Genomic DNA, 57,671 nt, shown 5'->3' with positions numbered 1-57,671 from the left:
GGGATGCGGATCGAGGCCGACCGGTTGCCCGCCGAGTACACGAGGTTGACGGGTGCCTCGAAGCCCGGGATCAGACGGTGGTACGAGTTGATCGTCGGGTTGGTGAAGGCCAGCATCGCCGGGGCGTGCTTGAGCAGGCCACCGATGTACCAGCGGGCCAGGTCGGACAGGCCGCCGTAGCCGTTCTCGTCGTAGAAGAGCGGGGTGCCGTCGGACCACAGCGACTGGTGCGTGTGCATGCCCGAGCCGTTGTCGCCGAAGAGCGGCTTCGGCATGAAGGTCGCGACCTTGCCCCACTGCTCGGCCGTGTTCTTCACGATGTACTTGAACTTCAGGATGTCGTCCGCGGCGTGGACCAGCGTGTCGAACTTGTAGTTGATCTCCTGCTGGCCGCCGGTGCCCACCTCGTGGTGCGCACGCTCGAGCTCGAGGCCCGCGTCGATCAGCTTGAGGGAGATGTCGTCGCGGAGGTCAGCGGTCTTGTCGACCGGCGACACCGGGAAGTAGCCGCCCTTGTACGGCGTCTTGTTGGCGAGGTTGCCGCCCTCTTCCTCGCGGCCGGAGTTCCAGGCGCCCTCTTCCGAGTCGACCGAGAAGAACGACTCGTTCTGCGTGACCGAGTAGCGCACGTCGTCGAAGATGTAGAACTCGGCTTCGGGGGCGAAGAACGCGGTGTCCGCGATGCCGGTCGAGGCGAGGTACTTCTCGGCCTTCTTCGCGACCTGGCGCGGGTCACGGCCGTAGATCTCGCCGTTGCGCGGGTTGTAGATGTCGAACACCATGATCAGCGTGCGCTCCGCACGGAACGGGTCCACGTACGCCGTCGTCACGTCGGGGATGAGCTGCATGTCCGACTCGTGGATCGACGCGAAGCCGCGGATCGAGGAGCCGTCGAAGAGCTGACCGACGGCGAAGAAGTCCTCGTCGACCGTTGATGCGGGGATGTTGAAGTGCTGCTGGACCCCGGGGAGGTCCGTGAACCGGATGTCGAGGAACTTGACGTCCGTGTCCTTGATGAAGGCAAGCACCTCGGAGGAATCGCTGAACATACGAGTCGGTCTCCTGTGGGGTTGGGTGGTGTCGAGGGAACCAGGAGGCACCCTCCGACGAGGCTATTGACATGGAGTTTCCCGGACGTGACTGGGTTGTTTCCAGCGTGTTACGTGCCGGGGAGCGCCTACGCTGGGGACATGGCCCGCTCCACTCTGCCCTCCTCGCCCGCTGCCGGTTCCGGGCGCACCGAGTGGCCGGGCAAGATCCTCGGTCTGCCGGAGTCCGGACCGCGCAGCATGGGCTCCTTCGGGCGCCGGTTCCTGGGCCTCGTCATCGACTGGGCACTCGCGTCACTGCTGTCCCTGGCGTTCGGGACGTACGGCGCGGCGGGCAACTTCGTGACGCTCGGCATCTTCGCGGCGTTGCAGATCGTGTTCATCGCACTGCTGTCCGGGTCCTTCGGCCACGTCTGCGTCGGGCTGCGCGTCGTCCCGGTCCGTGGTGGGTACGTCGGGGTGTGGCGACCGCTCGTCCGCACGCTCCTGCTCTGCATCGTCGTCCCGGTGCTCATCCACGCGAAGGACGGGCGCCCGCTGCACGACGCGGTCGCCGGCACCGTCCTCGTCCGTCGCTGAGGCACGGCGCGCCACAGCACGGACGCAGCACAGCACGGCGCGCCACAGCGCGACGCCGCACAGCACGACGCCCCCGTTCCGCGAGGGACGAGGGCGTCGAGGCGTTCGGCGGAGCGCCAGGGTCAGCGCGGGCGACCGGCACGGACCCGCGTCGGGTCGATGCCCTTCGGGATCGCTGAGGCCGGACCGTGCGTCAGGGAGTCGAGACGGTTCGAGACCGCGAGCACCTCGTTGCGGTTCAACGCCTTCTTGTACTTGTTCATCGCACGCGGGAGCTTGTGGAGGGTGACCTGGTCGGCCGCGTCACCCACGTGCACGACGTGGATCGGGACGTTCGGCACGATGCGCGCGACCTTGCGACGCTCTTCTTCGACCTGGCGGGTGAGGTTCGTGACCTGGCCCTCGGTGATGAGCACGACGCCCGGGGTACCGACGGCACGGTAGACGGCCGCCTGGGACCGGCCGTGGACGGCGACGGGCATCTCGCTCGATCGCCACTGCCGGCGGAGCGAGTTCGTCAGGACCGCGCCGACCGCGCCGGGCTGGCCCTCGATCTGCGAGTACGCGGCGCGCTCGGCCAGACGACCCAGCACGATGAGGAAGAGCAGCACACCGAGGAGCACACCGGCGATGATCCAGAGCGTGATCGCGAGCCAGTTCTGCCCCGGGATGAGCAGCGCCGCGAGGACGCCGACCACGACCGGTCCGAGGAACGCGAGGGCGAACCACCAGACGGAGCTGGGGTCGGCCCGACGGGTCATGGTGAAGACCTGGTACATCTGCTTGAGACGACCGGGCTCCTTCGCCGGGGAGCTTGAGGAACTGCTGCGTGCCATGCCGTCAAGGATACGGCCTGGCACGTCGATCGCGGACCGACCGTCGACAGGCTGTGGGCGAACGGGGTTTCTCCACAGGTCCACCCACCCGGCCGGGAGGCGCGCCCCCGGCCGCCACGATGGTCGCCATGGAACCGTGGGAACAGCTCGACCTCTGCTGGCGCGCGCCGGAGCCGTCGGACGACTTCGCCGAGTGGCTGGCTGACCGGAGCGCCATGTCGCACGACCACCTGGTCGGCATCGCCGAGGTCGGACGCGACGAGACCGGAGCCCTCGTCGCGCGTGCGTCAGCCTCCGCGGGTCTCGGGCTGCCCGCGGCACTCGACCGCATCGGGTCACCGACGCCCGGGGTCGCCGTGACCCTGACGCTCCCGCTGCTCGACCTCGCACTCCTCGCCGATGCCGGGGCCGTCCTGCTCGGCCGGGCCGGTGTGGACGACGTCCTGGTCGACGACGCGGGGGCGGTCGTCCTGGTCGACCGGCCGCCGGGTGTGCCCGGTCGTCCGGATCCCGGTGTGCTCTCCGGTGCCGAGGCACTGGTCCTGGCGGTCCGGGCCGTCTGGGACCGGGTCGACCCGCGCGAGCCGTGCCGCGACGAGGTCGACCGGGCGTGCGCGGCCGCGCGGCACGAGGGCGGAGCGGCACTCCACGCCCTCGCACACGTCGTCCGGGCGGCTGCACCCCCTCGGCCCGTGCGCTGGGACCCGCCGCCCATGACGTTCGCGTTCGCGGTCGGACCGGAACCACGAGGGGACGACGGCTCGGCACGCGGAACGGGGAGGCTGCTCGGTGCCCTCCGTGACCTCGTCCGGTCAGGAGTCCCGATCGGGTCGCACCGCATCAGCGTCCGGCACCTCGTGACCGGGCTCGTCGTCGCGGTCGGCGTCGTCGTGGCCGGCGCGTCCTGGGGTACGGGGTGACCGCCGCCCGCGGGGACGACGACGGCCCCGCCTCCCACAGGGGGAGACGGGGCCGTCGCCGAACTGGTCAGACCAGGGTGTTCAGTAGCCCAGGTTGGGTGCGAAGTTGCCTGCTTCGAGGCGGTTCTTCACGGCCACCAGGTACCGGGACGCGTCGGCGCCGTCGATGATCCGGTGGTCGTAGGAGAGCGCCAGGTAGACGAACGACCGGATCGCGATCGCTTCCTGGCCGTCGACCTTCACGACCGCCGGACGCTTCGTGACGATGCCGGTGCCGAGGATCGCCGACTGCGGCAGGAAGACCACCGGGGTGTCGAACAGCGCGCCGCGCGAACCGGTGTTGGTCAGCGTGAACGTGCCACCGGCGAGTTCGTCGGGCTTGAGCTGGTTGTTGCGCGTGCGCTCCGCCAGGTCCGCGATCGACTTCGAGAACTGGGCGAGGTCGAGCGACGCCGCGTCCTTGATCACCGGGGTGAGCAGGCCACGCTCGGTGTCCACCGCGATGGAGACGTTCTCGGTCTCCGGGTAGACGATCTCGTCGCCGTCCACGGTCGAGTTGATCTTCGGGTGTGCCTTGAGCGCCTCGGACGCCGCCAGGGCGAAGAACGGCATGAAGGAGAGCTTCGAACCGGTCTTCTCGAGGAACTCCGCCTTGTGGGCATCGCGGAACTGGGCGACCTTGGTGACGTCGACCTCGACCACGCTGGTGAGCTGCGCCGTCGAGGTCATCGACTGCACGGCACGCTCGGCGACGACCTTGCGCAGTCGGGTCATCTTCTCGCGGGTCCCGCGGAGCGGCGAGACCTCGGCGACGAACGGGCCCGACTCTGCCGGCGACGACGAGGTCGAGGACGCGGCCGGGGCAGCCGCAGCTGCGGAGGCCGCGGCGAGCACGTCCTCCTTGCGGATGCGTCCGCCGACACCGGTGCCGGTGACGGTGGACAGGTCGACGCCCTGCTCGTTCGCGAGCTTGCGCACGAGGGGGGTGACGTAGCCGGACGCGGCACCGTTCGCGGTGGGGTTCGGGACCTCGGCGGACGGGGTGGAGGACGGTGCTGCCGGAGCGGGAGCGGCGGCCGGAGCCGGTGCTGCCTTGGCGGGCGCCGGGACGGCGGCCGGCGGGGCCGCGGCGGGCGGCGGCACCGGAGCCGCCTGCGGCACCGGCGAGGCTGCCGGCGGCGCGGACGGTGCCTGCGGTGCCGCGGGCTGGGTCTGGCCGGCCGGGGTCGGCTCGGGCTGGGCGGGCTCCGGGGCCTTCGCCTCGGAGTCCTGCTCGGTGCTCGGTGCGGCCTCGGGCTCGGTGTCCTCGGCGACGGCCTCGGTCTGGCTGTCGGTCGACTCGGACCCACCCTGGTCGGACGAGTCACCGCCCCCGGAGCCGTCGCCGATCTTCACGAGAGGGGTACCGACCTCGACGGTCTCGTCCTCCTGGACCAAGATCTCCTCGATGACGCCGGCGACCGGCGACGGGATCTCGGTGTCGACCTTGTCGGTGGAGACCTCGAGCAGCGGCTCGTCGACCTCGATCCGGTCACCGACGTTCTTCAGCCATCGGGTGACCGTACCCTCGGTGACGCTCTCCCCGAGCGCCGGGAGGTTGACGGATTCGCTCATCGGGTGGACTCCTTCTCGCAGGCGTGGTTCTGGGTTGTGGTGTTCGTGGTGCGCACGACGATGCCGCTCACAGCGCGTGGAGCGGCTTGCCCGCGAGGTGCAGGAGCGCTTCGCCGAGCGCTTCGCTCTGCGTGGGGTGCGCGTGGATGAGCGGGGCGACGTCCTCGGGGTGGGCTTCCCAGTTCACGGCGAGCTGCGCTTCGGCGATGAGTTCGCCGACGCGGGCGCCGATCATGCTGATGCCGACGACCGGACCGTCGATCACGCGCACGACCTTGACCGCACCGGACGTGCCGATGATGTGGCTGCGGCCGTTGCCGGCGAGGTTGTACTCGTACGTGTCGACCTTGTCGGCGCCGTACTGCTCTTCGGCCTTCGACTGCGACAGACCGACCGAGGCGACCTCGGGGTCGGAGTAGGTGACCTTCGGGATGTTGGTGTCCGAGATGACGACCGGGTTGAGACCGGCGATCTCCTCGGCGACGAACATGCCCTGCTGGAAGCCGCGGTGGGCGAGCTGCAGGCCGGGGACGATGTCACCGACGGCGTACACGTTCGGCAGGTTGGTGGCGAGGCGCTCGTTCGTCGTGACGAACCCGCGCTCCATCGCGACACCGACCTCTTCGTAGCCGACGTTCTGCGTGAGCGGGCCACGACCGACGGCGACCAGGAGGATGTCGCCGTCGTAGGTCTTGCCGTTCTCGAGCGTCACGACGACGCCGTTCTCGTGCTGCTCGACGCCCTGGAACCGGACACCCAGCGAGAACTCGATGCCACGCTTGCGGAAGGCGCGCTCCAGCTGCTTGGACATGGACTCGTCCTCGGCGGGGATGAGGTGCGGCAGGCCCTCGACGATCGTGACCTCGGCCCCGAACGACTTCCAGACGCTGGCGAACTCGACGCCGATGACGCCGCCACCGAGGATGACGACCTTGTTCGGGACGTAGTCCATGCGCAGGGCGGTCTCGGAGGTGATGACACGGCCACCGATCTCGAGACCGGGCAGCGACTTCGAGTAGGAGCCGGTGGCCAGGACGACGTTGCGACCCGTGACGGTCTGGTCGCCGACCTGCACGGTGTTCTGCGAGGTCAGGCGACCCCAGCCCTCGACGACGGTGATGCCGCGCGCCTTGATGAGGCCCTGGAGGCCCTTGTACTTCGAGTTGATGACGCCCTGCTGGTACTCGATGACCTTAGGCACGTCGACGCCGGCGAACTCGGCGATGACGCCGTACTTCTCCGCGTCGCGGGCACCGTCGGCGATCTCGGCCGAGTGCAGCAGCGCCTTCGTCGGGATGCAGCCGCGGTGCAGGCAGGTCCCTCCGAGCTTGTCGCCCTCGATGAGCGCGACGCTCATCCCGAGCTCGGCGGCCCGGAGCGCTGCGGCGTAGCCGCCGCTGCCGCCACCGAGGACCACGACGTCGTAAGTCTGTTCCGTCACCTGGTGCAACTCCCTCGTGCGTGTCGGGGGCGGCTTCGTGTCTCATGGACGCCGTCCCGGTGGACACCGCGCGGCGGCGTCCGGCGGTCGGACCGTCTGTACCGGTCCCGTCCCGTCAGTTCCGGCGGGGGAGCGCGCGCGGACGCGGCGGCCCCGCCGGAACCAAACCTACTACTTGGACTGCAGGTCTTCTGCGAGTGCGACCAGGGTGCGGACCATCACGCCGGTCGCGCCCTTGCCGAGCCATCCGTATCCCGCGCCGCGGTTCTCGGACGGGCCGGCGATGTCGAGGTGCGCCCACGGGATCGTGGTGCCCTCGGCGGTCTGTCCGACGAAGCGCTCGAGGAACTTCGCGGCGAGCAGCATGCCCCCGGCGGTCTGGCCGACGGTGGCGTTGACCATGTCGGCGACGTCGCTGCCGAGGCGGGCGTCGAGCTCCTCCGGCATCGGCATCGGCCAGATCGGCTCCGCGATCGAGTCGGCCAGCGCACGGACCTGTGCGACGAGGTCGTCACTGCCCATCAGGCCGGTCGTCCGGTCCCCGAGGGCGACCATCTGGGCACCGGTGAGGGTGGCGACGTCGACGATCGCGTCGGGCTGCTCGAGCGACGCGGCGGCCATGCCGTCTCCGAGGACGAGTCGGCCCTCGGCGTCGGTGTTCGTGACCTCGACGGTCTTGCCGTTCTTCAGCGTGAGGACGTCGCCGGGGCGGATGGCGGAGCCGGACGGCATGTTCTCGGCCAGGCACAGCCAGGCGGTGACCTTCGTGTCGAGGCCCAGGCGAGCGGCTGCGACCGTCGCCGCGAGCACCGTGGCCGCACCCGTCATGTCGGTCTTCATGCCGAGCATCGACGCCGCCGGCTTGAGCGAGAGCCCGCCGGAGTCGAACGTGATGCCCTTGCCGACGAGTGCGAGGTGCTTCGACGCACCGGCGGGCTCGTACCGGACGACGACGAGCCGCGGCGGGCGGACCGAGCCCTGGCCGACGCCGGCGATCCCGCCGAAGCCCTGCTCCGCGAGTTCGTTCTCATCGAGGACCTCGACGGTGAGGGGCAGTCCCTCGGCGAGCGACGTGGCGACGTCGGCGACGTCGGCGGGGCCGAGGTCGCCGGCCGCGGTGTTGACGAGGTCGCGGACGAGCGCAGCGGCGTCGGCGACGATCGCCGGGCGGACGGTGGCGTCGGCGCTGACCGAGGCCGGCGCGACGACGGTGACGCGCTGGTCGCCGCGGGTGGGGCCGGTCGTGCCGGCACCCTTGTGGCGGGTGAACGCGTAGGCGCCGAGCGCGGCGCCCTCGAGGGCGGCCGCGACGGCCGCGTCGTCCTCCGTCGGCAGCGCCAGCGCGATGGCGGCGACGTGCGGAAGCTGGCGGACGGCGCTGCCGGCCGCGGCGCGCAGGGCCGCCGGGCCGGTGGCGGTGCCGAGCCCGACGAGGGCGACACCGGCAGCGGCGACGCCGACGGCAGCGCCGCCGGGAATCCGCACGAGCTGGTCCTTGGCGCCGGTCGCGCCGACGGCGGCGAGGTCCAGGTCGGCGAGGCCGTCGACGGGGCCGGCGGCGGACGGTGCGAGCGTGGCCGGAGCGCCGTCGGCGCCGGGGCGGACGCCCACGACGAGGACGTCGGCTTCGACGGCGGAGGGGGAGGACGAGGTGGTGGAGAGCGTCGGTCGGACCATGTGTCCAGCCTACTGACGGCGGACTGACGGGCCGTGGACGGGCCTCCCGTCGGGCCGTCGGACGGGAGGCCCGTCACCTGTTCGCTGTCGGCGTCGCGACCCGACGCCGGTCGCGTCGGCGGCCCCGCCTAGCATTGGCTCGATGAACCACCCCGAGGACCTCTACACGCTCGACGACGCCGCCCCGACGGTGCCTGCCGGGCTGCACCTCGTCGCTGCCCTGACGGGTTTCGCGGACGCGGGCTCGGCGGTGGCGCAGATCACGGCGTCGATCACCGGCTCGCTCGAGACGCAGCTCGTGGCCGAGTTCGACCCCGACGTGCTGCTGGACTGGCGTGCCCGTCGTCCGGTCATCACGTTCGAGCACGACCACATCACGGCCGTCGAACCGCCCCGGCTGACGCTGCACCTGGTGCGCGACGAGCTCGGGCAGCCGTTCCTCTTCCTCTCCGGCTACGAGCCCGACTTCCAGTGGAACCGGTTCGTGCAGGCGGTGACCGACCTGGCCGAGGACCTGCAGGTCGTCGACACGACGTGGGTCCAGGCGATCCCGATGCCGGTCCCGCACACCCGGGCGATCGGCGTCACCGTCTCCGGCACCAGAGCGGACCTCGTCGAGTCGATGAGCGTGTGGAAGCCCGAGACCCAGGCACCGGCGAACGTCCTGCACCTGGTCGAGCACCGCCTCGCCGGGCTCGGACAGCAGGTCACCGGTCTGGTGCTGCTCGTCCCGCACTACCTGTCGGACACCGAGTTCCCGGACGCCGCGGTCGCCGCGCTCTCCGGCATCTCGGCTGCCACCGGCCTGATCTTCCCGACCGACGCCATGCGCGAGGAAGGTCGCGAGTTCCTGGCACGCGTCGACGAGCAGGTCGCCGGCAACGCCGAACTGCAGCGTCTGGTCGGCACGCTCGAACAGCGGCACGACACGTACATGGAGGGCAACCCGGTCGCCTCGCCGCTGACCGGGGCGGACGGGCAGGTCCCGACCGCGGACTCGATCGCCGCGGAGCTCGAGCGGTTCCTGGCGGACCGTCGGAGCGCGGCAGAGGACGACTGAGCCGAGGTCCCGCCGCCCGCACGGGCACCCGTCCGCTGCTCGCTAGCCTGGTCGGGTGAACTCCCGCCGTGCCTTCGTCGTCTGGGGCGTCGCCGTCCTGGCCTACGTGCTGGCGGTCATGCAGCGGTCGTCCCTGGGGGTCTCCGGGGTCGACGCGCAGGACCGCTTCGCCGTCTCCGCCGCCGTCCTCTCCACGCTCGCGGTCGTGCAGATCGCGGTCTACGCGGGGTTGCAGATCCCGGTGGGCATCGCCCTGGACCGCGTCGGACCGCGACGTCTGGTGCTGCTCGGGGCCCTGCTGCTGACGCTCGGCCAGGCCGTCGTCGCGCTGTCACCGACCATCGGGCCGGCGATCGTGGGCCGGGTGCTGGTCGGGGCCGGGGACGCGATGACGTTCATCTCGGTGATGCGCCTGCTGCCGATGTGGTTCAGCGGCTCGCTGCTGCCGCAGATCTCGCAGTGGACGGGCAACCTCGGGCAGGTCGGGCAGATCGTCTCGGCGTTCCCGTTCGCCCTGCTCCTGCACACCGTCGGGTGGGACGCGGCGTTCGGGGTCGCGGCGATCGCCAGCGCGGTGGGACTGGTCCTGGCGGTGGTGTTCGTCCGAGCCGGCCCGGTCGCCGTCCGCACCGACACGATCCCCCTCCCGCACTCGTGGGGTGCCGCGTTCCACACGTTCGGGCACGCGCTCCGGCGACCCGGCACACAGCTCGGGTTCTGGTCGCACTACGTGACGCAGTCCTCCGGCACGGTGTTCAGCCTGCTCTGGGGCGTCCCGATGCTCCGCGGGCTGGGGTACTCGGCGACCGAGGCCGCGACCTTCCTCAGCGTGATCGTCCTCGTCGGGTTCGTGGCCGGCCCGGTCCTCGGCCTGCTCTGCGCCCGGTTCCCGATGCGTCGGTCGAACCTGGTCCTCGGGATCGTCACCGCGCTCGGCGTCGTGTGGACGGCCGTGCTGCTCTGGCCGGACCAGCCGCCGACCTGGCTGCTCGTCCTGCTGGTCGTCGCGATGGGCGTCGGCGGACCGGGGTCGCTCATCGGGTTCGACTTCGCGCGCTCCTTCAACCCGGTCGGTTCGCTCGGATCAGCGAACGGCGTGGTCAACGTCGGCGGGTTCCTCGCGGCCTTCGTGATGATGTTCGCGATCGGGTCGCTGCTCGACGTCCTGGCGGCGGCATCCGGCACCGACACGTTCGCCTGGCAGAACTTCCGCGTCGCGATGACCGTGCAGTACGTGGTGATCGGGTTCGGCGTCGTGATGCTGCTCCTGGCCCGCCGACGGACACGCGCACGGCTGCACGCGGAGGACGGAATACGGGTGGGTCCGCTGTGGGTTGCACTGGTTGCACGCTTGCGGAAACGACGCGTGCAATAATGACCACGGACCCTTTCGGGTTCCCGCCGTTCAGCGTCGGGGACTTGACATGGGTCCTAGTGCTGCCCGGAACGGTAGGACCAGTCGACGTGGGGGACCGCGGCGGTGGCCTGGGCGGCGAGGGAAGGCCACGACCCCAGGAACGTGGCACGACGAGGAAGGTGATCGCATGGCTGCCCGGAGCACGACGGTCGATCCCACGAAGGACACCACGCCCGACGGCGTCGTGGCGGAAGACGCCACGGACGCGACGGAGGGCACGGCTGCGCCGAAGAAGCGCGCCACCAGGACCACCACCGCCGCCAAGAAGGCCGCCCCCAAGAAGGCGGCACCGAAGAAGGCGAGTGGCAAGAAGGCCGCCGCGTCGGAGGACGACGAGGACAGCGCCGAGGACGAGACGCCGGTCGAGGTGGCCGAGGACGCCACCGACACGACCGACGACGCGACCGAGGACTCGGACGACGACTCGGCGGCGAAGCCGGCGACGGAAGCCGCCGCGGTCGCCGCCGGTGCGCTCGTCATCTCGCAGACCGACGACGACGAAGCGCCGGTCTACTCGACGACCATCACGGGCGCCACGGCGGACCCGGTGAAGGACTACCTCAAGCAGATCGGCAAGGTCGCGCTGCTCAACGCCGAGCAGGAGGTCGAGCTCGCGATGCGCATCGAGGCCGGCCTGTTCGCCGAGGACAAGCTGCAGCACTCGACCGGGCTGTCGAAGCCGGCCGAGCGTGAGCTGCGCTGGGTGGCCCGTGACGGTCAGCGTGCGAAGTCGCACCTGCTCGGTGCGAACCTCCGCCTGGTCGTCTCACTCGCCAAGCGCTACACGGGTCGCGGGATGCAGTTCCTCGACCTCATCCAGGAGGGCAACCTGGGCCTGATCCGTGCGGTCGAGAAGTTCGACTACACGAAGGGCTTCAAGTTCTCCACCTACGCGACGTGGTGGATCCGTCAGGCCATCACCCGTGCGATGGCCGACCAGGCGCGCACCATCCGCATCCCGGTGCACATGGTCGAGGTCATCAACAAGCTGGCCCGTGTCCAGCGGCAGATGCTGCAGGACCTCGGTCGCGAACCCACGCCGGAAGAGCTCGCCCGCGAGCTCGACATGACGCCCGAGAAGGTCGTCGAGGTGCAGAAGTACGGTCGCGAGCCGATCTCCCTGCACACCCCGCTGGGTGAAGACGGCGACTCCGAGTTCGGTGACCTCATCGAGGACACCGAGGCGGTCGTCCCGGCTGACGCCGTGGGCTTCACGATGCTGCAGAAGCAGCTCGAGAGCCTGCTCGACTCCCTGTCCGAGCGAGAGGCCGGCGTGATCCGGATGCGCTTCGGCCTGGGCGACGGCCAGCCGAAGACCCTCGACCAGATCGGCGACACGTTCGGCGTCACGCGCGAGCGCATCCGCCAGATCGAGTCGAAGACGATGGCGAAGCTCCGCCACCCGTCCCGGTCGCAGTCGCTCCGCGACTACCTCGAGTAGGCCGACCGGTGCGCTTCGTGGTCCCGATCCTGGTCGGGCGGATCCTCCGTGCCCTCGCGCGTGCGCGGGGCGGCGGGTCCGCCTACCCGGGCTACATCGTCCTCAAGCTCGTGCCGGACTTCCTGCAGCACGTGACACGCCAGTTCCCGAACGGCGTCGTCTTCGTGCTGGGGTCAAACGGCAAGTCGACGACGACCCACATGATCTCGGAGATCGTGCGGGCGCACGGCCTGCGGGTCTTCACGAACCCGTCCGGGGCGAACCTGCCGCAGGGCATCGCCTCGGCGCTCCTGTCCGAGGTCTCGCTGGGCGGCAAGCTCAAGGCGGACATCGGGATCCTCGAGGTCGACGAGGCCTTCGCGGTGGAGCTCGCCGGCATCCTGTCGCCGTCCACGGTGACGATGCTCAACGTGCAGGTCGACCAGCTCTACCGGTTCTTCGAGACCGAGCGCGTCGCGACGATGATGCTCGACACGGCCGCCCTGTCGACCGCGAACGTCATCACGAACCACGACGACCAGTTCCTCGACGCCTACTCGGCGGTGGACGGCCAGCGGGTCCTGCGGTTCGGGGCGAGCACGGACGTGGTCGCGGCCGCGCCGAACGGTCTGCAGAACGCCGACGACTTCGTCGCCGGCACCGACCGGGCGCAGACGACCGCCGACGCCGAGATCGTGGCCTTCACCGGTGACGGCGCCACCATCGCCTTCGCCGGCTCCGAGATCCCGGTCCGCCTGCCGGCCCGCGGCCTGCACTACGCGGTCGACGCCGCCGCTGCGGCAGCGACGGCCAGTGCAGCACTCGGCGACCAGTTCCGACCGGCCGCCGTCACGCGGGCGTTCGAGCGGATGAAGCCGGCGTACGGGCGTGGCGAGCGTCTGCCGATCGCGGGGGAGTCCGCCGAGTTCACGATGTTCAAGAACGCCGCGAGCCTGCAGCTCAACCTGGACGCCCTGCCGGCGCACCCGGAGCAGGTCCTCATGGCGATCGACGAGGGCACCCCGGACATCTCGTGGATCTACGACATCGACTTCTCGAATCTCGACCACGTCGACGTCGTCTCGGGCGACAAGGCCTGGCAGATCGCGATCGCCCTCGAGCACGCCGGTGTCCGCATCGGTCGTGTCGAGCCGGACGTCGAGTCGGCGATCCGGCACATGCAGGGACTCGGATCCACGACCACGGGCACGAAGAACTTCATCGTCAACTACGAGATCATGATGATCGCCCGGAAGGCCCTCGGCCACCCGGACATGGAGAAGACCGCATGACGGCCGATCGCCTGACCATCCTGCACGTGTACCCGCGGCAGATGGGCGTCTCGGGGGACCGCGGCAACGTCGCCGCCCTCGTACGCCGTGCTGCGGCTGCCGACATCGCCACCGAGGTGCTCGAGTACGCCCCGGGCGGGGAACTGCCCGCTGCGGCTGACGTCGTCGTGGTCGGGAACGGTCCGCTCAGCGCCATGCGTTCACTCGGTGCCGACGTCGGACGGATCGGCGCGGTCCTCCGCGACTTCGCTGCCGCCGGTGTGCCGGTCGTCGCGGTCGGCGGCGGGTTCGACCTCGCCACCAACCAGGTCGTCCCCACGGACGGTGCGCCGATCGACGGCTTCGGCGTGTTCGACGCCCGTGCGGTCCGCGGTGCCGAGCGTCGGGTGAACTACTTCGTCCTCGAGTCGCGGTACCCGCTGCTGCCGGGCGCATCGACGCGGCTCGCCGGCTTCGAGGACCACGCCGCCCGCATCGAGCTCGCCGAGGGTGTGACGCCGTTCGCGGACGTCGTCTCCGGTGGCGGCAACCAGGCCGGGGCGCCGGTCGAGGGTGCGATCGCGGGCAACTCGTTCGGCACGCACACCCAGGGGCCGATCCTGCCGCTCAACCCGCAGCTCACCGACGCCGTCCTCGCGGTTGCCACCACGCGACTCGGCCGTGGCTACACGCCGGACGCGGAGCGCACGGCGACGATCGACCGGTACGCCAGCGAAGCCCGGGCGACGATCGACCGCTACGTCGACAAGGCGTTCAAGCGCATCGCCTGACAGCCGCCACCCTGGCCCCGGTCGACGCGGCCGGACGCGCTGGAACACCGGAGGCCCGGTGCCGGTTCTCAGAACCGGCACCGGGCCTCCGGTGTGTTGCGGGTGTGTCGCTTACTTGGACTCGCGGAGTCGCGACGACTCGTCGTGCCACTCGAGTGCGGTGGCGGCCAGCTTGTCCTTGAACTCGGCGCCGTGGTGGGCGCAGAACAGGAGTTCACCACTGGCCATGGTGGCGCGGATGTAGGCCTGCGCACCGCAGCTGTCGCAGCGGTCGGCCGCGGTGAGCTGGTGGTTGTTGCTGAGTTCGTCGACGGGGAGGTCCTGCACGGTCTGGGTCATTGCTGTGCTCCTCACGGATCGCAGTACGGTGCGGTGAATGCACCCATTCCAACACGTCCTGGCTGGATGCCCCGCATCCTGAGGCCCCTCGTTCGCTCTGCGCGCAAGGGTTGTCCCCAGGCCGAGGCACACCGGCCGTGCGCCCCGGCAGTGTCGGTGTCGGTGGGTACCCTCGGTAGGTGAGCTCCGACTACTCCGCACGGCATCTCTCCGTCCTCGAAGGACTCGAGGCGGTCCGGAAGCGTCCCGGTATGTACATCGGCTCGACGGACTCCCGCGGCCTCATGCACTGCCTGTGGGAGGTCATCGACAACTCCGTCGACGAAGCCCTCGCCGGACACGGCGACGAGATCGGTGTGACTCTGCACGCGGACGGATCGGTCGAGGTCTCGGACGTCGCACGCGGCATCCCCGTCGACGTCGAGCCGAAGACCGGGTTGACCGGGGTGGAGGTCGTCTTCACCAAGCTGCACGCCGGCGGCAAGTTCGGCTCGGGGTCCTACGCGGCCTCCGGCGGGCTGCACGGCGTGGGTGCCTCGGTCGTGAACGCCCTGTCGGAGCGCCTCGACGTCGAGGTCGACCGTGGCGGCAAGACCTACGCCATGTCCTTCCACCGCGGCGAGCCCGGCATCTTCGACGACGCGCAGGGCATCGGTCCGGACGCACCGTTCGCGCCGTTCACCTCGGGCAGCGAGCTCCGCGTCATCGGCAAGGTGAAGAAGGGCGTCACCGGCACCCGGGTCCGGTACTGGGCGGACCGGCAGATCTTCACGAAGGACGCCGCCTTCAGCACGGGCGACCTGGTGAACCGGGCGCGGCAGACGGCCTTCCTGGTCCCCGGACTCGGGCTGACCATCACCGACACGCGTCCCGCGTCGATCCGGGCCGCGGCGGAGCGCGCTGCGCTGGCCACGCCGGCACCCACCGTGTCGGACGCGGTGACGGACGGCGACGAGCCGACCGCCCACCTCGAGCAGGGCCCCGTCATCGAGCGCTTTCGGTACGAGGGCGGCATCGGCGAGTTCGTCGAGCACCTGGCCGTCGACGGCGCGAAGACCGACGTCTGGCGGATCCAGGGCTCCGGCACCTTCAAGGAGACGGTGCCGATGCTCGACGACAAGGGCCACATGGTCTCGACCGAGGTCGAGCGCACGTGCGAGGTCGACGTGGCCCTGCGCTGGGGTGACGGCTACGAGACGATGTTCCGCAGCTTCGTCAACATCATCGCCACGCCGAAGGGCGGGACGCACCAGGCGGGCTTCGAAGCCGGACTGGTCAAGGCGGTCCGCACCCAGGTCGAGGCGAACGCCCGGAAGCTCAAGGTCGGCCAGGACAAGCTCGAGAAGGACGACGTGCTCGCCGGCCTCACCGCGGTGCTCACCGTCCGGCTGCCGGAGCCGCAGTTCGAGGGCCAGACGAAGGAGATCCTCGGGACGCCCGCGGTCCGACGCATCGTCGACTCGGTCGTGTCGAAGCGGATGACCGAGATCCTCACCTCGACCCAGCGGACCGAGAAGGCGCAGGCGGCCGGGCTCCTCGAGAAGGTCGTCGCCGAGATGAAGACCCGGATCTCGGCCCGGGCGCACAAGGAGACGCAGCGTCGCAAGAACGCGCTCGAGAACTCCTCGCTGCCGACGAAGCTCGCAGACTGCCGGTCGAACGACGTCGAGGGCACCGAGCTCTTCATCGTCGAAGGCGACTCCGCCCTGGGCACCGCGAAGCTCGCCCGCAACAGCGAGTACCAGGCACTCCTGCCGATCCGCGGCAAGATCCTCAACGTCCAGAAGGCGTCCGTGTCGGACATGCTGTCCAACGTCGAGTGCGCGTCGATCATCCAGGTGATCGGGGCCGGCTCCGGTCGGACGTTCGAGCTCGACCAGGCCCGGTACGGCAAGGTCATCATCATGTCGGACGCCGACGTCGACGGCGCCCACATCCGGACGCTGCTGCTGACGCTGTTCTTCCGCTACATGCGACCGATGATCGAGCAGGGCCGGGTGTTCGCCGCGGTCCCGCCGCTGCACCGTGTCGTCGTCGTCAACCGTGGCAAGCCGAACGACACGCTGTACACCTACTCCGAGCAGGAGCTCACGACGCTGCTCAAGAAGCTCGAACGGTCGAACAAGAAGTACCTCGAGCCGATCCAGCGCTACAAGGGGCTGGGGGAGATGGACGCCGACCAGCTCGCCGAGACGACGATGGACCGCGCGCACCGCACCCTGCGCCGCGTCCAGGTGCCGGACGCCGAGTCGGCCGCCAAGGTGTTCGAGCTGCTCATGGGCAACGACGTCGCGCCGCGCAAGGAGTTCATCCTGGCGGGCGAGGGTCTGGACCGCGAGCGCATCGACGCCTGAGTCGTCGGGCGACTGACGGGAGGCGCGGTGCGGGCCCGCACCGCGCCTCCCGTCCGTCACGTCTGGCGCGAGGACGCCGGCGCGACGACACCGGCGCGGGCGTCAGGCCTCGCCGCGTGTCCCGTCGACCGCGGCGGCGCTGCCACCGATGGTGACGACCTCGGCGTCGAGCGGGCTGCCCGAGCCGTCGCGCTTCGACAACCAGTCCGGCAGCGTGCGTGCCGCACCGTCCGAGCCGACCGCGTACGGGGGAGCGACGCCCGCCCACGCGACCGTGAGCCCGTCCTCACCCTTGAGGAACGCGTGCGCCCGGACACCCTGGGTACCGCGGCCCTTCGCCGGGAACTCGGTGATCGCGGAGACCTTCGCCCGGCCTGCGTCGGTACCCGGCAGCGCGCTCGAGGTCGTGGAGACGGTGGCGACGACGGTGTCCTCGGTGACGGCGACGGAGCCGAACCAGATCACGCTGGCACCGCCGGCCAGCGACACGCCCGCGACACCCCCGGCTGGGAGCCCCTGCGGTCGGACGGCCGCCGCGGGGAAGCGGAGCAGCTGGGCGTTCGAGGTGACGAACACCAGGTCGTCGGACTCGGGCGCCTGGGTGGCACCGACGACCTGGTCGCCGGGCTTCAGGCCGATGGCGGGGAAGTCGGGCTTGTCGGGCCAGGCCGCCGGGACGACCCGCTTCACGACGCCCTGTGCGGTGCCGATGGCGACGGAGTCGGTCACGGACGCATCGAGCGACACGAGGGCGACGACCGTCTCGTTCTTCGGGACACCGAGGTACTCGGTGACGCGGACCCCGGCGTCGAGACGGACCGAGGCGGGTGGGACGGCGGGGACGTCGACGGGCGAGAACCGCACGACACGTCCGGTCGAGGTGAGCGCCCCGACCTGTCCGCGCACGGTGCTGACCACGGTGGAGCGGACGGCGTCGTGCTTCGAGCGCTTCGGCACGTGCACGATGCCGGACTCCGCCGCCGGGATGTCGACCCGGACCAGGCGCCCGGTGGTGGAGAGCAGCACGCGGCAGGGTGCGTCCGCGACCTGCAGCGACTCCGGGTCGACGGTGGCCTTCCGGCCGCCGCGCACCGGAGCGTCCGCCTCGGTGAGCAGGGTGCGACGGGGCGTGGCGAACTTCTCGGACACCTCGGTGAGCTCCGTGGCGACCTGGGTGCGGAGTCGTTCGTCGGATGCCAGCAGTTCCTCGAGTGCGGCGATGTCGGCGAGCAGCTGGTCGCGTTCACCCTCGAGCTCCATGCGCGAGAACTTCGTCAGTCGGCGGAGCCGGAGTTCGAGGATGTACTCGGCCTGCACCTCGGACAGGTCGAACACGTCACGCAGTCGGTTCCGTGCGGCCTCGGAGTCGTCCGAGGTGCGGATGACCTGGATGACCTCGTCGATGTCGAGGATCGCGATGAGCAGCCCCTCGACCAGGTGCAGGCGCTCACGGCGTCGGGCCAGTCGGTACTCGGAGCGGCGGGTGACGACCGAGAGCCGGTGCTGCACGTAGACGTCGAGCAGGTCGCGGAGCCCCAGCGTGCGCGGGGAGCCGTCGACGAGGGCGACGTTGTTGATGCCGAAGTTCTCCTCGAGCGGCGTGTGCTTGTACAGCTGCTCGAGGACGGCCGTCGGGTTGAAGCCGGACTTGATGCCGATCACGAGCCGGAGGCCGTGGTTGCGGTCCGTCAGGTCGTTGACGTCCGAGATGCCGACGAGCTTCTTCGCCTGCACGCCGTCCTTGATCTTCTCGATGACGCGCTCCGGGCCGACCAGGTAGGGCAGCTCGGTGACGACGAGCCCGGTCTTCCGCGGGCTGAGGTTCTCGACCGACACCTTCGCGCGGGTCCGGAATGTGCCGCGGCCGGTGGCGTAGGCGTCGCGGACCCCGGAGAGCCCGACGATGGTGCCACCCGAGGGCAGGTCCGGGCCGGGGACGAACTCCATCAGCTCGTCGAGGGTGGCGTGCGGGTGCATGAGCAGGTGCTTCGCCGCCTCGACGACCTCGCCGAGGTTGTGCGGCGCCATGTTCGTCGCCATGCCGACCGCGATGCCCGACGCGCCGTTGACGAGCAGGTTCGGGAAGGCCGCCGGCAGCACGCTCGGCTGCATGATCTGGTTGTCGTAGTTCGGGACGAAGTCGACGACGTCCTCGCCCAGCCCCTCGGTCATCGCCATCGACGGCTCGGCCAGGCGGGCCTCGGTGTACCGAGCAGCCGCAGGGCCGTCGTCGAGGGAGCCGAAGTTGCCGTGGCCGTCGATGAGCGGCACACGCATCGTGAACGGCTGCGCGAGCCGGACGAGCGCGTCGTAGATCGCGCCGTCGCCGTGCGGGTGCAGCTTGCCCATCACCTCACCGGTGACACGGGCGCTCTTCACGTGGCCGCGGTCCGGCCGCAGACCCATCTCCGCCATCTGGTAGAGGATGCGGCGCTGGACCGGCTTCAGGCCGTCGCGGGCGTCGGGCAGGGCGCGGGAGTAGATGACCGAGTACGCGTACTCCAGGAAGGAGCCCTGCATCTCCTCCGAGACGTCGACGTCCTCGATGCGCTCACCGTCGGGCAGCCCGACGACGTCCGTGCGTGCCATGACACCTCTCTGCCGACCCAGCTCGATCTGGAAGACTCTGGGGGTGGGAACAAGCGTACCGACGGCCCCCGACGCCGCCGTGAACCTCGCCGACGTGCTGCCGAGTTGCCTGGTCGCGCTGGGCGCCGCCGACGACGCCTGGTTGCGGGACACCGGCCGGGAGGCACGGATCACCCTCCGTCCCGCCCGTTCCGCGATCGTCGTGCTGGTCGACGGCCTCGGGGCGAACGCCCTCGCGGCGCGTGCCGGCCACGCCCGGTTCCTCACGGCGACGAAGAAGCGCCTGCGCAGCGGGTTCCCGACCACCACCGCCGCGGCGCTGACGACCCTGGCGACCGGCCGGCAGCCCGGCGCGCACGGCGTGGTGGGCTACAGCGGCTGGAACCCGCACGAGTCGCGGGTGATGAACCTGCTGAGCGGGTGGGACGACGAGGTCCCCGCCGGGTGGCTGCGCTCCGAGACGGTGTTCACCGCGGCGTCGGCGCTCGGCGTCGACCCGGTCGTCGTCGCTCCGAGCCGCTACCGCTCCTCGGGCATGACGGCGAACGTCCTCGGCGGTGCGCGGTTCGTCGCCGGTGACTCGATCCCCGCCCGCATCGACGCCGCGCTCGACGCCACCGCCAGCGGGCAGCAGCTCGTGTACCTCTACATCCCCGAGCTCGACTCGATCGGGCACAAGCACGGCTGGCAGTCCGACCGGTGGACGACGGCGCTCGAGCTCGTCGATGGTGAGCTCTCCCGCCTGGCTGCCCGGGTCGCTCCCGACGTCGGTGTGCTCGTGACGGCGGACCACGGTGTGCTCGACGTGCCGCCGGACAGCAACGTGGCGATGGACCCGGCGCTCCTGGCGGACGTCGTCGGTGTGGCCGGGGACCCGCGCTGCCGGCAGCTGACGGTCGCGCCGGGCACGGACGTGCCGGCGCTCGTCGAGGCGTTCCGGACGTCGCTGGGCAAGCGTGCGGTGGTCGCCAGCCGGGCCGAGGCCGTGGCCGCCGGGTGGTTCGGGCCCGTCGACGACGGAGTCCTGCCGCGGATCGGCGACGTGTTGCTCGTCGCGAAGGGGTCGTGGGCGTTCAACGACGACCGCGAGGTCCCGGACGGCACCGAGCCGGGCCGGATGATCGGCCAGCACGGGGCCATGAGCGACGACGAGTTGCTCGTCCCGCTGCGCCTCGCCGGGGCGTTCGCCCAGTAGCCCGAGGAGGACCCGCGCGGGAGCCCGAGACGGAACCGCGCGGGAGCCCGAGACGGACCGGAGGCCCGCCCCACGGACGCGGGACGGGCCTCCTGTCAGGACGGTCGGGTCAGACGGTGTCGTCGTCCGGGCGGGTGCCGAAGACGATCTCGTCCCAGCTGGGCATCGCACGACGCGTCCGCTTGCGGCGGTCGGAGCGGCCGTCGGCGTCCGGGACGGCGGTGGGGCGTGCCTCCGGCTGCGGAGCGGTGTCCGAGTCGTCGACCGGCGACACGGGCAGGTCGACGACACCGACGGAGGTGCCGCGCGGGGCGTCCTGCTGGTCGGGGAAGGACGCGGCCTCGCGCTCACCACGGCGGCGACGGAGCGCCTCGAGCAGGTCGGCGGTCTCGTTGCCGGGCGCACGTTCCTCGACGTACGAGGTGCCGATGCGGGGCAGCGGCGGGCGCAGGGAGGTGCGCTCGACGGCCTCGGGGGCAGCGGGTTCCGGAGCGGCGGCGGGCTCCTCGACGTGGAAGGCGCCGGAGTCGAAGCGGGTGCCGTCCTCGTCCTGGCGCTCGTACTCGACGGCCCGGAGGCGCGGGGCGATGCCCTCGTCCTCGGTGTGCGAGAGGCGGTGCGCGTCCCCGTTGTCCGGGACGAGCGTCGCGGTCTTCGGGTCGAAGCGCCACTGGGCGTCGTGCTCGACCTCGGCGGCGGTGTAGCGGACCTGCACCTGCCAGCCGTTCTCGACGTGCTTCCAGCTCGACCAGGAGACGTCGGTGGCGTCACCGGACTCCAGGCGGGCGGTGATGGCGGCGCCGAAGGTGTCCGGGGACGCGTCGTCGACCGGCGTGACGCCGACCCGGCGAGCCGCGTCGAGGACGAACGCGCGCTCCGCGAGCACCGGCCCCTCGAAGCGGCGGACGTAGTCGACCTCCACCCCGAGCGCGGCGGCCACGTCGGCGGCGTCGGAGCCGCTCCGGATGCGCGCCTGCACGTCCTTCGGGGACACGCGCTTCTGCGGTCCGGACTCGGGGTTCGCCTGCCGGACCTGGCCCGGGAGCGACGCGGTGACGGGCAGCCGGAACTCGGTCCCGCCGTCGGTCGCCAGGAGGAGTGACCCGGATTCGACTCCGATGACTCTCACGTCTTGCATGGTTCCGCCCTCCGCTGCCTGCGTACGGTCGTGCGTCGTACCCGAGGAGTATGCAGGCCGCTGCAGCACTTTCCGCGCAGGCTCCCGGCGTGCCGTGCGTCTCGTCCCCGGCATCGGGAATGGTCGGGATGCGCGCCGGGTTGCACGGCCAGAACGCACCGCTCGAGTACTCGGTTTGCACTCGGACGGGCCGTGGTGCAAACTGTCGCCGCCGAATCCGGCGACGACCTCTCGATACGAGAAATGGATGGGCATGGCCACCGATTACGACGCCCCTCGGAAGACCGACGACAACTCTGACTCGGAGTCGATCGAGGCCCTCAAGGAGCGCGTCCCCGACAAGATGTCGGGAGTCGTCGACGACGATTCTGACAACCCGGGCAGCTTCGAGCTCGCGGGCCAGGACCTCAGCGACGTCGACCTCGACGTCGTCGTCCTGCCTCCGCAGGTCGACGAGTTCACCTGTGTGGAGTGCTTCCTGGTGAAGCACCGCTCGCAGCTCGACCACGAGACGAAGCTCGGCCCCGTGTGCATGGAGTGCGCCGCACTCTGAGACACCGACCGAACGTCAGAACGGCCCGCATCCTGTCGGATGCGGGCCGTTCTGCATGCGGGCACTCCTGCCCGTCGGGGCCGGCGTCAGGCCTGTCCGGCGCGATCCGACCGCTCGGCGCCGCTCGTCAGGGCGCGTGTGACGGCCTCCGGGTCTCGGACGCTCACCAGCCAGTACGGCGTCGGATCGGCGGCGTCCCGGACCTCGACCTTGACGACGCCGTGCACGTAGCCACGGAACAGGGTCCAGGCGCGGGCGTCGAGCTCCGGCCCGCGCTGGCTCGTCGCAGCGGCCCCGTCGAACCCGGCGACCTCGCCGACGACCGAGCGGGGCAGATGTGCCCGTCCGGCGCGGAACTCGGTGTCCGTCACCTCGATGACGGGTGCGAGTGCCCACAGGAGCACGAGCACGCCGAGCTCCATGCCGATGGCGACGGCGACCCCGGCCGTCGCGCTGATGGGGAGGAAGACGAGCAGGCTCGCGGGGATGACGAGCGCCGTCGCCAGGTACAGGGCGGGCGGGGCCCACAGTCGTTCGCGGTACACGGTCACCCCTCCATTCGACCACGAGCCGCTGCGTGCTCGGAGCAGGTCACGGATCGGTCACGGTCTGCACTACCCTCGACTCGTGACCGAAGCAGTCGACGTCCACTGGACCGGCAACGCCGCTCCCGCCTTCGCCAACCCCGGCGACGCCGGAGCCGACCTCGTGTCGGCCGAGTCGTTCGTGCTCGCGCCCGGCGAGCGTCGCCTGGTCGGGACCGGCCTCGCCATCGCCCTGCCGGAGCAGCACGTCGGGTTCGTCGTGCCCCGCAGCGGTCTGGCCGCGAAGCACGGCATCACCGTGGTGAACGCACCCGGCACCATCGACTCCGGCTACCGCGGCGAGATCAAGGTGGCACTGCTCAACACGGACGCCACCGAGCCGTACGCGGTGCAGGTCGGCGACCGGATCGCGCAGCTCATCGTCCTGGCGGTCCCGCCGGTGACGTTCACGCGGGTCGCCGAGCTGCCGGACAGCGTCCGCGGCCAGGGCGGGTTCGGGTCATCGGGCTACGGTGACCGACGGACCGGTCACCCGGCGACCTACGGCGTCGGCGACGCCCGACAGGACGCCGACCGGAACGATGGCGCGGCGACGCCCGTCGACATGCACGAGCAGGGTCAGGAAGGGACGCGGTCATGAGGATCGGACGACGCAAGCGCGACGAGGTCGAGGTCGCCGAGGCCGTGGTGGACGACGTCGAACTCGCCGGGCCCTCGCCCGAGATCGAGCTCGCCGACGACGCCGACGCGGGCCTCGACGAGGTCCTGGCCACCGAGTCGACCGACAAGTCGGCACCGCTCGACCGCGGCGAAAACGGCCCCCTCGACGAGACCGAGGCGAACCTGGTCCGTCCGTACGTGGACCTCGGCGGCGTGAAGATCCTGCCGCGCGAGGGCCTGCACCTCCGGCTCGAGGTCGAAGAGGACTCCAAGCGCGTCGTCGCCGTCGGGCTCGACTTCGACGACTCCACCCTGCAGGTCCAGCCCTTCGCGGCACCGCGGTCCACCGGGCTCTGGCACGAGATCCGCGCGCAGATCGCCGAGCAGATCGAGCAGCAGGGCGGTGTCGTGACCGAGGTCGACGGCCCGTTCGGCCCCGAGCTGCGTGCCCAGGTCCCCGTGGTCGGCGGTGCCGGTGTGACCGACGGCGTCCGTGCAGCCCGCTTCGTCGGTGTCGACGGACCGCGCTGGTTCCTGCGCGGCGTGATCGCCGGCAAGGCCGCCGAGCAGCCCGAGGAGTCCGCCGACATCGAGGAGCTGTTCCGCAGCGTCGTCGTCGTGCGTGGCACGACCCCGATGCCGCCGCGCGACCTCATCCCGCTGCACATGCCGAAGACGACCCAGTCGACCATCTGACACGGCCACTGCCGACCCCACGATCGAGCCTGGAGGCCCGGTGACGGACCACGACGACCGCCCCCGTCACGACGGGGTCACCCCGGACCCCTTCGTCGAGGAGCGCGCCGAGCCGCTGTCGCTGCAGGCGCAGCTCCGGGACGCCGTGCGGAACGCCGGGATCGGTCAGGTCGCGCCGGGCGAGGCACCCTCCGGCAAGGCCCTGTTGACCGCGGTCGGTGGGGTCCGGGGTCTGGCCGAGTCCGTGTTGCCGGGCTTCGCCTTCCTGATCGTCTACGCGATCACGAAGGAGGTCGTACCGAGCGTCGTCGTGCCCGTCGTGATCGGGCTCGTCTTCGTGGTGCTGCGGCTGGTCCAGCGCCAGTCGATCATGATGTCCTTCGCCGGCATCTTCGGTGTCGCGGTCTCGGCCGGGCTCGCGCTGCTGACCGGTCGGGCCGAGAGCAACTTCATCCCCGGCATCGTGATCAACGCCGTCTTCCTGGCGGTCATCCTCGTGACGCTGGCGATCCGGCGGCCGCTCATCGGCATCGTCGTCGGACTGCTCGTGCCGGCCGACGAGGACGGCCACGACTGGCGCGACGACCCGGCCAAGCGGCGGGTCCTCACGGTGGCGACGTGGATGTGGGCCGGCCTCTTCGCATTCCGCCTGGCCTTCGAGATCCCGCTCTGGCTCGCAGCGCAGGTCGAGCTGCTCGCCGGGATCAAGCTGATCACCGGCGTCCCCCTCTACGCCGCACTGCTCTGGGTGACGTGGCTGCTCGTGCGCACCGTCTTCGTCAAGGCCGAACCCACCGCGGTGTAGAGTTGTCTCGACGTCAAGACACTTTCCTGCGGGCACGACGGAGTCCCCGGGTTTAGGTTCACCTTGCTGGTGGGACGTCCCGCGGCCCGCGAGGATGAGGGCACACCGATCAACCCAGGAGGCGGCACAGTGGCTGCAGTCAACAGCTTCGGATCGAAGGACACGCTCTCGGTCGGGGGTGTCGGCTACGCGATCCACCGGATCGACGCCGTGCCCGGGCACGAGAAGCTCCCGTACAGCCTCAAGGTGCTGCTCGAGAACCTCCTGCGCACCGAGGACGGCGCGAACGTCACCGAGGGCCAGATCCGCGCACTCGGCTCGTGGAAGCCCGAGGCCGACCCGGACACCGAGATCCAGTTCTCCCCGGCCCGCGTGGTCATGCAGGACTTCACCGGCGTCCCGTGCATCGTCGACCTCGCCACCATGCGCGAGGCGATGGCGGAGATCGGCGGCGACCCGAACAAGATCAACCCGCTGTCCCCGGCCGAGATGGTCATCGACCACTCGGTCATCGCGGACCTCTTCGGCAGCTCCGACGCCCTGCAGCGCAACACCGACCTCGAGTACGAGCGGAACGGGGAGCGCTACCAGTTCCTCCGCTGGGGCCAGACGGCGTTCGAGGACTTCAAGGTCGTCCCGCCGGGGACCGGCATCGTCCACCAGGTCAACATCGAGTACCTGGCGAAGGTCACCTACACGCGTGACTTCGACGGCGAGACCTACGCCTACCCGGACACCCTCGTCGGCACCGACTCGCACACCACGATGGTGAACGGCCTCGGCGTGCTGGGCTGGGGCGTCGGCGGCATCGAGGCCGAGGCGGCGATGCTCGGCCAGCCCGTGTCGATGCTCATCCCGAAGGTCGTCGGTTTCAAGCTCTCGGGCGAGATCCCCGCCGGCGTGACCGCGACCGACGTGGTGCTCACGATCACCGAGCAGCTCCGCAAGCACGGCGTGGTCGGCAAGTTCGTCGAGTTCTACGGTGAGGGCGTCGGCGCGGTGCCGCTCGCGAACCGCGCGACCATCGGCAACATGAGCCCCGAGTTCGGCTCGACGGCGGCGATCTTCCCGGTCGACGACGTCACCCTCGACTACCTCCGTCTCACGGGCCGCGACGAGGCCCAGATCGCCCTGGTCGAGGCGTACTCGAAGGTCCAGGGCCTGTGGCACGACCCCTCGGTCGAGCCGGCGTACTCGGAGTACCTCGAGCTCGACCTCTCGACGGTCGTCCCCTCGATCTCCGGCCCGAAGCGCCCGCAGGACCGCATCGTCCTGTCGCACGCGAAGGACCAGTTCGAGGTCGACCTCGCCAACTACGCGAGCATCGACCACACCGAAGAGGACAAGGCCGTCGCGGACACCTTCCCGGCGTCCGACCCGGTGGCCGCGGCCCCCGGTGACGAGCACGCCGTCGACGACCTGCAGGACGCTCCGGCGTCCGAGGTCCCGGCCCACGCCTCCAGTGCGCCCGGCACCGTGTCCAAGCCGACCTCGGTCGCCATCGCCGACGGTGACCCGTTCACCATCGACCACGGTGCCGTCGCGATCGCCGCCATCACGTCCTGCACGAACACGTCGAACCCGTCCGTGATGATGGCCGCCGGCATCCTCGCCCGCAACGCGTCGAAGAAGGGCCTCAAGGCCAAGCCGTGGGTCAAGACGACCCTCGCGCCCGGCTCCAAGGTCGTGACCGACTACTACGAGAAGGCCGGCCTGACGACCTACCTCGAGGACCTCGGCTTCTACACGGTCGGCTACGGCTGCACCACCTGCATCGGCAACTCCGGTCCGCTGCCGGAGGAGATCTCGCAGGCCGTCCAGGACAACGACCTCGCCGTCACCGCGGTGCTCTCGGGCAACCGCAACTTCGAAGGCCGCATCAACCCCGACGTGAAGATGAACTACCTGGCGTCGCCGCCGCTGGTCATCGCGTACGCACTCGCCGGCTCGATGCACTTCGACTTCGACACCGACGCGCTCGGCACCGACACCGACGGCAACGCGGTGTACCTCAAGGACATCTGGCCCGACACGGCCGAGGTCCAGCAGGTCATCGACTCGTCGATCGACACCGAGATGTTCACCCACGAGTACGGCTCCGTGTTCGAGGGTGACGACCGGTGGAAGAACCTGCCGACCCCGACCGGTGACACGTTCGAGTGGGACAGCCAGTCGACCTACGTGCGGAAGCCCCCGTACTTCGACGGCATGACGATGCAGCCGGACGCGGTCTCGGACATCTCCGGCGCCCGCGTGCTCGCCAAGCTCGGCGACTCGGTCACCACCGACCACATCTCGCCGGCCGGATCGATCAAGGCCGACAGCCCGGCGGGCAAGTACCTCGCCGACCACGGTGTCGACCGCAAGGACTTCAACTCCTACGGCTCGCGTCGCGGCAACCACGAGGTGATGATCCGCGGCACGTTCGCGAACATCCGTCTGCGCAACCAGCTGCTCGACGGGGTGGAGGGCGGCTACACCCGCGACTTCACCACGCCCGACGGCGCCCAGTCGTTCATCTACGACGCGTCCGAGCACTACCAGGCGCAGGGCACCCCGCTCGTCGTCCTGGGCGGCAAGGAGTACGGCTCCGGTTCGTCCCGTGACTGGGCGGCGAAGGGCACGAGCCTGCTGGGCGTCAAGGCCGTGATCACCGAGAGCTTCGAGCGGATCCACCGTTCGAACCTCATCGGCATGGGCGTCGTCCCGCTGCAGTTCCCGGCGGGCGAGTCGATCGAGTCCCTCGGCCTCGACGGCACCGAGTCCATCTCGATCTCCGGGCTGACCGCGCTGAACGACGGCACCACGCCGAAGACCGTGCACGTCACGGCCGAGCCGACGGAGCACTCGCCGGCCGGCAAGCAGCCGATCGAGTTCGACGCGGTCGTCCGCATCGACACCCCGGGCGAGGCCGACTACTACCGCAACGGCGGCATCCTGCAGTACGTCCTCCGTTCGCTCGTCTGACCCCTCCCGCAAAACGCAACCTGGGCGGCTCCACGCAGCGGTACTCCGTTGCGAGGAGCCGCCTTCGTTGCGTCGTGCGAACGGACGGGAGGCGCGTGGCGGGCCGCCACCGCGCCTCCAGTCCGTCTGCTGGTCGCGCGCATAGAGTGGGCCGTCAGCCGTACGAAAGGAGCGCCCGTGAGCCTGCTCGCCAGCATCACGTCGCCGCGCGACCTGAAGCGTCTCTCCGACGCGCAGATGACCGACCTCGCCGCGGAGATCCGCACCTTCCTGGTGGCCGAGGTCGCCAAGACCGGCGGGCACCTCGGGCCGAACCTCGGCGTCGTCGAGCTGACCCTCGCCATGCACCGGGTGTTCGACTCGCCCCACGACCCGTTCGTCTTCGACACCGGGCACCAGTCGTACGTGCACAAGCTCGTCACCGGCCGCCAGGACTTCTCGCACCTGCGCGAGCGTGGTGGCATCGCCGGCTACCCGCAGCGCAGCGAGTCCGAGCACGACATCGTCGAGTCCTCGCACGCGTCGTCGTCGCTGTCCTGGGCGGACGGCATCTCCCGCGCCTTCCAGCAGACCGGCCAGTCCGACCGGACCGTCGTGGCGGTCGTCGGGGACGGTGCCCTCACGGGCGGCATGACGTGGGAAGCCCTCAACAACATCTCGGACCAGAACGACCGTCGGCTCGTCATCGTCGTGAACGACAACGGGCGCTCGTACGCGCCGACGATCGGGGGCATGGCCCGCTTCCTCAGCTCGGTCCGGACCCGCCGCGAGTACCGCACGCTCTACGAGAAGAGCCGGGCCGCCGCCGACCACTTCGGCGCCCCCGGTCGTGCGGTGTACCGCGGCCTCCGCGGCGGCCTGCACGGCTTCCTGTCGCGGTTCACGAACAACGAGGCGCTGTACTCGAACCTCGACATCAAGTACGTCGGCCCCGTGGACGGGCACGACCAGCAGGCGATGGAGGCGGCGCTCCGGCAGGCGAAGGGCTACGGCTCGCCCGTCATCGTGCACGTCATCACCGAGAAGGGCCACGGGTTCGAACCGGCGCTCCGCGACCAGGCGGACCAGTTCCACGCCGTCGGCCACATCGACCCGGAGACCGGCGAGTCGCTCGACAAGGCGTCGGGTCCGTCGTGGACCTCCGTCTTCGCCGCCACGCTCGCCGAAGTCGGCCACGAGGACCCCCGGATCGTGGCCATCACGGCTGCGATGCTCCGGCCCACCGGGCTGCACCTGTTCCAGCAGGCCCACCCGGACCGGGTCATCGACGTCGGCATCGCCGAGCAGCACGCCGTCACGACCGCAGCGGGCCTGGCGTACGGGGGACTCCACCCCGTCGTGGCCCTGTACGCGACGTTCCTCAACCGGGCGTTCGACCAGGTGCTCATGGACGTCGCCCTGCACCGCGCCGGGGTCACGTTCGTCCTCGACCGGGCGGGCATCACCGGCCCTGACGGTCCCTCGCACCACGGCATGTGGGACCTCGCGCTGCTGCAGGTCGTCCCCGGCATCCGGATCGCGGCTCCGCGCGACGCCGTCACGTTGCGCGAGGAGTTCCGGGAGGCCGTGGCCGTCGACGACGCGCCGACCGTCCTCCGGTGGTCCAAGGGGCAGGTCGGGCCCGACATCCCCGCACTCCGACGGCTGGACGACGGGGTCGACGTGCTGCACGCCGCCGCCGACGGGGCCGAGGACGTGCTCATCGTCGCCGTCGGGTCGATGGTGACGACGGCGCTCGAGGCCGCGACTCTGCTCGAGGCGCAGGGCATCGGCGTGACCGTCGTCGACCCGCGCTGGGTCGTCCCGATCCCGGCGTCGCTCATCGACCTGTCCCGTGACCACCGTCTCGTCATCACGATCGAGGACGGCGTCCGCGTCGGGGGAGTCGGTACCCGGCTGCGGCAGGACCTGCGTGCCGCCGGAGTCGACACGGGTGTGAACGAGCTCGGCCTGCCGGACGAGTTCATCGCCCACGCCAGCCGCAGTCAGATCCTGCACGACGCCGGGTTGACGGCGCAGGCCATCGCACGCGGCGTGATCGACCAGGTCGTCGGCACGAAGCTGCCCCAGGCGAAGCCGGCGCGGTCGCGCGAGTCCGCCGAGCGCTGACGCCGCGGCCGAACCCCCGGCAAAACACCGGTGTTCGTCCGTGACACCGCGTCAAGACGCGATGTGTTGGACGAACACCGGTGTTTCGCGGAGGGGGTCAGCGGGAGGCGGGGCCCACGATCGGCGGCTCGTGGAACGTCCCGCCGAAGACGCGCTCAGACGCACCGGAGCGGTCGAGGTACGGGCTGATGCCACCGGCCTGGAACGGGTAGCCCGCGCCGAGGATGAGCCCGAGGTCGATCTCCTCGACGTGCTGGACGACACCGTCCTCGAGCATGCGGTGCACCTCGTCGGCCAGGGCGTCCTCGAACCGGCGCTGCATCTCGGCAGCGTCGACCGGGTGGGCGTCCTTCTTCGCGGGTGCGACGAGCTTGACGGCCGCCGGGTCGTACCCGGTGGCGTTGCCCTTCTTGTCGCGGGTCAGGATCGTGCCGTGCTCGGCGATCCGCTTCAGCCCGTCGCCCGGGTAGAAGCGCTCCGGCCAGGCGGCATGGTGCGAGTCGAGCACGTGCGCCCCGACCGGCAGCCCGACGAGCTCGAGCAGTTCGAACGGCGACATCGGCAGCCCCAGGGGAGCGGCCCCCTCGGCGACGGTGTCGAACGACGTGCCCTCCTCGACGCCACGCATGGCCTCGCCGAGGACGCGGGCGAGCACCCGGTTGACGACGAAGCCCGGCTGGTCAGCCGTGACGATGGCCGTCTTCTTCAGGGTCTTCGCGACGGCCAGGGCGGTGGCGACGGCCTCGTCCGAGGTCCGTGCGGCGCGGACGACCTCGAGCAGGGGCATGACCGCGACCGGGTTGAAGAAGTGGAACCCGACCAGGCGCTCCGGGTGCTGCAGCACCGATGCCATCTCGTCGACGGACAGCGACGACGTGTTCGTGGCGAGGATCGCGTCCGGGGCGATGACCTGTTCGATGTTCCGGAAGACCTCCTGCTTGACGCCCATCTCCTCGAAGACGGCCTCGATCACCCAGTCGGCGTCGGCGAAGGCGTCGTAGGACACCGAACCGGTGACGAGCGCGGTGATGCGGTTCGCGTCGTCCTGCGAGACGCGGCCCTTGGCGAGCATCTCGTCGACGGACTGCCGGATCCGGGCGACACCCGCGTCGACGCGCTCCTGCGAGACGTCGGTGATGACCACGGGGACCCCGAGCCGGCGGGCGAAGAGCAGGGCGAACTGCGACGCCATCAGCCCGGCACCGAGCACGCCGACCTTCGTGATCTTCTTCGCGGCGACACCCTCGGGCGCTCCGACCGGACGCTTCGCCCGCTTCTGCACGAGGTCGAACGCGTACATCGACGCGGCGAACTGGTCGCCGGAGAGCAGGTCGGCGAGGGCGTCGTCCTCGCCGGCGAAGCGCTCGTCCAGGGACCCGGACTTGGCGGCGGCGACGAGGTCGAGCGCACGGAACGGCGACTTCGGCACCGAGCCGATCTTCGACGTGACCTGCGAGCGCGCGACCTTGACGACCGTGCCCCACGAGGCCTTCTCGAGCATGCCCGGCTCGTTCTTCCGGACGACCTTGGTGCGACCGGCGACCACGCCGTCGGCCCAGGCGACCGCGGACGGCAGGAAGGTCACCGAGGGGATCAGCGCATCGCCGATGCCCAGGTCGACCGCGGCCTTCCCGTCCAGCAGGCGGTTGTTCTTCAGCGGGTTCTCGACGATGACCCGCAGGGCCCGCTCCGGACCGATGAGGCGGGGGAGCAGCGTCGCTCCGCCCCAGCCGGGGATGATGCCGAGGAAGACCTCGGGCAGGCCGATGCCCTGCGCGGCGGAGGAGAACACGCGGTACGTGCAGTGCAACGCCACCTCGAGTCCGCCGCCGAGCGCGATGCCGTTGACGAACGCGAACGACGGCACGCCGAGCTCGCTGAACTTCCGGAGGGTGGCGTGGCCGAGCACGCCGAGCTCGTGCGCGACCTCGCGGGAGGGCAGCGCGGCCGCCTGGGACAGGTCGGCGCCGGCGGCGAAGCAGTACTCCTTGCCGGTGATCGCGACGGCCTGGACGGTGCCCGCCGCCGCTGCAGCCTGCAACCCGTCGAGCACGTCGGACAGCTCACGCATGGTGCGCGGGCCGAGCGTCGAGGGGCGCTTGTAGTCCTTGCCGTTGTCGAGCGTGATGAGCGCGAGCGTGCCACCGGAGGGCAGCGCCACGTGCTTGACGTACGAGTGGGTGACGACCTCGTCCTCGCTCAGGGCGGTCAGCTGGTCGATCGGGGTGGTGGTCATGGTCAGGCCGCCTTCCGTGCCGCGGACTTGCTGAAGTTCGGGTTCTCCCAGATGACGGTGCCGCCCTGGCCGAGCCCGATGCACATCGTCGTGATGCCGTACTTGACGTCCGGACGCTCGGCGAACTGCGCCGCGAGTTGGGTCATCAGACGGACGCCGCTCGACGCGAGCGGGTGCCCGACGGCGATCGCGCCACCCCACGCGTTCACGTTCGGGGAGTCCTGCGCGATGCCGTAGTTGTCGAGGAACGCGAGGACCTGGACGGCGAACGCCTCGTTGATCTCGAACAGACCGATGTCGTCGATCGACAGGCCGGCCTTCGACAGGGCCTTGTCGGTCGCGGGGACCGGGCCGACGCCCATCACCTCGGGCTCGACGCCCGCGAAGGCGAACGAGACCATTCGCATCTTGGTCGGCAGCCCGTGCTCCTTGGCGCCGGCGTCCGAGGCCAGGAGGCTCATCGTCGCGCCGTCGTTGAGTCCGGCGGCGTTGCCGGCGGTGACCCGTCCGTGGGGCCGGAACGGCGTCTTCAGCGCGGCCAGGGCCTCCAGGGTGGTGCCGGGACGCGGCGGCTCGTCGGACGAGACGATGTCCCAGCCCGCTCCGGTGTTCACCTCGACCGGGATGACGTCCGGCTGCAGCTTGCCGGCGCCCCAGGCGGCGGCGTAGCGCTGCTGGGACTGCACGGCGAACGCGTCGGTGCGGTCCTTCGTGATGGCGGGGAAGCGGTCGTGCAGGCGCTCGGCGGTGTTGCCCATCACGAGCGCGTCGGGTGCGACCATGCGCTCCGCGACGAAGCGGGGGTTCGGGTCGGCGTTGAAGCCCATCGGGTGGCGTCCCATGTGCTCGACCCCGCCGGCGATGGCGACGTCGGCAGCGCCGAAGGCGATGGCGCCCGCGAGCGTCGTGACGCTCGTCATGGCACCGGCGCACATGCGGTCGATGGCGTAGCCGGGGACGGACTTCGGCAGGCCGGCGAGCATCCCGACGGTGCGGCCGAGGGTCAGGCCCTGGTCGCCCTGCTGGGTGGTCGCGGCGACGGCGACGTCGTCCACGGCGGCCCCGTCGAGGGAGCTGTTCCGGTCGAGCAGCCCACGCATCGCGTGCACGGCGAGGTCGTCGGCACGGGTGCGCCAGAACACCCCCTTCTCACCGGCGCGGCCGAACGGGGTACGGACACCGTCCACGAACACGACGTCTGATGTCTTCGGCAATGCGAGCCTCCAGATCCACAACGATCGGGCCGGAGCGACGTGTCGCCCCGACCGGCCGGGCCTCGCCCGGCGACGGTCCGACGCTAGTACCCCCGGCTGGGCGGGGGCACGTCGGTTGGGCGGTTCCTACGAGCCGGTCGTCCCGGTGGCGTCGTCGGCCTGTCCGTCTGCGACAAGCGCAGCGTCGCCGGCGGTGTCGGCACTCGCGTCATCGGTCGTCCCGTCGGCGTCGGCGTCGGCGGTCGAGTCGTCCGGACGGGAGGCCGTGGTCGCGGTGACGGCGGCCGCCGGGTCCTCGACGGACCGGTCCGCGGCGACCTCGAACGCGTGCGCGATGACGGACGCGGTCTCCTCGACCTGCCATGGACGGGCGTCGTGCGACGCGAGCGTCGCGCCGACGGTCTCGGTCGCGATGGTCTTCGGCGGGTTCCAGGAGACCAGGCGGAGCGTCTCCGGCGTGAGCAGGTTCTCGACGGGCAGGTCCAGCTCGGCAGCCCGCGCGGTGACGGCGGCGCGGGCGGCCCGGTACCGGCGGTCGGCGGCCGGGTTGCGCTCGGCCCAGGCGCGCGGCGGCGGGAGGCTCGGCTCACCCCCGCCACGCAGGCGCGGCAGGTCCTCGGTGGTCTCGCCCTCGTCGACGGCGGCCCACCACCGGTCGAGTTCAGAGCGGCTGGCGCGTCCGGTGAACGACTTCAGGGCGCCGAGTTCGGCGCGCGAGGTCGGGGCTGCTGCCGCGGCGGCGACGATCGCCGAGTCCGGGATCGTGCGGCCGGGCGCGATGTCGGTCTCCTGCGCGTACGTGTCACGGGCGAGCCAGAGCGACCGGGCGATCGCGAGGGCTCGTGCACCGCGGAGGACGTTCATGCCGGACAGTCGACGCCAGGGTTCGGCACGCGGCGGCTTCGGCGCACGGGCGAGGACAGCGGCGAACTCCTCCTCCGCGATGCGCGTCTTGCCGGCGGCCTCGAGCACCGCGGCGAGCGAGTCGCGGAGGTCCGGCAGCAGTTCGACGTCGAGGGCGGCGTAGACGAGCCAGGCCTGGGGGAGCGGCCGGGTCGACCAGTCGGCGGCGGAGTGCGCCTTCGCGAGCGTGATGCCGAGCAGCTGCTCGACGACCGCCCCGAGGCCGACCCGCGGGAACCCGGCGATGCGTGCGCCGAGCTCGGTGTCGAAGATCCGGGTCGGGACCAAGCCGACCTCGCGGAGGCACGGCAGGTCCTGCGAGGCGGCGTGGAACACCCATTCCTCGTCGACGAGCGCTGCCTGCAGGTCGCTGAAGTCGCCGATCGCGATCGGGTCGAACAGGAACGACCCGGATCCGCGGCGGAACACCTGGATCAGGTACGCCCGCTGGGAGTACCGGTAGCCGCTGGCGCGCTCGGCGTCGACGGCGACCGGACCGTGCCCGGCGGCGAGCCGTGCGACGGCGTCGAGGTACTCGTCGCGTTCCTCGACGACGTGGACGGCGGCGTGCGCGTCCTCGTAGGCGGGATCGGCGTCAGTCACGGGCGAGCCTCCGGGGGGCCAGGAGCGAGACACCGTCCGAGGCCGGGGGGAGTCCGGCGAGCATCGCCACGATCTCCTCCCACGCCTGCACGTGCGGTGTCAGGTCGTCGTCGAGGGGCGTCCACGACGCCCGCAGTTCCAGTTGGGCGCCGTCGCCCTGCGCCGCGAGTTCGCCGTAGCCGCGCGAGATGATCTTCGTCGCCGTGCCGGACGCGTTGCCGTAGCGGGCGCCGTGGGCGTCGAGGGCGTCGACGAGCCAGCTCCAGGTGACGTCGGCGACGAACTCGTCGACGCCGATCTCCGGCTCGAGCGGGGCCTGCGCGAAGGTCACGATGCGGTACGCGCCGCCCCAGCCCTCCGGCTCGTCGGGGTCGTGCAGGGCGATGAAGCGTCCGGTGCCGAGGTCCGAGTCCACGCCGTGCACCGCGCCCGACACGTCCGCCGCCAGGGCGAGTGAGAAGGGTGCGATGCGGCTCGGCGAGGGGATCTCGGTGACCGTGGTCTCGGTACGGGTCCTGCCGCTCGACACGAACGCACGGAGACGCGCGAACGCCTCCGGTTCGGCGTCGGGGACTCGGGTTTCGGGCACGGATGCAGACTAGGCTCCGGACCCAGCACCGGTGCGGGCGGCACGCCGTCCGTCGCGCAGTCGTGCTGCCCGCAGTCGTCCGCTCCCTGGAGGCCCGCATGGCCCGCCGCCCCGACGCCGTCCGGTCCGTCGGCCTCGTCGCCCTGGGCGCGGGCATCACCGCAGCCGCGGTCGCGGGCGCCGTCGTCGCCGGTTCGGTCGCCGCCGTCGCACGGGCCGTCGTCACCCCGGACCGCAAGCGCTCCGAGCGGGTGCCGATCACCGCCGTCGACCTGGAGGCACGCACCGTCTCCCTGGGACGCAGTCCCGACACCGAGTCCCCGGGCCGCTACAGCCTCTGGTTCGGCGGTGCGACCGGGCACATGCGCGTCGGTGCGGTCCTGGCCACGACCGGCTCCACCGTCACCCGGCGGATCATCGCCGTGGACGCCGGTGACCCGACCGTGGCACGACGCGGCCGGTGGGGCGGCTGGTTCTACCTCACCCCCGGGGAGCTCGGGGTCCCCGTCGAGGACGTCGACGTGCAGACCCCGAACGGCCCCGCACCGGCCTGGGTGGTCCGCGCCGAGGACCCGGCCGCGCCCTGGGCGGTGCTCGTGCACGGCCGTGGTGTGACCCGAGCCGAGACGATCCGCGCCGTGCCGGTGTTCCGCGCCGCCGGGTACTCGGTGCTCCTGGCCTCGTGGCGGAACGACGGCGTGGCACCCCCGAGTGCCGACGGTCGCTACGGCCTCGGGTCGACCGAGTGGGAGGACGTCGACGCGGCGCTCGACTGGGTCGCCCAGCAGGGCGCCTCGAGCGTCGTGCTCATGGGCTGGTCGATGGGCGGTGCCGTCGTCCTGCAGACCCTGGTCAGGTCCGGACTCGCGGGCCTCGTCAGCGGGGTCGTCCTCGAGTCGGCGGTCGTCGACTGGCACGCCGTCCTCAAGTCGCAGAGCCGGGCGCTCCGGCTGCCCCGACCGGTGCGGAAGGTGGCGCAGTGGGTGCTCCGCACGCCCGTCGTCCACCGAGTCGCCGGACTCGACCAGCCGATCGACCTGCGCGAACTCGACATGGTCGCCCGCGCCGACGAACTGCGGGTGCCGATCCTGCTGCTGCACAGCGACGACGACGGGTTCGTGCCGTCCTCGGCCTCGCACGCACTCGCCGCCGCCCGGCCCGACCTGGTGCAGCTCGAGGTCGCGCACGTGGCCCGGCACACCAAGCTCTGGAACCACGACGCCGAGTGGTTCGACGCGCGGATCCGGGCGTGGCTCGCCGAGGTGGTCCAGCGGGACGGCGCGGCCAGCGCCCGGGAGCCGTGACCGCAGTGCTGCCGGGAGGCCCGTGGCGACGCCGCCACGGGCCTCCCGTCCGTCAGTCGGTCGCCAGCGCACGCACCTGCCGCTGCACCCGGCCGAGCATGCCGACCATGCCGCGGATCCGCAGCGGGCTGACCGCCTCGGACAGCCCGATCGTCAGCGGGTAGTCGGCCGGCACCGCGAGCACCTGCTCGGCCGTGAGGCCGGAGAGCCCCTGCGCCAGGATCGAGGCGAACCCGCGGGTGGTGGGGGACTCGCGCGGTGCGGTGGCGTGCATCCGGACGACGTCGGGCGCGTCGCCGTCCTCGCCGACCGTGACGGCGATGAAGACCGGGGACTGGCACTCCTCGACCCGTTCGAGTTCGTCCTCGTGTCCCTGCAGGCGCGGCGGGAGGGCCGGCAGCTCGTCGGAGAACTCGAGCAGGAGCTGCAGGCGGTCGTTCAACGAGAGCGCGAGGAAGTCGTCGCGGATCTCGGCGAGGGGCTGGGGGAGTGCTGCGTCCGTCATCGAGAGGGGAGCGTACCCGGCTCGGAGCCCTGCACGATCGGGACGCGGACGGCGCTGCCCCACTCGGTCCAGGACCCGTCGTAGTTGCGCACGTTCTCGTAGCCGAGCAGGTGCTGCAGGACGAACCAGGTGTGGCTCGAGCGCTCACCGATGCGGCAGTAGGCGATGACCTCGTCCGCGTCGCCGATGCCGGCACCGTCGCGGTAGACGGCGTCGAGTTCGTCGCGCGACCTGAACGTGCCGTCCGCGGCGGCCGCGGTCGCCCAGGGGATGTTCACGGCGGTGGGGATGTGTCCACCGCGGAGGGCGCCTTCCTCCGGGTAGTCCGGCGCGGTGGTGCGGGAGCCGTCGTACTCGGGTGCGCTGCGGACGTCGATCAGCGGCTTGCCGAGGTGCGCGAGGACGTCGTCCTTGAAGGCACGGACGGGCTCGTCGTGGCGCTCCACGACCGGGTACTCGACCGGTTCGACCGACGTCCGGTCGGTCGTCATCGCCCGGCCCTCGGCGATCCACTTCGCCCGGCCGCCGTCGAGCAGGCGGACGTCCTCGTGCCCGAAGAGCGTGAAGACCCAGAGGGCGTAGGCGGCCCACCAGTTGTTCTTGTCGCCGTGGATGACGACGGTGGTGTCGCGGCCGATGCCCTTGCCGCCGACGAGTCGCGCGAAGGCCTCGCCGTCGATGTAGTCGCGCTGCACCGGGTCGTTGAGGTCGGTGTGCCAGTCGATCTTCACCGAGCCCGGGACGTGACCGGTCTCGTAGAGCAGGACGTCCTCGTCGGACTCCACCACGACGAGCTCCGGCGATCCGGCTCCGGCGTCGAGTTGCTCCTGCAGCCACTCGGTGGACACCAGCCGCTCGGGGTGTGCGTAGGAGCGGAACTTCTCGGACGGGTCGACCGGTGCGGTCATCGGGGGTACCTCCTGGGGATCGGTGGCGTGCGGACTACGATCGGTCCTTGCGCGTCGACCGCAACGGTACGCGGACGGACCGAGTCCCCGCCGCACCGTGACACCGCACGACGTGCTCGACTCGCACGCTCCGCACCGGAAGGCCGTCTTGCCCGAACTCGCTCCCGTCGCCCACCTCGTGGACCGCGACCCGCAGGTGACCCCGCAGCAGATGGCCGACTCGCTGGTGCCGCCGCCGCAGTTCGCCACCGCGTCGTTCGCCTCGTACCGCCCCGACCCGGAGTACGCGTCGCAGGCCGAGGTCCGCGACGCGGTCGAGGCCTTCGTCCGGACGGCGCCCGAGCCCGCCAAGCGCGGCCTGTTCGGTCGGAAGCGCAAGGAGCCCGAGACCCCGGCGCGGTCCGGCGTGTACCTGGACGGCGGCTTCGGCGTCGGCAAGACGCACCTGCTCGCCGCGGCGTACCACGCGGCCACCGGCCGGAAGACGTTCGGCACCTTCATCGAGTACACCGCCCTCGTCGGTGCCCTCGGGTTCCAGGGCACCGTCGACCTGCTCCGCGGCACCGCGCTCGTCTGCATCGACGAGTTCGAGCTCGACGACCCGGGCGACACGATGGTCATGACGCGGCTCATCAAGGAGCTGTCCGAGTCCGGCACCCGCTTCGCCGCCACGTCGAACACCCCACCGGGCGCGCTCGGCGAGGGCCGGTTCGCGGCGCAGGACTTCCTCCGCGAGATCCAGGCGATGTCGGACCGGTTCGACACGATGCGGATCGACGGCCTCGACTTCCGCCGCCGTGCCGTCGACGAGTCCGCGTCGGTGGTCGACGACGTCGCGTCCGTCCTGGCGACGCTGACGCCGTCGTCGTCGTCGTCGGCGCCGTCCGGGACGGGAGGCCCGGCCCGCGTCACACAGGACGACTTCCGTGCCGTCGTGGCCCACCTGGCGTCGGTGCACCCGTCGAAGTACGTCGCCCTCGTCGACGGACTCGACGCGGTCGGGCTGACCGACGTGCAGGCGTTCACCGACCAGACCGACGCCCTCCGCTGGGTGGCGCTCGTCGACCGGCTCTACGACGCGCAGGTCCGGATCGTCGCCTCCGGTGTCCCCCTCGACACCGTGTACCCCGAGGTGATGCTCGAGGGCGGGTACCGCAAGAAGTACCTGCGCGCGGCCAGCCGCGTCGTCGCGTTGACCCGCGCGGAGAGCCAGCCCCGGGCCTCCTGACCGTCCTCGCACGTCCCGGAGGGCGCGCGCACACCGCACTGACCGGTCCACGAAACACAGCGTTCACAGAACGCGCCGTGACGTTACCTCCGCGAAACAGTTCGAGCGTCCCGGTGAAACACGTCGTCGCCAGACTCAGTCGCACCCGAGGCGGACGAGAGCCGCACAGCTCACGAGAGGTGCACACATGCTTGATCAGGGCAACACGACGTTCGTGTTGGTGATGGCAGCGCTGGTGTTGTTCATGACACCCGGCCTGGCCTTCTTCTACGGCGGACTGGTGAAGGCCAAGTCCGTCATCAGCATGATGATGATGTCGTTCGGGGCGATCGCCCTGGTGAGCGTCCTCTGGGTGCTGTACGGCTACGCGATCGCCTTCGCGAACCCCGGCGACCACACGGCGATCTCCGGCGTCGTCGGGTTCTTCAGCATCGACTGGAACCAGCTCGGCCTCGGCCAGGCGTTCGAGGAGGCGACGGCATCGAAGATCGACGCGGCCTACCCGTCGATGGCCTTCGTCGGGTTCCAGGCGACGTTCGCGATCATCACCGTCGCGCTCATCTCCGGTGCGATCGCCGACCGCGCGAAGTTCGGCGCCTGGATGGTCTTCGCCGGCGTCTGGGTCACGGTCGTCTACTTCCCCGTCGCATCGTGGGTGTTCAACCTCACCTCCGGCTGGGCCGCCACGTGGGGCGTCATCGACTTCGCCGGTGGCACCGCGGTGCACATCAACGCCGGTGCTGCGGGCCTCGCCCTGGCGCTGGTGCTCGGCAAGCGCGTCGGGTTCGCCAAGGGTGCGCACAAGCCGCACAACCCGCCCTTCGTCCTGCTCGGCGCCGCGATCCTGTGGTTCGGCTGGTTCGGCTTCAACGCTGGCTCCGAGGGTGCTGCTGACGGCATCGCCTCGATCGCCTGGGTCAACACGCTCGCCGCTCCGGCCGCCGCGATCCTCGGCTGGCTGCTCGTCGAGAAGCTCAAGGACGGCAAGGCCACCTCGGTCGGCGCCGCCTCGGGTGCCGTCACCGGTCTCGTCGCGATCACCCCGGCCTGCGCGAACCTGACGCCCGGATGGGGTCTCGTGCTCGGCTTCCTCGCCGGCATCGTCTGCTGCTTCGCGATCGACTGGAAGTACCGTCTCGGCTTCGACGACTCGCTCGACGTGGTCGGCGTGCACCTGGTCGGCGGCATCTTCGGCACGCTGTTCCTCGGCTTCTTCGCCAACGACACCGGCCTGATCTACTCCGGCTCGTTCGAGCAGCTCGGCAAGCAGGCCGCTGCCGCCGGTGCCGTCGGTGCGTACTCGTTCGTCCTGGCCTTCGTCATCGGCTTCATCATCGAGAAGACGATCGGCTTCCGCGTCAAGACCGAGGACGAGGTCGCCGGCATCGACACCGCGGTCCACGGCGAAGAGGGCTACGTCCTCTACGACGAGGAGGACAAGAGCCCGGTCGGCGTCCGCTGACACGCTCCCCGCACGTGACGACGGCCCCCGCTCTCCGAGCGGGGGCCGTCGTCGTGCGGGTCCCGCAAAACGCAAGGTGGGCGGTGCCGCGCAACGGAGTACCGCTGCGGGACGCCGCCCACCTTGCGTTTTGCGAGGGGTCAGGTCACCAGGCGTAGTCCTCGGGGGACGTCTTGTGTCCCGGGAAGAGCTCGTCGAGACGGTCGAGCGCGGACTGGTCGAGGCGCACGTCGACGGCACGGACCGCGGACTCCCACTGCTCCATCGTGCGCGGACCGGTGATCGGCGCGGTGACACCCGGCTGGTGCAGCAGCCACGCCAGCGCGAGTTCGCCCGGGGTGTGCCCGAGCTCCTTCGCGAACGACTCGTACGCCGTCAGCTGGTCACGGTGGGCGTCGACGTACTCGGCGCTCCGCCCGGACAGGCGGCGGGACCCGTTCTCGGTCTTCTCGATGACGCCACCGAGCAGACCGCCCTGCAGCGGCGACCACGGGATGACGCCGAGGCCGTAGTGCTGCGCGGCCGGCAGGACCTCGCGCTCGACGTCGCGGACGACCAGGTTGTAGATCGACTGCTCGCTGACGAGGCCCAGGAAGTTCCGGTGCTCCGCGGCCTCCTGCGCCTGGGCGATGTGCCACCCGGCGAAGTTCGACGACCCGACGTACAGGACCTTGCCCTGGCCGACGGCGATCTCCATCGCCTGCCAGATCTCGTCCCAGGGCGTGTCCCGGTCGACGTGGTGCATCTGGTAGAGGTCGATGTGGTCGGTCTGCAGGCGGCGGAGCGAGGCGTCGATCGACTGGCGGATGTTGTACGCGCTGAGCTTCTCGCCGTTCGGCCAACCGGTCATGTCGCCGTAGACCTTCGTCGCGAGGATCGTCTTGTCGCGTCGTCCGCCGCCCCGGGCGAACCAGCGGCCGATGATCTCCTCGGTGGCGCCCTTGCCCACCGAGCCGCCGTACGCGTTGGCGGTGTCGAAGAAGTTCACGCCGAGCTCGTGCGCCCGGTCCATGATCGCGTGCGAGTCGTCCTCGCTGGTCTCCGGTCCGAAGTTCATGGTGCCGAGCACCGCCCGTGACACCGACAGCCCTGTCCGTCCGAGGTGTGTGTAGTCCATGACGCCAGGTCTACGCCTGTTCCTCGACCGCCTGCCAGGCCCTGCGAGTACCGGTGAAGGCCACCTGACCACGGACCGACCAGACCGAAGGAGCCCGACATGCCCGCCGACGACGACCTCCCCAGCACCCTGCAGCGGTCCCCGCAGCACGCGCAGGAGATCTACCGCGCCGCACGGAAGTCCGCCGAGGCCGAGTACGGCGACGGGCAGCGCGCCGGTCGCACCGCCTGGGCCGCGGTGAAGCACGAGTACGAGAAGGTCGGCGACCACTGGGAGGAGAAGGACGCAGCGGGACCGTCGGACTCCGGCGCCGCCGGCTCGCGCGGTTCGGGCACGACCGAGGAGGGCGTCGACGCGAACGCCTCGAAGGCGCACCTGCTCGACGTCGCGAAGCGCCTGGACGTCAGCGGTCGATCGACCATGACGAAGGACGAACTGGTCGACGCGATCAAGAAGGCGAACCGTCGGGCCACCGCGAAGGCCCGCGACTGACCGGACGGCCACCGGTCCCGCGCCACTGTCCGGGTGCCCGCATGCCGTCCCGGGCATGCTGCGATGGACGACAGGCGTAGCGTGCCGGGTGTGAACATCCCAGCACTCCGAGGCAGCCGGATCATCGGGTTCGGCCACCACCAGCCCGACCGGATCCTCACCAACGACGAACTGTCGACGATGGTCGACACGAACGACGAGTGGATCACCACCCGCACCGGCATCAAGACACGGCACATCGCCGGGCCCGACGACAGCGTGACGTCGATGGCGACCGAGGCCGCGCGCAACGCCCTGGCCGACGCCGGGGTCGCGCCGACGGACGTCGACCTGGTCGTGGTCGCCTCGACCACCCACCGCGACCGGTCGCCGTACACCGCCGGCCGGGTCGCAGCGGCCCTGGGGATGTCGAACGGCCCGGCGCCGATCGACATCAACACCGCGTGCAGCGGCTTCGAGTACGCGATGGCGATGGCCGACCAGGCGATCCGCACCGGCGCCGCCGACACCGCGCTCGTGATCGGGTCCGAGACGCTCTCCCGGATCGCGGACTGGACCGACCGTTCGACGTGCGTCCTGGTCGGCGACGGCGCGGGCGCCGCGGTCCTCGGCGTCTCCGACGAGCCGCAGATCAGCTCCGTCTCGTGGGGCAGCGTGCCGCACCTGCAGGACGCCGTGCGCGTCACGCACGATCCCGAGGTCTTCCAGCAGGAGGGCCGCTCGATCTACCGGTGGGCGATCACCGAGGCCGAGGGACACGCTCGCGCGGTCGTCGAACGCGCCGGCCTCACCCTTAACGACGTCGGCGTGTTCGCGTTCCACCAGGCGAACCTGCGAATCATCGAGCCCCTCGTCACCGCGCTCGGCGGCGAGGGCAAGTACGTCGTCCGTGACGTCGTCGAGTCCGGCAACACCTCGGCGGCGAGCGTCCCGCTCGGGCTGTCGAAGGCCTGGCACCGCGGGGAGCTCCCCGAGGGCGTCCCGGCGCTGCTGTTCGGCTTCGGGGGCGGCTTCGCGCACGCCGGTCAGGTCGTCATGACGCCGACCCGTCGTCGCTGACGGGCGCGCGAGCGACCGGCCACTGACCGGCCCCACGACGTGACGGGAGGCTCCCCACCAGCTGGTGGGGAGCCTCCCGTCACGTCACGTGGCGCGAGCCGCGTCAGTGGCCGCGACCGCGGTCCAGGGCACGCTGCTGCCGCTTGCTCAGCGGCTTCGGTTCCGTCGACTCCGGCCGACCCTGCGGCGGCAGCACGACGGTGAAGTGCGCGGGCGGCGGGCCGAACGCGGTGCGGGAGGACTGCACGACCTTCCGGCCGAGCGCGTGGTTGCCGAGCCCGCCGACGACCGCGCCGATGCCGAACGGGATCGCCCGGCCGAGGATGGACGTGCCCTGACGGGTCAGGAAGCGCTTCACGAACGAGGCCCGGAGCTTCCCGCCGATGCCGCTGACCGCGGACTTCGGCAGCGACGAGGTGACCAGTTCGCCCCAGAAGGCACTGCGTGCCTGCCCGCCGCCGGCCTGTCCGGCGAGCTGCTTGACGAGCTGCGTGCCGGGTGCGCCGAGCATCATCGCCATGACCAGGGCGCGGGCACGCTCGGGGTCCTCGACGGTGATGCCGTGCACCTCGGTGACGGACTGGGCGAAGAGCGCGCTGGCCTCGAGGAAGCCGACGGTCTCGGCGCCGCTGAGCCCGAGGCTCGCGATCATGCCGACGCCGGGGATGACCGCACTGGCCCCGACCGCGGCGCCGCCGGACGTCACGGCGGTGAGGTACTGGCGTTCGAGGATCTCGATGACCTGCGCGGGGGAGGCGTCGGGGTGACGACGACGGACCCGGGCGACGTGCGCGACGACGACCGGTCGCTGGACCGAGATCGCCCGGTCGAGCCAGCCGTTCCAGGCGGGTGCGTCGGGCTGGACACGCTGGCCGTCGGGCGTGGTGGCGGACTGCACGGGCGCGGGCGGCATGGGCACGAGCGCGTCGTGGTCCTTCGGGGAGCTGGACATGCGATCGACGCTACCCGTGCGCCGCCCGGGGACGCTGGGCGCCGACGTACCTCAGCTCCGCGCGAGCTCGGCGCGGAGCGGCAGGTCCTGGTCCTCGAGGATGAACTGTGCGCCGACACCGGTGCGGGCGTTCACGACGACGGGTGCGAGCAGGTTGACGGTGGTGCCCGCGGCGTCGGGGTTCGCCACGACGAGGAGCATCGCGTCCTCGGCACGCACCAGCCCGATGACGTCGGCCTGCTCGTCGGACAGCAGCGGTGCGTAGTCGGGAAGGTGCACCGCGGCGTCGAGCAGGTACAGCCGCGGCGCGTCCACCCCGGCCGTCGTGGTTCCCGAGCCAACCAGGGTGAACAGACCCTCGGCGCCCTCGACGAGGTCGAGCGTGAACGAGCGCAGCGGCTCGAGGCCGAACGGTGCGACGGGGAAGGTCAGGTCGATGCTCATCGGAGGTAGTCCATCAGGGTCGGCTGCAGGACCTTCGCCGTGACGGCGAGGGCTGCCTGGTAGTTGGTGCTCTGGACCTGCAGGTCCAGGACGGCCTGGGCGAGGGCCTTGTCCTCGACACCGGACCGGCGTCCCTCCAGGGTGGTGGACAGTGTCTTCAGCGAGTCCTGCGCGGCCAGCGCTGCCGAGTGCCGGACGCCGACGTCGGCCTGGGCGCCGCGGACGGCGAGCTGGGCGGCGTCGATCTGGTTCAGTCGGGGGTTCACGTTCGTGCCTGCCTGCAGGTCGGCGACGATGCCGTCGAGGAGTGCGAAGACCGACGAGCTGCCGGTCCCGAAGACGGCGCTGCCGTCGGTGTCGACGCGGACCTGTTCGCCGGTGCCGATCGTGCGGGTGACGCTGGCGCTCGCGCTGCCGGCCCACGTGGTGTCGTCGGCGTACGCGGTGCCGGCGGGCGAGGACCCGGCGAACACCGATCGGTTGCCGTACTTCGTGTTCGCGGTGCTGAGCAGGTCGGCCTTCAGGCCCTGCAACTCCTTGATGAACGCGTCGCGGGCGGTGGGGTTCAAGGTGCCGTCGTTCGCGGCCTGCACGGTGATGTCGCGGACCTTGCCGAGCACGCCCCCGACGTCGGCGAGGGCGGTGTCGGTCGTGGCGAGCCAGCCGACGGCGTCGTCCGCGTTGCGGGCGTGCTGCGCGGCCTGTGCCTGCTCCTTGCGCACCTGCATGGCGGTGGCGGTGCCGGCCGGGTCGTCCGACGGCTTCCGGATCGCCTTCAGCGTGGTCGCCTGGTCGGTGAGGTCGGCGACCTTCGCGGCGCCGGCCTGCAGCCGCGCCTGCGCGGCGGCCATGGTCATCTGGGTGGTCACACGGGTGATCACGGTCAGCTCCTCCCGACGAGGCCGAGGCGGTTGATGATGGTGTCGAGCATCTCGTCGACGGCGGTCAGGACCCGAGCAGCGCCCTGGTACGCGTGCTGGTAGGCGAGCAGGGAGACGTTCTCCTCGTCCATGTCGACGCCCGCGCTCGACTGCTGCTGGGTGCGCGCGTTGGTCAGGGCGAGTCCGGTGAGCGTCGATTCCGACGACGCCGTCCGGGAGGCACTGCCCACGCCCGTCACGAACGTCGCCCAGGTCGTGTCCGGGCCCCCGGCACCGGAGCCGATGCCCGCGATCGCGGTGAGGACGGAGGCGTCGTACTGCCCGGTCGCGCTCCGGGTCGCGAGGCCAGCGGCGTCGGTGGGGACGACGGACAGGCCCCGCGCGGCGGGGACGCCGTCGGCGAGGGCGAAGAAGGCGGTGCCGGTCGCACCCGACGGGGTGGACCCGGTGGCGTGCAGGGCGTTGACCTTCGTCGCGAGCTCCGTCGCGACGCGGTCGTACGCCGCCGAGGCCTCGGCGAGTGCGCCGCCGGTGTGGGCGTCGTTCGCCGGGGCGAGCAGGGAGAGCCCGCCGGCGATCGAGCCGCCGTCGAGGGCGACCGGGCCGACCGAGCCACCGACCCAGCGGAGCGACGGCGCGGTCGGCTGCCCGGTGCCGGAGGTCGTGTTCATGGCGTCGAGGGTCGGCGGACCGTCGAGCGTGACGCCGCGTGCCGTGGTGCCCTGCACGAGCGGGTTGCCGCCGATGACGACGTCGACGGTGCCGTCGCCGTTGTCGCGGACGGCCGCGCCGGTCATGGTCGCGATCGCCCCGGTGAGCTGGTCACGCTGGTCGAGGAGCTCGTTCGCCGTGCCGCCGGAGGCCACCGCGGTGCGGATCGCGCCGTTGAGGTCGGCGACCTGCTTCGCGGCGTCGTTCAGCTGGCCGACCTGCGTGGCGAGGGTCGAGCGGGTCGCGGACCACTGCGCGTCGACCGCGGACGAGCCGGCGGACAGGGCGGTGGCGACGGTCTTCGCGGCTCCGATCAGGGCGCTGGCGGAGCCGGGGTCGTCGATGTGCGTGGCGAGGTCGCTCCAGGCGGACCAGAGGCCGTCGAGCTTCGCGGACAGTCCGTCGGCGCCGGGCTCGTGCAGTCCGGTCTCGAGCTGGTCGAGGGCGCTCGCGCGGGTGTCGGCGTACGCGGCCGCGCCGGACGAGAACCGGACGCGGGTGTCGAGGGTCGAGGACGCCAGTCGGGCGATCGCGTCGACGGACACACCCTGGCCCGCGAGTGCCGCGGTGCCCCGGACGAAGCCGGTCTGGGCGGGGGCGCCGACCTCGATCTGCACGATCCGCTGCCGCGTGTACCCGGCGGTGCCGACGTTCGCCATGTTCTGGCCGGTGACGTCGAGACCGGCGCGGGCAGCGGCCAGCCCGGAGTACGCGGTCTGCAGGGAGCCGAAGGTGCTCACCATCGCTACAGGTTCCCGTCGAAGAGTCGGGCGCCGTCGGTGGTCGTGCCGGACGAACCGGTGGCGTCGTAGGTGTCGGGGTCGGTCACGGTGCCGGCGAGGGTCTCCTGCGTGGCCTGGGCGGCGACACGGAGGAAGCGGTCGTTCTCGTCCCGCAGCGACCCGATGCGCGTGGTGAGCTCGAGCATCGCGCTGAGGTGGGACGCGAGGATCTCGCCCCACGGACCGGACGGCGCTGCGGCGACGACCTCGCGGAGGGGCGCGTCCGAGGGCATGCCCCACTCCTCGGCGACGGCGGCGCTCTGGGCGCTGCGCTCGAGGCCGGTGGTGCGGAGTCGGTCGAGGACCTGCTCGACCTCACGACTGGCGTGCGAGATCCAGCGGGAGCGCCCGGCGGCGAGCAGGAGCTGCTCCTCCTCGAGCTTGAACGTGAGCAGTTCGAGCAACTCGCGTTCGCGCCACAGGACTGCGGACAGGTCGTTCACGCTCATCAGCTCCCTCCGGGGTCATCCGACCGCCGGCTGCGGTCACCAGGGGTTATCGACGGAGGCGGCCCAGGCGTAAGCGCGGAGCACGACGTCCTCCGATCGGGGGACAAACTGTCCGATGTCCGCCGAAGTGCGGACCGGCCTGGCCTGTACCCACCCCCGCACTGGGTACGGACAGGGACTCCCTCCGTCCTCAGGCAGCCGATAGGTTCGAGATCAGCACCGGGGGACAACCCCCGGCTCGCGTCCAGGGCTCGCGTCCAGGGGCGCGGGTGCACCGCGGGGACGGATCCCGGCGGTTCTTCGACGTATCCGGCGGTCCCGACGCCGGTGCTCGTCATGCCCACGGACGGGTCAGTCGACACAGGACGACCAGGGGAACACCATGGACCGGAACGCACGCAACGCGATGATCGTCGAGCACCTGCCGCTCGTCGGCTACATCGTCGCCGAGACCTGCGCTCGCGCCACGCACCTCAGCCGCGACGACCTCGGACAGGTCGGTTCCGTCGCCCTGGTGCAGGCCGCCGACGCCTTCGACCCGACGCTCGGCGTGCCGTTCGGCGCCTACGCCCGCACCCGCATCACCGGCGCGATCGCCGACGACCTGCGCGCAGGCGACTGGGCCAGCCGCGGCACCCGGAAGCGCATCCGCGAGACCCTCGCGACGCAGGAGGCCCTCTCCGCCGGACTCGGTCGCCGTGTCACCCCGCAGGAGATCGCCGACGCGATGGGCGTCGACCGCCAGACCGCCGTGGACGCACTGACCGACGCCGCACGCACCGTCAGCCCGATCGACGAGACCGTGCACGACACCGTCGCCGCAGACCTGCCCCTGCCCGGCGAGGACCTGCTCGAGGCCGAGAAGCGCCGGTACCTGGTGGCCGCCGTGCAGGCGCTGCCCGACCGGATGCGCCTGATCGTCGAGGCCGTGTACTTCGGCGACCGCACCGTCACCGACGTCGCGGCTGAGCTCGGCATCACGCACTCCGCCGTCTCGCAGCAGCGTTCGGAGGCGATGCGGCTGCTCCGCGACGGCCTCGCCGAGCACTACGGCGACGACGGTGCCATCCCCGAGCCGGCCTCCCGCACCACCGCGGCCCGACGGAGCGCCTACCTGGCCCGGGTCGCCACGAACGCGGCCGCCGGCATCACCCGCGCGGTGCAGGACGCGACCTCGGCGGGCGTCGTCGCGGCCAGTTGACCGTCGACGGTCCGCGGGCGAAATCGTCCGACGGATCGTCTAACGCCTCCGGCCGTACGGCCGAGAGGGACACATGTCAGCCCACGGACGGGCTGACGATCGGCCCAGTTTCACGGAGGAACACATCATGGGTATGTCCATCAACACCAACCTCTCGGCACTCAACACGTACCGGAACCTCAACTCGACGCAGAACGACCTGTCGAAGTCCCTCGAGAAGCTCTCGAGCGGCCTCCGCATCAACCGTGCTGCCGACGACGCGGCCGGTCTGTCGATCTCCGAGGGGCTGAAGTCCCAGGTCGGTGGCCTCACGGTCGCCGCCCGCAACGCGCAGGACGGCATCTCCGTCGTGCAGACCGCTGAAGGTGGCCTCACCGAGACCCACTCGATCCTCCAGCGCATGCGCGACCTCGCCGTCCAGGCCGGCAACGACTCGAACAACGACACGTCGCGTGCGGCGATCAAGACCGAGTCGGACCAGCTGCAGAAGGAACTCGGCCGCATCGCGTCGTCGACGAACTTCAACGGCATCAACCTGCTCGACGGTTCCGCCAACGGCAGCACCGGCAAGCTCGCCTTCCAGGTCGGTGCCAACGGCGACAAGAGCAGCCAGATCGTCGTCGACCTGTCGGGTGCAAACGTCTCCGCCATCACCACCAAGCTCGGTGGCGGCGACATCGCGGCGACCGGCTCGTCCTTCGCCGTCACGGTCGCAGACCTCGACGGAAAGGCCGCGACCTTCGTCTCGACCGACGCCAACGGCACCAAGACCTCGGTCACGACCAAGGCTCTGACCGACAAGGCGGGCGACCCGCAGACGACGTTCGCGAGCGTCGACGACTACGCCGCGGCGCTCTCGCGCGACGACGCGTTCTCGGCCAAGTTCACCGTCTCGGTGGAGAAGGACGCGAACGGTGCCGGCACCGGCATCGTCGTCTCCGCGAAGGACGGCGGCGTGCTCGAGGACGCCGACAACGCGACCGCAGCCGCCGGCCTCGCTGCCGGTGCCAAGGGCGCCACGGTCACCGGTGGTGTGCAGTTCGACACCGCCGATCACGCCCAGGCCGCGATCAAGCTGATCGACGAGCAGATCGCCAAGGTCTCGTCGGCCCGCTCCAACCTCGGTGCGATCCAGAACCGCTTCGACCACGCCATCAACGTGACGAACGTGGCCAAGGAGAACCTCACCGCGGCGAAGTCCCGCATCACCGACGTCGACATGGCGGAGGAGATGGTCAAGTACACGCGCGACAACATCCTCAGCCAGGCCGGCACGTCGATGCTCGCGCAGGCGAACCAGAGCACGCAGGGCGTCCTGTCGCTGCTCCGCTAGTCGCACCGGTCGCCACCACCGAGGAGCCGTTCGGGTGCTCCTCGGTGGTGGAGTCCACCCCCTCGGACCGACCTCGGTCGGTCCGCCTCCACTCCGAGCCGCCGACCACCGGGGAGCCAGCGATGTCCACCACGTCCGCGACGAGCACCTCGCTCGCGATCGACGGCCTGGTCTCCGGCCTCAAGACCACCGACCTCATCAACTCGCTGATGAGCGTCGAGCAGGTGCCGCAGACGCTGCTCAAGGCCAAGGTCACCACGACCAACTCCTTCATCTCGTCGCTGCAGACCATCAACGGGCTCGTGCAGTCCCTCGCCACGAAGGCCGCAGCCGCCGCGAAGCCCGGCTCGCTCGACCTGTACACGGCGTCGTCGAGCGCCACGAACGCCACCGTCTCGGCGAGTGCGACCGCCACCGCCGGGTCCGTGTCCTTCACGGTCGGCCGGACGGCTGCCGCGCAGGTCGGCGTCACCGCCGCGATGTCGTCCTGGGGGGACACCGCGTCGGCGCTGACGTTCACGAAGCCGGACGGCACGAGCACGACCGTGACGCCGGCATCGGGCTCGCTCGACGACACCGTCACGGCGATCAACGGCTCCGCAGCCGGGGTCACCGCCACGAAGGTCGCCGCGGGGACCGACGCCAGCGGCACGAAGCTCTACCGACTGCAGGTGACGAGCACCGCGACGGGCGCAGCGAACGGCTTCACCCTGCACCGTGGGACCGCGGCGGACGTCGCCGCGGGCACCGCGACGGACGTGCTGGCCGAGTCCGGCGCAGCCGTCGTGACCCCGGCCGCCGACGCGTCCGTCACGCTGTGGGCCGGGACGGCGGCGGCGCAGACCGTCACGAGCGCGACGAACACCTTCGCGGACCTGCTGCCCGGCGTCAGCGTCACCGTCTCGAAGGCGTCGACCGACCCGACCACGATCACGGTCGGGCGGGACAGCACCAAGGCGCAGGCCGTGGCCTCCGGGCTCGTCGACGCGCTGAACGCCGTCACGTCGTACTACGCGTCGAACACCGGCGTGACCAGCACGACCAGCCCGACGAACGGGACGACGAGCACGACCGCGGGCGTCCTGCTCGGGGACGCCACGACGCGGTCGGCCGTCCAGCGGCTGACCAGCGCCATGTCGACCCCGGTCAACGGGAAGTCCCCGTCGTCGATCGGCATCGTCATCTCGAAGGACGGCGACTTCGACTTCGACGCCGCAGCGTTCCAGAAGGCCCTGGCCGCCGACCCGGTCGGCACGCAGGCGATCATGGCCGGTGTGGCGAAGGCCGTCTCGGACGCCGCCACCGCCGCCAGCGACAAGTACACCGGCTCCATCACGACCGCGATCACGGGCAAGCAGTCCGTGGTCAAGGACCTCACCACGCAGATCGACTCGTGGACCGACCGACTGACGATGCGCCGGGCGACGCTGCAGACGCAGTACGCCGCGCTCGAGACGAGCCTGAGCGGACTGCAGTCGCAGTCGAGCTGGCTCGCCGGTCAGCTGGCGTCGCTGTCCAACTGAGCCGCAGGAGAACCGTCATGAACGCCTTCGACCTCAGCGGTTCCGCCGCCTTCCGGCAGGCCGCGAAGCCCCGGACCGTCACGGACCAGCGTCGCGCCCAGTACACGAACGAGGCGGTGCTGTCGGCGACGCCCGCGCAGCTCGTCACGATGCTCTACGACCGGCTGCTGCTCGACCTGCACCGCGCCGAGACCGCCCAGGTCGCCGCTGACTGGGACGCCGCCCGCGAGCAGCTCCTGCACGCCCAGGCCATCGTCGGCGAGCTCTCCTCGACGCTGAAGATCGACGTGTGGGACGGCGGCGAGGGGCTGCTCGCCGTGTACAACTACGCGTCGACGTCGCTCATCACCGCGAACGTGCACCGCGACGTGCAGGCCACCCGCGACTGCATCCGGATCCTCGACCCGCTGCGGCAGGCCTGGCACGACGCCGCGGCCTCGCTGCCCGCGACCCCGGTGGCGCCGCAGCACACCGTCGGCGGGGCGCTCGGTGTCGCCTGAGTCCGAGACGCGCACGTCGGTCGACCTGGCGGCGGCACGCGTTCGCTGGGAGGCGGTCCTCGCCGACCTCGAAGCGACGCTCGACTCCAGCGCCACCGCCACCGACACCACCGTCACCTGGACCGAGCCGACCGGGCTGGGACCGGTGCCGCGCGACCTGGTGGGGCGTGCCTCCCGGCTGCTCGCCGCGCAGCGCGACCGGATCACCGCCCTCGAGGACGCCCGCCGGGTGACGCTCGAGCACCTCGGCGCGCTCCGCGCCGTCGACGCGACGCGCACCCCCCAGACCGCGGTCTACCTCGACGCGAGCGCCTAGCCGGACGGACCGGCCCCCGTTCGGGGCGAGCACTAACACCGCTCGGACGCTGCGCCGATAGCCCCTGTCGAGCACGGATCGCTCGACCACCCGGCCACGGATCGGCCACCACCGCTTCGGCGACGTCCTCCCGGACGGCGCCCGACGAGGGGAACCATCCGTGTTCGACTCCGTGACGTCGGCCGCGCTGCAGAGCGCACTCGACGGCCTGTCGATGCGTCAGCGTGTGATCGCCGACAACATCGCGAACATCAACACCACGGACTTCCGGGCCGGCAAGGTCCAGTTCGAGGACGCCCTGGCGAAGTCCGTCGTCGACGGTGACGGCCGCACCACGCCGACCGTCGCGCGGAGCCTCGAGCCGACGAACACGAACGGCAACAACGTCAACCTCGACGAGGAGACGCTGTCGAACGTCGACACCGTGCTGCGGTACCAGTTCGCGACGCAGGCGATGAACTCCGAGCTCACCAGCGTCCGTGCGGCGATGCGGACCAACTCGTGACGACCTTCGACGCGATCGGCATCGCGAGCACCGGCATGACCGTGCACCGCAAATGGCTCGACGCCATCTCGGACAACATCGCCAACGTCAACACCGTCCGGTCGATGGACGACTCCGCGTTCCAGGCCCGCTACGTCGAGGTCCAGGAGGGCAACGGCGTCTCCGGTGCCTACGTCAAGGGCGCCGCGTTCGGCAGCGCCGCCGGCCGCGTGACCTACGACCCGGACAACCCGCTCGCGAACGCCGAAGGGTACGTCCGGATGCCGGACATCGACCTCGGCACGCAGATGGCGGACCTCATCATGGCCCAGCGCGGCTACCAGGCGAACGCCGCCGTGGTGGACCGTGCCAAGACCGCCTACGAGGCGGCACTGCAGATCGGGAAGAACTGATGCCCATCGACGCCGTGAACGGTGTGACCACCAACGCGATGACGAACGCCGTGACGAACGTCACCGGCACCAGCAGCGACCGCGGCTCGTCCGCCGTCACCGCGTCCGGCGGCGACGGGTTCGCCGCGAGCCTCGGCAACGCCGTCGACGGCTTGCAGCAGCTGCAGAGCGACTCGAAGACCCTGGCGCTCAAGGCCGTCACGGGCAACCTCGACGACATCCACGACGCCACCATCGCGTCCACCCGCGCCCAGGTCACCCTCGAGCTCGTCGCCGCCGTCCGCAACAAGGGCGTCGACGCGTTCAACGAGATCATGCGGATGCAGGCCTGATGCCCGCCGGCATGCAGAACGTGCTCGGCCGTCTCGGCGCGTACGTCAAGGGGTTCACCGCCGCGCAGCGGACCATCGCGATCATCGGCGTCGCGGCGCTCGTGCTCGGCGGGATCGCGCTCGCGTCCTGGCTCGGCAAGCCGTCCTACGCGCCGCTGTTCACCGGCCTGGCCGCGGCGGACGCCAGCTCGGTCACCGACCAGCTGACCACCGACGGCGTGCCGTTCCAGCTCACGGACGGCGGCGCGACGATCCTCGTCCCGCAGTCGAAGGTCTACACGGAGCGGCTCAAGGCCGCCTCGAACGGGCTGCCGTCGTCGAACGAGGGCGGTTACTCGCTGCTCGACACGATGGGCGTGACGAGCAGCGAGTTCCAGCAGGACGTCACCTACAAGCGTGCGATCGAGGGCGAGCTCGCCAAGACGATCTCCGCGATGGACGGCGTGCAGACGGCGAGCGTGCAGCTCGCGATCCCGAAGAAGTCCGTCTTCGTGTCCGAGGAGAAGGACCCCACCGCGTCCGTCTTCATCGCCACCAAGAACGGCGCGCAGCTCGGCACCGACCAGGTCCAGGCGATCGTGCACCTGACCAGCGCCGCCGTCGAGGGCATGCAGCCCACCGACGTCTCGGTCGTCGACCAGAAGGGCCAGACCCTGTCGGCCGTCGGCACCGGCGCGACCGGCTCCGGCACCGACCAGGCCGCCGACTACGACGCCGCGACGAGCAAGAAGGTGCAGGACCTGCTCGACACCACCCTCGGAGCGGGCAACGCCAGCGTCGTCGTGGCCGCGACCATGAGCGACAACTCCGGCACCCGCACGACCGAGTCCTACACGACGCCGACGACCGGCCCGGTGGCGCTCAACGAGTCGTCCACGAAGGAGCAGTACGGCGCCGGCGCGAGCGGTGCCGGCGCGGGGGCGACCGGTGTCCTCGGCCCGGACAACATCGCCGTCCCGAACGGCACGGCCAGCACGGGCGCCGGTGCCGGCGACGGCGGCTACCAGAACCAGTCCGCGACGAAGAACAACGCCGTCGACAAGACCACCGAGACCACGCAGATCCCCGCCGGGGCGATGGACCGCCAGACCATCTCGGTCGCACTCAACGCGAAGGCGAAGTCCGTGCAGGGCGTCAACCTGCAGAGCATCAACGACCTGGTGGCCAACGCCGCCGGCGTCGACGCGACCCGCGGCGACCAGGTCAAGGTCGCGATGATGGACTTCGACACCAGTGCCGCCGACGACGCCGCCAAGGCGCTGCAGGCACAGCAGCAGGCGGACCAGCAGGAGGCGCTCTGGTCGGCGATCCGCACGGCCGGCATCGTCGTCGGGATCGTCCTGGCCCTCATCGTCCTGATGGTCTTCCTGGCGCGCCGCAGCCGCCGGCAGCAGCGCGAACAGGTCGACATCGGGGAACTCGACGCGTTCGGCGACTCGTTCCCGCTGCCGCTCGCCGTCGAACCGGCCGACGTCCGCACCGGACTCGAGGCCGGCGACGCCCCCACCGTGGCGATCCAGGCCCTGCCGCTCGACGACGCCCCGACCGAGATCCTCACCACCGACGAGATCACCGCCGAGCGCCGCCGCCAGGACATCGCGGCCCTCGCCGAGCGCGACCCGAAGCGCACGGCCGAGCTCCTCCGCGGGCTGCTCGACGACCGGGCGTCGGTGTGAGCGCCGTCGTCCCCGCGCCGGGCACCGACCGGCCGCTGACCGGGGCGCAGAAGGTCGCGCTCATCCTCATGCAGATGGACACCGAGCGCGCCGCCGAGGTGATGAAGCAGTTCACCGAGCTGGAGGCCGAGGAGATCTCGCAGGAGATCGTCCGGATGCGCCGTGTCGACGACGAGGTCGTCGACCGCACGCTCGGTGAGTTCCACCGCCTCACCCGCACCGGGCGCACCAGCCGTCGCGGCGGCAAGGAGACCGCGCTCGGCCTGCTCGAGGCGTCGTTCGGCGCGGAGCGCGCCGCCGGCGTGATGGACCGCCTGGCGTCGAACCTCGCCGGGCAGTCGTTCGAGTTCCTCGACGACGCCGAGCCCGGCCAGGTCATCGCCCTGCTCGAGGGCGAGCTGCCGCAGACCATCGCACTCGTGCTCGCGCACCTGAAGCCCGCCCAGGCGAGCGCCGTCCTCGCCGGGTTCGACGAGCGCGTGCGCACCGACGTCGCGCAGGCGTTCGCCACGATGGGCACCGCCACACCCGAGTCGGTGGGCATCGTCGCCGGCGTCCTGCGCTCACGCGCCGGAGCCGTCGTCTCGCCGCGCGAGAGCGTCGAGGTCGTCGGCGGCATCGCGCCCCTGGTGGAGATCATCAACCGCTCGGACGTCGCCACCGAGAAGGCCGTGCTCGACGGCCTGGAGGCGCGTGACCCGGAACTCGCCGAGGACATCCGTTCGCGGATGCTCACCTTCGAGGACATCGTGAAGCTCGAGTCGCGCGACATCCAGCAGGTGCTCCGCGGCATCGACTCGAAGATCCTGGCGACCGCCATGAAGGGTGCGTCCACGCCGGTGGTCGAGACGATCCGCGCCAACGTCTCGGAGCGCAACCGCGAACTGCTCGACGACGAACTGCAATCGATGGGTCCGGTCCGCGTGTCGCAGGTCGAGGAGGCCCGTGCCGAGGTCGTCCGCTCCGTCCGCGAGCTCGAGGCCCAGGGCGTCATCACCGTCCACCGCACCGAGGAGGACGAGCTCGTTGACTGAGCCCTTCGCCCCGCTCGCGTTCCCGGTGATCACCGACGCCGCCCTGGCCCGACGTGCCGCGAGCGCCGACGTGCGCGGGCACGCCGCCGGGTACGCGTCCGGTCTCCGCGCAGCCCACGTCGAGACCGAGGCGATCCGCGCGCGCATGGACGCCGAGCACGCCGCACGACTGGCTGACCTCGAGGCGCTCGTCGTCGACCGGCTCGCCGTCCTCGACCGTGCCGCCGCGGCGCTCCAGGCCCGGATCGTCCCGGTGCTCGACGCCGCCGAGGAGTCGGTCACCAGCGCGGCCGTCGAACTGGCCGACGCCGTCGTCGGGTACGCGGTGCGCGCCTCCCGGGCGGACGCATCCGTGCTCGGCGGGCCGTCGGTCGCCGCCGAGGTGACCCTCCGCCGCGCGCTCGACGTCGCCGCGGCACCGGTCGTGACCGCGGTCCGCTTGAGTCCCGCCGACGCGGCGGCCGTCGCCGACCTGGCGATGCCGGTGCCGGTCGTCGCCGACCCGGCCCTGCGGGACGGCGACGCCGTCGTCGACCTGCCGGACGGCCTGCTCGACGCGCGGATCGACGCCGCGCTGTCCCGTGCCCGCGCCGCACTGGGAGGCGTCCGGTGACCGCCGCGACGCTGCTGCGCCCGCGCGGACTCGACGACGCCGTCCGCGCCGCCCGCCCACAGCGCGTCGGCACCGTGACGAGCGCCGTCGGTCTCGGCCTGACCGTCGCCGGACTCGACGCCCACGTCGGCGAAGTGATCACCGTCGGTGCCGAGGGTGCGGCCCAGACCGCGGTCGAGGTCGTCGCCACCGACGCCACCGGCGTCCGCTGCATGCCGCTCGGGCGACTGACCGGCATCACCGCCGGCACCCCGGCCCGCTCGACCGGACGGCCCGTGCTCGTGCCGACCGGCGCGGGCCTGTTCGGACGGGTGCTCGACGGCCTCGGTCGTCCGATCGACGACCACGGGCCGCTCGACGCGCAAGGCTGGGTCCCGCTCGA

The 57,671-nt window shown here is 71.2% G+C and carries 52 protein-coding genes and 1 pseudogene (2 of these 53 running past the window's edge); 32 read left to right on the top strand and 21 right to left on the bottom strand.

The annotated features are described in order from the left end of the window. Window positions 1–1,049, bottom strand: partial view of a type I glutamate--ammonia ligase gene (gene glnA / locus E9228_RS02995; protein ID WP_166779091.1) — the 5' portion only. The gene continues 376 nt to the left of window position 1, outside the view; the window shows 1,049 of its 1,425 coding nt (coding positions 1–1,049); the start codon lies at window positions 1,047–1,049; its stop codon lies off the left edge, out of view. Between the two features lie 141 nt (window positions 1,050–1,190). On the opposite strand from glnA, the gene E9228_RS02990 reads away from it, so the two are divergent. Continuing rightward, on the top strand, window positions 1,191–1,628 hold the full coding sequence (locus E9228_RS02990; protein ID WP_166779090.1) for an RDD family protein: 438 nt from the start codon (window positions 1,191–1,193) through the stop codon (window positions 1,626–1,628). Between the two features lie 122 nt (window positions 1,629–1,750). On the opposite strand, the gene E9228_RS02985 is transcribed toward E9228_RS02990, so the two are convergent. Beyond that, window positions 1,751–2,464 carry a DUF4191 domain-containing protein gene (locus tag E9228_RS02985; RefSeq protein ID WP_166779089.1) on the bottom strand — a complete coding sequence of 238 codons (714 nt, stop codon included), beginning with the start codon at window positions 2,462–2,464 and terminating at the stop codon, window positions 1,751–1,753. 128 nt (window positions 2,465–2,592) lie between these two features. On the opposite strand from E9228_RS02985, the gene E9228_RS02980 reads away from it, so the two are divergent. Next, a complete protein-coding gene (locus tag E9228_RS02980) occupies window positions 2,593–3,384 on the top strand; it encodes a hypothetical protein (RefSeq protein ID WP_166779088.1) in 792 nt (263 codons plus the stop codon). An 81-nt stretch (window positions 3,385–3,465) separates the two neighbouring features. Here the strand turns inward: E9228_RS02980 and sucB are convergent, their stop codons facing one another. From sucB to E9228_RS02965, 3 genes are all read right to left on the bottom strand, one after another. Further along, window positions 3,466–4,998, bottom strand: a complete 1,533-nt coding sequence (gene sucB / locus E9228_RS02975; RefSeq protein WP_166779087.1) for a 2-oxoglutarate dehydrogenase, E2 component, dihydrolipoamide succinyltransferase — start codon at window positions 4,996–4,998, stop codon at window positions 3,466–3,468. Between the two features lie 67 nt (window positions 4,999–5,065). Beyond that, a complete protein-coding gene (gene lpdA, locus E9228_RS02970; RefSeq protein ID WP_166779086.1) occupies window positions 5,066–6,439 on the bottom strand; it encodes a dihydrolipoyl dehydrogenase in 1,374 nt (457 codons plus the stop codon). Between the two features lie 171 nt (window positions 6,440–6,610). After that, complete coding sequence (locus E9228_RS02965) at window positions 6,611–8,116, bottom strand: leucyl aminopeptidase (protein WP_166779085.1); 1,506 nt, start codon at window positions 8,114–8,116, stop codon at window positions 6,611–6,613. Window positions 8,117–8,258: 142 nt separating this feature from the next. On the opposite strand from E9228_RS02965, the gene E9228_RS02960 reads away from it, so the two are divergent. The 5 genes from E9228_RS02960 to E9228_RS02940 all read left to right on the top strand — a co-directional run bounded on the left by E9228_RS02960 (window position 8,259) and on the right by E9228_RS02940 (window position 14,075). Further along, the gene (locus E9228_RS02960; protein ID WP_166779084.1) at window positions 8,259–9,176 is read left to right on the top strand and encodes a proteasome assembly chaperone family protein; all 918 of its coding nucleotides are present in this window, start codon (window positions 8,259–8,261) and stop codon (window positions 9,174–9,176) included. 55 nt (window positions 9,177–9,231) lie between these two features. After that, window positions 9,232–10,551, top strand: a complete 1,320-nt coding sequence (locus E9228_RS02955) for an MFS transporter (RefSeq protein WP_166779083.1) — start codon at window positions 9,232–9,234, stop codon at window positions 10,549–10,551. Between the two features lie 169 nt (window positions 10,552–10,720). Then, window positions 10,721–12,034 carry an RNA polymerase sigma factor gene (locus tag E9228_RS02950; RefSeq protein WP_166779082.1) on the top strand — a complete coding sequence of 438 codons (1,314 nt, stop codon included), beginning with the start codon at window positions 10,721–10,723 and terminating at the stop codon, window positions 12,032–12,034. Window positions 12,035–12,042: 8 nt separating this feature from the next. After that, window positions 12,043–13,305: a MurT ligase domain-containing protein gene (locus tag E9228_RS02945; protein WP_166779081.1), complete on the top strand. Its 1,263-nt coding sequence runs from the start codon at window positions 12,043–12,045 to the stop codon at window positions 13,303–13,305. Then, on the top strand, window positions 13,302–14,075 hold the full coding sequence (locus tag E9228_RS02940) for a hypothetical protein (protein ID WP_166779080.1): 774 nt from the start codon (window positions 13,302–13,304) through the stop codon (window positions 14,073–14,075). Before E9228_RS02945 ends, E9228_RS02940 begins: the two co-directional genes overlap by 4 nt. A gap of 111 nt (window positions 14,076–14,186) precedes the next feature. Here the strand turns inward: E9228_RS02940 and E9228_RS02935 are convergent, their stop codons facing one another. Then, window positions 14,187–14,414, bottom strand: coding sequence for a DUF7455 domain-containing protein (locus E9228_RS02935; protein WP_166779079.1), 228 nt, complete (start codon window positions 14,412–14,414; stop codon window positions 14,187–14,189). Window positions 14,415–14,593: 179 nt separating this feature from the next. Between E9228_RS02935 and E9228_RS02930 the strand changes: the two genes are divergently transcribed. After that, window positions 14,594–16,768: a DNA gyrase subunit B gene (locus E9228_RS02930; RefSeq protein ID WP_166779078.1), complete on the top strand. Its 2,175-nt coding sequence runs from the start codon at window positions 14,594–14,596 to the stop codon at window positions 16,766–16,768. Between the two features lie 102 nt (window positions 16,769–16,870). On the opposite strand, the gene E9228_RS02925 is transcribed toward E9228_RS02930, so the two are convergent. Beyond that, window positions 16,871–19,357: a DNA gyrase/topoisomerase IV subunit A gene (locus tag E9228_RS02925; protein ID WP_166779077.1), complete on the bottom strand. Its 2,487-nt coding sequence runs from the start codon at window positions 19,355–19,357 to the stop codon at window positions 16,871–16,873. A 43-nt stretch (window positions 19,358–19,400) separates the two neighbouring features. Between E9228_RS02925 and E9228_RS02920 the strand changes: the two genes are divergently transcribed. Further along, window positions 19,401–20,552, top strand: coding sequence for an alkaline phosphatase family protein (locus tag E9228_RS02920; RefSeq protein ID WP_166779076.1), 1,152 nt, complete (start codon window positions 19,401–19,403; stop codon window positions 20,550–20,552). A gap of 109 nt (window positions 20,553–20,661) precedes the next feature. Here the strand turns inward: E9228_RS02920 and sepH are convergent, their stop codons facing one another. After that, window positions 20,662–21,681: a septation protein SepH gene (sepH, locus tag E9228_RS02915; RefSeq protein WP_166779075.1), complete on the bottom strand. Its 1,020-nt coding sequence runs from the start codon at window positions 21,679–21,681 to the stop codon at window positions 20,662–20,664. A 262-nt stretch (window positions 21,682–21,943) separates the two neighbouring features. Between sepH and E9228_RS02910 the strand changes: the two genes are divergently transcribed. Continuing rightward, the gene (locus E9228_RS02910) at window positions 21,944–22,243 is read left to right on the top strand and encodes a DUF4193 domain-containing protein (protein WP_110825450.1); all 300 of its coding nucleotides are present in this window, start codon (window positions 21,944–21,946) and stop codon (window positions 22,241–22,243) included. A gap of 86 nt (window positions 22,244–22,329) precedes the next feature. On the opposite strand, the gene E9228_RS02905 is transcribed toward E9228_RS02910, so the two are convergent. Beyond that, the gene (locus tag E9228_RS02905; RefSeq protein ID WP_166779074.1) at window positions 22,330–22,794 is read right to left on the bottom strand and encodes a DUF3093 family protein; all 465 of its coding nucleotides are present in this window, start codon (window positions 22,792–22,794) and stop codon (window positions 22,330–22,332) included. 76 nt (window positions 22,795–22,870) lie between these two features. On the opposite strand from E9228_RS02905, the pseudogene dut reads away from it, so the two are divergent. The 5 genes and pseudogenes from dut to dxs form a co-directional block, all read left to right on the top strand. Then, window positions 22,871–23,326, top strand: a pseudogene (gene dut / locus E9228_RS16890) (dUTP diphosphatase); the annotation flags it as partial. A 98-nt stretch (window positions 23,327–23,424) separates the two neighbouring features. Beyond that, on the top strand, window positions 23,425–24,144 hold the full coding sequence (locus E9228_RS02895; protein WP_166779072.1) for a DUF3710 domain-containing protein: 720 nt from the start codon (window positions 23,425–23,427) through the stop codon (window positions 24,142–24,144). A gap of 40 nt (window positions 24,145–24,184) precedes the next feature. Then, window positions 24,185–24,949 carry a DUF3159 domain-containing protein gene (locus E9228_RS02890; RefSeq protein WP_166779071.1) on the top strand — a complete coding sequence of 255 codons (765 nt, stop codon included), beginning with the start codon at window positions 24,185–24,187 and terminating at the stop codon, window positions 24,947–24,949. 129 nt (window positions 24,950–25,078) lie between these two features. Further along, window positions 25,079–27,916, top strand: a complete 2,838-nt coding sequence (locus E9228_RS02885) for an aconitate hydratase AcnA (protein WP_166779070.1) — start codon at window positions 25,079–25,081, stop codon at window positions 27,914–27,916. Between the two features lie 177 nt (window positions 27,917–28,093). Continuing rightward, a complete protein-coding gene (gene dxs / locus E9228_RS02880) occupies window positions 28,094–30,025 on the top strand; it encodes a 1-deoxy-D-xylulose-5-phosphate synthase (protein WP_166779069.1) in 1,932 nt (643 codons plus the stop codon). Between the two features lie 97 nt (window positions 30,026–30,122). Here dxs and E9228_RS02875 read toward each other — a convergent pair whose 3' ends face one another. From E9228_RS02875 to E9228_RS02860, 4 genes are all read right to left on the bottom strand, one after another. Then, window positions 30,123–32,261, bottom strand: a complete 2,139-nt coding sequence (locus E9228_RS02875; protein WP_166779068.1) for a 3-hydroxyacyl-CoA dehydrogenase NAD-binding domain-containing protein — start codon at window positions 32,259–32,261, stop codon at window positions 30,123–30,125. 2 nt (window positions 32,262–32,263) lie between these two features. Beyond that, window positions 32,264–33,475, bottom strand: coding sequence for a thiolase family protein (locus E9228_RS02870; RefSeq protein WP_166779067.1), 1,212 nt, complete (start codon window positions 33,473–33,475; stop codon window positions 32,264–32,266). A gap of 126 nt (window positions 33,476–33,601) precedes the next feature. Continuing rightward, window positions 33,602–34,981: an HRDC domain-containing protein gene (locus tag E9228_RS02865; protein WP_166779066.1), complete on the bottom strand. Its 1,380-nt coding sequence runs from the start codon at window positions 34,979–34,981 to the stop codon at window positions 33,602–33,604. Further along, complete coding sequence (locus E9228_RS02860; RefSeq protein ID WP_166779065.1) at window positions 34,974–35,570, bottom strand: DUF3000 family protein; 597 nt, start codon at window positions 35,568–35,570, stop codon at window positions 34,974–34,976. The genes E9228_RS02865 and E9228_RS02860 overlap by 8 nt, the downstream gene beginning before the upstream one ends. A gap of 98 nt (window positions 35,571–35,668) precedes the next feature. Between E9228_RS02860 and E9228_RS02855 the strand changes: the two genes are divergently transcribed. Next, complete coding sequence (locus E9228_RS02855; protein ID WP_166779064.1) at window positions 35,669–36,874, top strand: alpha/beta hydrolase family protein; 1,206 nt, start codon at window positions 35,669–35,671, stop codon at window positions 36,872–36,874. A gap of 52 nt (window positions 36,875–36,926) precedes the next feature. On the opposite strand, the gene E9228_RS02850 is transcribed toward E9228_RS02855, so the two are convergent. Both E9228_RS02850 and E9228_RS02845 read right to left on the bottom strand, forming a co-directional pair. After that, on the bottom strand, window positions 36,927–37,379 hold the full coding sequence (locus tag E9228_RS02850) for a SufE family protein (RefSeq protein WP_166779063.1): 453 nt from the start codon (window positions 37,377–37,379) through the stop codon (window positions 36,927–36,929). Beyond that, the gene (locus E9228_RS02845) at window positions 37,376–38,287 is read right to left on the bottom strand and encodes a sulfurtransferase (protein ID WP_166779062.1); all 912 of its coding nucleotides are present in this window, start codon (window positions 38,285–38,287) and stop codon (window positions 37,376–37,378) included. Before E9228_RS02845 ends, E9228_RS02850 begins: the two co-directional genes overlap by 4 nt. A 112-nt stretch (window positions 38,288–38,399) precedes the next feature. Here E9228_RS02845 and zapE point away from each other — a divergent pair, with 112 nt between their 5' ends. Both zapE and E9228_RS02835 read left to right on the top strand, forming a co-directional pair. Beyond that, window positions 38,400–39,515 (top strand): cell division protein ZapE, encoded by a 1,116-nt coding sequence (gene zapE / locus E9228_RS02840; RefSeq protein ID WP_341849742.1) that lies wholly within the window; start codon window positions 38,400–38,402, stop codon window positions 39,513–39,515. Window positions 39,516–39,702: 187 nt separating this feature from the next. After that, window positions 39,703–40,977, top strand: coding sequence for an ammonium transporter (locus tag E9228_RS02835; protein WP_166779061.1), 1,275 nt, complete (start codon window positions 39,703–39,705; stop codon window positions 40,975–40,977). 145 nt (window positions 40,978–41,122) lie between these two features. Here the strand turns inward: E9228_RS02835 and E9228_RS02830 are convergent, their stop codons facing one another. Then, window positions 41,123–42,094: an aldo/keto reductase gene (locus E9228_RS02830; protein ID WP_166779060.1), complete on the bottom strand. Its 972-nt coding sequence runs from the start codon at window positions 42,092–42,094 to the stop codon at window positions 41,123–41,125. 99 nt (window positions 42,095–42,193) lie between these two features. Here E9228_RS02830 and E9228_RS02825 point away from each other — a divergent pair, with 99 nt between their 5' ends. Next, entirely contained in the window at window positions 42,194–42,586 is a 393-nt protein-coding gene (locus E9228_RS02825; RefSeq protein ID WP_166779059.1) for a ChaB family protein, read from the top strand. 90 nt (window positions 42,587–42,676) lie between these two features. Beyond that, a complete protein-coding gene (locus E9228_RS02820; protein ID WP_341849741.1) occupies window positions 42,677–43,645 on the top strand; it encodes a beta-ketoacyl-ACP synthase III in 969 nt (322 codons plus the stop codon). A gap of 103 nt (window positions 43,646–43,748) precedes the next feature. On the opposite strand, the gene E9228_RS02815 is transcribed toward E9228_RS02820, so the two are convergent. Genes E9228_RS02815 through E9228_RS02795 form a run of 5 tightly spaced genes read right to left on the bottom strand, consistent with a single transcriptional unit; the run spans window position 43,749 to window position 47,864 of the window. Continuing rightward, window positions 43,749–44,597 carry a hypothetical protein gene (locus tag E9228_RS02815; protein WP_208385449.1) on the bottom strand — a complete coding sequence of 283 codons (849 nt, stop codon included), beginning with the start codon at window positions 44,595–44,597 and terminating at the stop codon, window positions 43,749–43,751. Between the two features lie 51 nt (window positions 44,598–44,648). Beyond that, the gene (gene fliW, locus E9228_RS02810; RefSeq protein WP_166779057.1) at window positions 44,649–45,041 is read right to left on the bottom strand and encodes a flagellar assembly protein FliW; all 393 of its coding nucleotides are present in this window, start codon (window positions 45,039–45,041) and stop codon (window positions 44,649–44,651) included. After that, window positions 45,038–45,922 carry a flagellar hook-associated protein FlgL gene (gene flgL / locus E9228_RS02805; protein WP_166779056.1) on the bottom strand — a complete coding sequence of 295 codons (885 nt, stop codon included), beginning with the start codon at window positions 45,920–45,922 and terminating at the stop codon, window positions 45,038–45,040. The genes fliW and flgL overlap by 4 nt, the downstream gene beginning before the upstream one ends. A gap of 2 nt (window positions 45,923–45,924) precedes the next feature. Then, window positions 45,925–47,376 carry a flagellar hook-associated protein FlgK gene (gene flgK, locus E9228_RS02800; protein WP_208385448.1) on the bottom strand — a complete coding sequence of 484 codons (1,452 nt, stop codon included), beginning with the start codon at window positions 47,374–47,376 and terminating at the stop codon, window positions 45,925–45,927. Window positions 47,377–47,378: 2 nt separating this feature from the next. Beyond that, window positions 47,379–47,864: a flagellar protein FlgN gene (locus E9228_RS02795; protein WP_166779055.1), complete on the bottom strand. Its 486-nt coding sequence runs from the start codon at window positions 47,862–47,864 to the stop codon at window positions 47,379–47,381. 382 nt (window positions 47,865–48,246) lie between these two features. Here E9228_RS02795 and E9228_RS02790 point away from each other — a divergent pair, with 382 nt between their 5' ends. From E9228_RS02790 to E9228_RS02735, 12 genes are all read left to right on the top strand, one after another. After that, a complete protein-coding gene (locus E9228_RS02790) occupies window positions 48,247–49,065 on the top strand; it encodes a sigma-70 family RNA polymerase sigma factor (protein ID WP_166779054.1) in 819 nt (272 codons plus the stop codon). 127 nt (window positions 49,066–49,192) lie between these two features. Further along, window positions 49,193–50,398 carry a flagellin N-terminal helical domain-containing protein gene (locus E9228_RS02785; protein WP_166779053.1) on the top strand — a complete coding sequence of 402 codons (1,206 nt, stop codon included), beginning with the start codon at window positions 49,193–49,195 and terminating at the stop codon, window positions 50,396–50,398. Between the two features lie 122 nt (window positions 50,399–50,520). Beyond that, window positions 50,521–51,921 (top strand): flagellar filament capping protein FliD, encoded by a 1,401-nt coding sequence (fliD, locus tag E9228_RS02780; protein WP_166779052.1) that lies wholly within the window; start codon window positions 50,521–50,523, stop codon window positions 51,919–51,921. A 17-nt stretch (window positions 51,922–51,938) separates the two neighbouring features. Continuing rightward, on the top strand, window positions 51,939–52,421 hold the full coding sequence (gene fliS, locus E9228_RS02775; RefSeq protein WP_166779051.1) for a flagellar export chaperone FliS: 483 nt from the start codon (window positions 51,939–51,941) through the stop codon (window positions 52,419–52,421). Continuing rightward, a complete protein-coding gene (locus tag E9228_RS02770) occupies window positions 52,411–52,737 on the top strand; it encodes a hypothetical protein (RefSeq protein WP_166779050.1) in 327 nt (108 codons plus the stop codon). Before fliS ends, E9228_RS02770 begins: the two co-directional genes overlap by 11 nt. Before the next feature lie 160 nt (window positions 52,738–52,897). Beyond that, a complete protein-coding gene (locus tag E9228_RS02765) occupies window positions 52,898–53,242 on the top strand; it encodes a flagellar basal body protein (RefSeq protein WP_166779049.1) in 345 nt (114 codons plus the stop codon). Continuing rightward, entirely contained in the window at window positions 53,239–53,634 is a 396-nt protein-coding gene (locus tag E9228_RS02760) for a flagellar basal body rod protein FlgC (RefSeq protein WP_111044204.1), read from the top strand. Before E9228_RS02765 ends, E9228_RS02760 begins: the two co-directional genes overlap by 4 nt. Further along, window positions 53,634–53,966: a flagellar hook-basal body complex protein FliE gene (fliE, locus tag E9228_RS02755; RefSeq protein ID WP_208385447.1), complete on the top strand. Its 333-nt coding sequence runs from the start codon at window positions 53,634–53,636 to the stop codon at window positions 53,964–53,966. Before E9228_RS02760 ends, fliE begins: the two co-directional genes overlap by 1 nt. Next, entirely contained in the window at window positions 53,966–55,642 is a 1,677-nt protein-coding gene (gene fliF, locus E9228_RS02750) for a flagellar basal-body MS-ring/collar protein FliF (protein ID WP_166779048.1), read from the top strand. The genes fliE and fliF overlap by 1 nt, the downstream gene beginning before the upstream one ends. After that, window positions 55,639–56,676: a flagellar motor switch protein FliG gene (fliG, locus tag E9228_RS02745; RefSeq protein WP_166779047.1), complete on the top strand. Its 1,038-nt coding sequence runs from the start codon at window positions 55,639–55,641 to the stop codon at window positions 56,674–56,676. The genes fliF and fliG overlap by 4 nt, the downstream gene beginning before the upstream one ends. Further along, on the top strand, window positions 56,669–57,289 hold the full coding sequence (locus tag E9228_RS02740) for a FliH/SctL family protein (RefSeq protein WP_166779046.1): 621 nt from the start codon (window positions 56,669–56,671) through the stop codon (window positions 57,287–57,289). Before fliG ends, E9228_RS02740 begins: the two co-directional genes overlap by 8 nt. Beyond that, window positions 57,286–57,671, top strand: partial view of a FliI/YscN family ATPase gene (locus E9228_RS02735; protein WP_166779045.1) — the 5' end (the start) only. It continues 958 nt past the right edge of the window; only the first 386 of its 1,344 coding nucleotides appear in the window; its start codon is at window positions 57,286–57,288; the stop codon falls past the right edge of the window. Before E9228_RS02740 ends, E9228_RS02735 begins: the two co-directional genes overlap by 4 nt.

Source organism: Curtobacterium salicis (assembly GCF_011759505.1).
Taxonomy (GTDB): Bacteria; Actinomycetota; Actinomycetes; order Actinomycetales; family Microbacteriaceae; genus Curtobacterium; species Curtobacterium salicis.
The sequence above is the reverse complement of the archived record's forward strand: the minus strand, read 5'-3'. Positions and strand labels throughout refer to the sequence as shown.

Excerpts from the sequence above, each read along its gene's own strand:
- E9228_RS02965 (WP_166779085.1), bottom strand. The coding sequence starts at position 8,116 with ATGGTCCGACCGACGCTCTCCACCACCTCGTCCTCCCCCTCCGCCGTC.
- sucB (WP_166779087.1), bottom strand. The coding sequence starts at position 4,998 with ATGAGCGAATCCGTCAACCTCCCGGCGCTCGGGGAGAGCGTCACCGAG.
- E9228_RS02845 (WP_166779062.1), bottom strand. The coding sequence starts at position 38,287 with ATGACCGCACCGGTCGACCCGTCCGAGAAGTTCCGCTCCTACGCACAC.
- E9228_RS02940 (WP_166779080.1), top strand. The coding sequence starts at position 13,302 with ATGACGGCCGATCGCCTGACCATCCTGCACGTGTACCCGCGGCAGATG.
- E9228_RS02935 (WP_166779079.1), bottom strand. The coding sequence starts at position 14,414 with ATGACCCAGACCGTGCAGGACCTCCCCGTCGACGAACTCAGCAACAAC.
- E9228_RS02875 (WP_166779068.1), bottom strand. The coding sequence starts at position 32,261 with ATGACCACCACCCCGATCGACCAGCTGACCGCCCTGAGCGAGGACGAG.
- E9228_RS02990 (WP_166779090.1), top strand. The coding sequence starts at position 1,191 with ATGGCCCGCTCCACTCTGCCCTCCTCGCCCGCTGCCGGTTCCGGGCGC.
- E9228_RS02950 (WP_166779082.1), top strand. The coding sequence starts at position 10,721 with ATGGCTGCCCGGAGCACGACGGTCGATCCCACGAAGGACACCACGCCC.
- flgK (WP_208385448.1), bottom strand. The coding sequence starts at position 47,376 with ATGGTGAGCACCTTCGGCTCCCTGCAGACCGCGTACTCCGGGCTGGCC.
- E9228_RS02895 (WP_166779072.1), top strand. The coding sequence starts at position 23,425 with ATGAGGATCGGACGACGCAAGCGCGACGAGGTCGAGGTCGCCGAGGCC.
- fliF (WP_166779048.1), top strand. The coding sequence starts at position 53,966 with ATGCCCGCCGGCATGCAGAACGTGCTCGGCCGTCTCGGCGCGTACGTC.
- E9228_RS02910 (WP_110825450.1), top strand. The coding sequence starts at position 21,944 with ATGGCCACCGATTACGACGCCCCTCGGAAGACCGACGACAACTCTGAC.
- E9228_RS02985 (WP_166779089.1), bottom strand. The coding sequence starts at position 2,464 with ATGGCACGCAGCAGTTCCTCAAGCTCCCCGGCGAAGGAGCCCGGTCGT.
- E9228_RS02925 (WP_166779077.1), bottom strand. The coding sequence starts at position 19,357 with ATGGCACGCACGGACGTCGTCGGGCTGCCCGACGGTGAGCGCATCGAG.
- E9228_RS02830 (WP_166779060.1), bottom strand. The coding sequence starts at position 42,094 with ATGGACTACACACACCTCGGACGGACAGGGCTGTCGGTGTCACGGGCG.
- E9228_RS02785 (WP_166779053.1), top strand. The coding sequence starts at position 49,193 with ATGGGTATGTCCATCAACACCAACCTCTCGGCACTCAACACGTACCGG.
- fliW (WP_166779057.1), bottom strand. The coding sequence starts at position 45,041 with ATGAGCATCGACCTGACCTTCCCCGTCGCACCGTTCGGCCTCGAGCCG.
- fliE (WP_208385447.1), top strand. The coding sequence starts at position 53,634 with ATGCCCATCGACGCCGTGAACGGTGTGACCACCAACGCGATGACGAAC.
- E9228_RS02850 (WP_166779063.1), bottom strand. The coding sequence starts at position 37,379 with ATGACGGACGCAGCACTCCCCCAGCCCCTCGCCGAGATCCGCGACGAC.
- fliS (WP_166779051.1), top strand. The coding sequence starts at position 51,939 with ATGAACGCCTTCGACCTCAGCGGTTCCGCCGCCTTCCGGCAGGCCGCG.
- fliD (WP_166779052.1), top strand. The coding sequence starts at position 50,521 with ATGTCCACCACGTCCGCGACGAGCACCTCGCTCGCGATCGACGGCCTG.
- E9228_RS02815 (WP_208385449.1), bottom strand. The coding sequence starts at position 44,597 with ATGTCCAGCTCCCCGAAGGACCACGACGCGCTCGTGCCCATGCCGCCC.
- E9228_RS02855 (WP_166779064.1), top strand. The coding sequence starts at position 35,669 with ATGGCCCGCCGCCCCGACGCCGTCCGGTCCGTCGGCCTCGTCGCCCTG.
- E9228_RS02960 (WP_166779084.1), top strand. The coding sequence starts at position 8,259 with ATGAACCACCCCGAGGACCTCTACACGCTCGACGACGCCGCCCCGACG.
- E9228_RS02795 (WP_166779055.1), bottom strand. The coding sequence starts at position 47,864 with ATGAGCGTGAACGACCTGTCCGCAGTCCTGTGGCGCGAACGCGAGTTG.
- E9228_RS02825 (WP_166779059.1), top strand. The coding sequence starts at position 42,194 with ATGCCCGCCGACGACGACCTCCCCAGCACCCTGCAGCGGTCCCCGCAG.
- E9228_RS02790 (WP_166779054.1), top strand. The coding sequence starts at position 48,247 with ATGGACCGGAACGCACGCAACGCGATGATCGTCGAGCACCTGCCGCTC.
- E9228_RS02835 (WP_166779061.1), top strand. The coding sequence starts at position 39,703 with ATGCTTGATCAGGGCAACACGACGTTCGTGTTGGTGATGGCAGCGCTG.
- E9228_RS02980 (WP_166779088.1), top strand. The coding sequence starts at position 2,593 with ATGGAACCGTGGGAACAGCTCGACCTCTGCTGGCGCGCGCCGGAGCCG.